Origin of the sequence: Xanthomonas maliensis (assembly GCF_009192945.1) — a bacterium.
GTDB lineage: Bacteria > Pseudomonadota > Gammaproteobacteria > Xanthomonadales > Xanthomonadaceae > Xanthomonas > Xanthomonas maliensis.
In genome coordinates this window covers 57672-109258 of the sequence record NZ_NSET01000042.1, presented here as the reverse complement: position 1 = coordinate 109258, position 51587 = coordinate 57672, and the positions used below count along the sequence as shown (strand labels likewise).

Sequence of the window (51587 nt, the reverse complement as noted above, 5' to 3'; positions counted from 1 at the left end):
GTGTGCTTCGTCGTTTCCGTCGAAGCGAGCCGCCCATTATAGCGGACTTTTTCTTGCCGTCAACACCTCAGTTTCAGGTGGTTGACGCTGCTTCGTCGCGGCCCGAAGGCTTTCCTCGAAGCGAGCCCGCCATCTTAGCAGGCCTTTCATCTTCGTCAACCCCTCGTGAGGAGGATGTTGCCGCCGCATCACTCAGCCGCCGTAGCGTCTTCCGTGGTGCGAGCCGACCATCATAGCCGGCTTTTCCTATCCGTCAACACCTTGTCAGGTCGGCGGTGGCCTCGTTCGTTTCTGCGCCGCTTTGAAAGCGCCGCCGTCGTGAGCGAGGTCGCGCAGTTTAACGGGCCGGCGCAGAAGTGCAAGCCCTCATTTCATCACCGCCATGCTGACGTGCTCACGAACGCACGTTGCCCAGCGCTGCATCAGCGCTTGTTCGATCTGTGGCCGCAGCATCGCTGCTGCGGGCCGTGGCAGACGATCCTGCCATTACGACATTTCGACGATGTCGTTGCCGCGCACGCTCGGCAAGAATGGGGCTAAAGGGAAGCGAGGAGGCTCCGATGCAGCCGTTATCAGCAGTGTGGCGCGAGTTGTCGCTATCGGCCGTCGCGGCCGGCTTCGTCACCGTGCTGGTGGGCTTTGCCAGCTCGGTGGTGATCGTGTTCGAAGCGGCAACGCATCTGGGGGCGTCGCCAGCACAGATCGCATCGTGGATGTGGGCGTTGGGGATCGGCATGGGGGTGACCTGCATCGGCTTGTCGCTGCGTTACCGTGTGCCGGTGGTGACGGCGTGGTCGACGCCAGGAGCGGCGATGTTGATCGGCAGCGCCGCCGGGGTGCCGCTGCGCGAGGCGATCGGCGCCTTTGTGTTGGCCGCCGTGCTTGGCATGTTGGTCGGATTCACTGGTGTGTTCGAGCGTGCCATGCGCCGCATGCCCACGGCGCTCGCCTCGGGGATGCTGGCGGGGGTGTTGTTGCGCTTCGGCCTGGATCTGTTCGTCGCCGTGCAGGGTCAGGCCGTGCTGGCGTTGTCGATGCTGGCGGTGTATCTGTTGGGACGGCGTTGGTTCGCCCGATACGCGGTGATCGCCACGCTGGCGGTCGGGATCGGGCTGGCGGCCGCCACCGGTTTGCTGCATCTGGATGGCGTGCGCTTGCAGCTGGCACACCCGCGATGGGTGACGCCGTGGTTGTCATGGTCGGCTGTGTTCGGGCTGGCGATCCCGTTGTTCGTGGTCACGATGGCATCGCAAAACATCCCAGGCGTGGCAGTGATCCGCGCCTTTGGCTATACGGTGCCGGTGTCCTCGACGCTGGGCTGGATCGGGATGGTCAACGCCGTGCTGGCGCCGTTCGGCGGTTATGCGCTCAATCTGGCCGCGATCACGGCAGCGATCTGCATGGGCCGCGAGGCGCATGCAGATCCATCGCGGCGTTATCTGGCGGCAGTCAGCGCGGGGGTGTTCTATGTCCTGATCGGCGTGTTCGGTGCCACGGTCGCGGCGCTGCTGGCAGCGTTTCCGCGTGAGCTGGTGATGGCCATCGCCGGCATCGCCTTGCTCGGCACCATCGGCAACAGCCTGGCGACGGCCCTGCAGCAGGAAGATCAGCGCGAGCCGGCCTTGATCACCTTCCTGGTGACGGCCTCGGGACTGAGCCTGCTCGGCATCGGCGCGGCCTTCTGGGGCTTGCTGGCAGGGGCGCTCACGCTGCTGGTGCTCCGCAAGCGCACGCACGCCTAGACCGCGATCAGTCTCGTCGGTCGTTGCCAGGCACGCCGGGGACAATGCAGGGCAGGCCCGCAGCACTGTCGCCGCGGCGGTTATTCCGGATCACGCAGCTGCAACAACCAATGTGCGGTCAGCCCGCTGGGGCTGGGCAGCGGCTCGAGGTGGAATTGCCGATAGACCGGGCTGCCATCGTGTACGCGCAGCGGCAGGGTGACGTAAGCGGCGCGCCCTTGCCGCAGCGCGTCTTCCAGCACCTCGACCTTGGCGGGGGCGGCATCGTCGGCCAGCAGGCCGAGGAGGTCGCGGCCGATCAGGTCAGCCACCTCAATCTCGCACAACTCGGCAAAAGCCGGATTGACGAACATCAGCCGGTGGGCGAGGTTGCCGGCGCCGCGCTCGATGATCGCCACGCCATCGCGCAGGCGCGACAGCGAGGCTTCGAGGAGGGAGAAATCCTGCTGGAAGCGCTTGCGCTCCATCAGTTCGATCAGCACGCGCAAGCTACGCGCGGACTCCAGATGCAGCGGCGACCAGCGGCGGGCGCGCCCGCGTACGGTTTCCTGCCAAAGATCGAAACTCTTGCGCGGCGACACGCGCGAGTTGGGGATGTCCTGCAGCTTGGAGAGCTGCGGATTGCCGGCCCAGTTGACCTGCTGCACCTGTTCGCGGCGCGTCCACAACAAGGCACTGCGCGACTGCGGCATCAGCGGCACGAAAATGAAGCCGGCCGCCAGTGGCGCCAGGTCGGCCAGTTCGGGAAACACCTCGCCGATCGCTTCCACATGCAGGGCGCCGACGGCGTCTTCGCGCAGGGCTTCGTGGTGCTCGGACTCGATCTGGGTGCGGATGCGCCGCAGGGCATCGACGTCCGGTGTCTGGCCATGCCGGCTGATCTGCTCGCCCTGGAAGATCGCCACGCCATCGGCATCGACCACGTCCATCAGATCCGGCGCCATGTCCGCCAGCATCTCCACCGTCATGTGCTCGGCGTCGTTGAAGTCGGTGATGAGCTTTTCGCGCACGGTCAGCAACACCGATTCCAACCGCGCACGCGCCACCGCCTGCAGTGCGCCGATGCGCCCGGCCAAGGCGCGGGTCACCGTATCGGCGACATCGCGCATGCTGTGGTTGGTGAAATGCGGGCTGTAGTGATGGCAGGCGATCAATCCCCATAACGCCTCGTTGACCACGATCGAGGACACCAGGGTGGCGGTGACGCCCATGTTGGCCAGGTATTCCAGATGGACCGGCGAGACGCTTCGCAGGCTGACGTCGCTCAGATCGACCGGCGTTCCCAGGCGCGGATGCAGGGTTGGCTGGATCGGCGAGGGCTGGTAAGCGACATCGGCGATCTGGCGCACGCGATTGCGCAAGTACAGCGCGCGCGCCTGCGGCGGAATGTCGCTGGCCGGGTAATGCAGGCCGAGATAGGCCTCCAGGTCGGGCTGACGTGCCTCGGCGATGACATCGCCGTTCCACTCCTCGTCGAAGCGATAGACCATCACCCGGTCAAAGCCAATCATGCTGCGCAAGCCCTTGGCGGTGCGGACCGCCGCTTCGGCAATCCCCGACTCGCCTTCGATCGCGCGCACCAGCGGCATCGCTTCGCGCAGGCTCACGTCCAGCAAGCGGGCGTCGCGCGGCTCGATTTCCACCAGCCACTGCTGCGGATACAGATGCCAGGCCGCAACCCACAGTTTGTCGGCAGGTGCACTGCGGCGCGGGAAACGCACCTCGGCATGCATCAGGTGCTGGGGCGCATCCTCGACGGCGAACGGTTGCGCTTCCGGCAGCTCGAGCACCTGGCCGTAGGGCAGTCCGAGCAGTTCGTCCAAGGGCACGCCGAGCACCTCGGCGGCACTGGTGCTCGCCTGCAGGATGCGCCCATCGGACGGCTCGATCACCAACAGCACGCCGTACGGCTGGATCATGCCGGGAATGTGGATCGGTTCCCGTGCGCAGGCGTCCAGATCCAGGTCCAAGGCGTCGGCAGGCTGATTCATGGGTGTGACTCGTTCGTCAGGCAGGTGTGGAAGTGGGCGAACATGCTGTGGGCGCCGACGACGGCAGCGGCGCGGGCGCTGTCGCTGTCCAGGCGTTGCTCGAGCAGGCCCTGGAAGCGCCGCCAGCCTGCCGCATCCTCCTCGCCCAGTTCAAAGTAACGCAATGCGTTCGCCAGGCTCGGTTGGCGTTGACGCAGCGCGCGGGCGATCACGCGTCCACCGAGCTGGGAGCCCTCCACGACGTACAACTGGCCCCAGCGGGCCGCCTCGACCGCCGCCAGCGGTGGCGGTTCGGCCGCAGAAAGCGGCTGACCCAGGGCCTGCAGGTCCTCGCGCAAGGCGGCACTGCGTCGCCGATAGCTCCACCCGACGACCGCCAGGGTACTCAACCAATCGCCCAGCTGCGCTTCGAACCCTGCCAGCAAGGCATGGTGGCGGCGCAGGATCCAGCCATAGGTTGCGGCATCGACCCGGCCCTGGGCCAACAACTGCATCGCCGGCACGGCCTCGACCCGGCGATGCGCCTCCTGGGTGGCGTGCCGCAACAGCAGGGCGGCCGACGGCGGTGCGGCCAGGGTGTCTGAGTGCATGCAGGGGTGAGAAGAGAGACGTAGCGCCACAGCCTAGCAGCGTGCGCAGTGCCAGGACCATGGCGTCCATGGCGGGCAGGCAGACTCATGCGGCAGGCTGCTCGCGATTGGTGTGCACACGGCCCGCGCGCCACCAGGCCACCGCCCAGCCGGCCGACAGCAACAGTCCGGCCAGCAACCACGGCGCGCCGGGCAAATGCACTGGCGCCGCCGGATCGATGCACCAGGCGAACACGTTGGCGAACAACAGCGGTCCGGCGATGCCGGACAGGCCGACCAGGCTGGTCAGGGCCCCTTGCACGCGCCCCTGGGCATCGGCACCGACTTCGCGGGTGATCAAGGCCTGCGCCGCTGGCGAGGCAAGCGCCCACAAGGCGCTGATGGGGACGCCGAGCAGGAACATGCGGCCGCTGGTCGCCAGGCCATAGACAACGAAGCCGGCGACGCCGCAGCCCAAGCCCAGCAGCAGCGCACGACGCTCGCCCAACCAGCGCACCAGCCGGCCAACCAACAGGGCATTGACGATGATGCTGCAGACACCGACACCCGCCAGCACCCAACTGACCTGACGCGGACCCCACTGATACTGGTAAGCGGCGAACAACACGAAGATGCTGGGGTAGACGTAGTGCGCCAGGTTGGCCAGGAACACCACCGCCGTCAGGCCGAACACCTGCCGATAGCGACGCAGCAATTTCAACGTGCCCAGCGGATTGGCGTGCGACCAGTCGACCCGCGGCGTGCGACGCGTCCGCGGCAGCGATTCGGGCAGCACGAACACACCGTACAGCGCGTTCAACAGCGCCAGACCGGCAGCGAACCAGAACGGCCAGCGCAAGCCGAGACTGCCGAGCCAACCGCCGATCAGCGGGCCGCCCACGAAGCCAATGCCAAATGCCGCACCCAGCATGCCGTAGGCCGCCGCCCGCCGCTCGGCGACCACCACGTCGGCGATATAGGCATTGGCGGTGGAGAAGCTGGCCGAGCAGATGCCGGAGATGAGCCGCGCCAGCAGCAACACCGGCAGGCTCTGCGCCACCGCCATCAGGATGAAGTCCAGCCCCAGTCCCAGGCAGGACAACAGGATCACCGGACGACGACCGAAACGATCGGACAGTGCGCCTTGTATCGGCGAGCACACGAACTGCAGCGCCGCGAACAGGAAGCCGAACCAGCCGATCCAGCCGGCGGCCGCCACGTAGTCGCCGCCGGTGAACTGCCGCACCAGCGCGGGCAACACCGGGATGATGACGCCGAATGCCAGCACATCGATCAGCACGGTGATGAAGATGAAGATCAACGCGGCGCGGCGGCGCCCCGCGGCGGGAGGGGCAGGATCGGGCAGGAGAGCCATCGCGCAACGCTCATGGGCGAAGCGACGAGTGTAACGGGGACAGTGCGACAGATTGCCGACCCGGCCGCGCACGACTGGACCGGCGAGCGCAGCGCCCTCACATCGCCCAGCGGCCACCATGGCAGGCGGAGCGCCGCCGGGCTGTCGCCCGCGGCCCGGCACGGCGCACGGCGGAGGGCTGCGTAAGCGACAGCCGCGCAGCGGGGACGCCGCACGGCCTGCACCAAGCGAGGTTGCAAGGCAGGGCCGTCGGACCGCCGCCGCGCGCCTCGCCAGGCGATCCCGCGGCGGCGCCGGTGTTGGCGACACCAGCACAGCCAATGACGCAATGGCCCGGGGGATCGCGCGTCGGCGCTTGCTAGTTCACTTCGATGGTCTGTCCCAGCACATGGCTGGCGCCCGGCGCCAGTTCGATGACATCCGGGCCGGCATTGGCAGCCTCCAGGCAGACGTACTCGCGCCAGCCATCGCCGACATCGGCCATGTTGGTGCCGGCCTCTTCGCCCGGATTCCAGGTCACCAGCGAACGACTGCCTTCGGTGGTGAGGACGATGCGACGCCCCAGCGTCGGGTCGGTCAGGGTGTAGCGCCCGCCGGCATTGGTATAGATGCGGTCACTGCGGCCCGGGTCGCGCGGATCGCGCAGGCTCCAGTCGCCTTGCTGGCGATGGGCGGTGGCGTACTGCTCGTACTTGTCGAGGTAGTCCAGGCCATCCAGGCCCTGCACGCTGACCTTCAGCGCGTCGCCGACCCGGAAGTAGGTGTGCAGCGCCTGGGTGAAGCGCACCGGCGCCTGGCTGGTGTTTTCGGTGATCAGGCGCTGTTCCAGGGTGCGCCCGATGCGCACGGTCATGCGCAGGCGCAGTGCCAGATCGTCGAAACGCGGCGGTGCCAGGGTCAGCACCAGGGTGCCGTCCGGCTCGCGTCGGCTGTCGGTCAATTGCCAGGGCACGGTCCGCACGAAGCCGTGCGCAGGCACCTCGCCCGTCTGGTCCTGGCGCCCGAAATACGGCCAGCACACCGGCGTGCCGCCGCGGATTGGCGTCGGCGGCTGCTTGGCGATCGGCGAAAGCCACAGCACATCCTGGCCACCCTTGGGCACGAAGGACAACAACTGCCCACCGAACAGGCTGATGGCAGCGGTGGAATAGGGGGTGTCGATCAACAGCGAGGGAAACCCGTGGAAATCGCCTGTGCGCAGGCCGGTGAGGTCGGACATGGGGGATGCCTTGTTGACGAGGGGGGATTGGACGAAGGCGGGGTAGGCTGCCGGGGTGCGGAAGGCGGTCGCCCGCTGCGGCCCACCGATCGGTGGTGGGGCAGTGCGCAGTGCGGCCAGGATGCGCTGGCCGGGGCGACCGTCGGCAGGTTGCAGGCCCAGCCGGGTTTGTTCGACCTGGATGGCGCGCCGGGTGGCGGTGCCCACCATGCCATCGGCCTCGCCAATGGCATGACCGCGCGCCAACAACAGCTGCTGCAGTTCACGGCGTTCCGGGCGGCCCAGGCCGGGATCGTCGGTCGGCCAGGTGGCGATGAGCCCGGCACCACCGCGCAGTCGGTCGGCGAGCAGGGCGATCGCCAACGCATAGCTCTCGGCCGTGTTGTAGGCATAGATCGCGTCGTAATTGCGGAAGACCAACAAGGCCGGTCCTTCCGCACCGGCCGGCAGCAGCAGCGCGGCCGGGGCGTCGGCGGGCACGCCAGCCGGCGCCAAGGGCTGGCCGTTGGTGTCCAGCACACCGGCCGCCTGCCAGGCCTGCAGCGGCTGCCGGCGCGTCCGCCCGGCCTTGCCCGGATCGAAGCCGGCCGGCAGCCGGACCTCCATGCCCCACGGACGACCCGGCTCCCAGCCCGCCTTGAGCAGGTAGTTGGCGGTGGAGGCCAGCGCATCGGGAATGCTGGCGACCAGGTCGCGGCGGCCGTCGCCATCGCCATCGACGGCAATGCGGGCATAGGTGGACGACATGAACTGGGTCTGCCCGAAGGCACCGGCCCAGGAGCCTGTGAGGCCGTCAGCGGACAGGTCGCCTTGCTGCAGCAGGCCGAGCAAGGCGAGGAATTCGCCCCGGAAAAACGGCTGGCGGCGGCCGGCGCACGACAGCGTGGCCAGCGAGACCAGCAGCGGTCGCTTGCCGGTGACCCGGCCGTAATCACTCTCCACGCCCCAGACTGCGACGATGGTGGCGGGATCCACCCCGGTCTGCTCGGCCAGCCGGGCCAGCAACGCATGATGGGTCGCCAGCATCGCCTGGCCGTCGGTCACGCGCTGGCTGTCGACCAGGCTGGCCAGGTAATCCCAGATCGGCGTGGTGAACTCCGGTTGGGCGTCCAGCAGCGGCAGCACGCTGGGGTCAGGCGCCAGCCCTGCGGTGAAGCGCTGGAAGCTGGCCGCATCGATGCCCTTGGCTGCCGCCTGGGTCTGCAGGGTGGCCAGACAACGGTCGAACGCCGGATCGGCCCAGGCGATCGCCGGCAGCAGTGCCAACAACAGAGGCGGCGCGCGCCGGGACCGCATCATGGCGCGGCGGCCGGTGTGGGGGACGTCATGCGGAGAGCGCTCCTGCGGTGAGTCGAGCAGGAAGCATAGAGTGTGGCATGCGCGTTGCGATCCGGCGCGGTGATCGCCGCGGCGCGGCGTGGACCGACACCGGCATGGCTGAGTTCACGCCAGAACACATGGTGCACGCTGCATGCCGCTGATAATCGCAGCGTGCAGGGAGCGCGCCGCAAGGCCAGTGCGTTAGTTGCCGTCGCCGGTCATGCCGCTCAGCAGCGACAGGCCTGGCGTCGATGGCCCGACCTCGATCGAACGGCGCGCATGCGCCCCACGCCGGCGGTCGTGCCGGGGGCCGAACCAGATCATCGTGGCGGCGAGCAGCAGCGGCAGCACGATCGCAAACAGCAGGACGGTCAACAGCACCCATTGCCAGAGATTGAGACTCGCCATGATCCTTATCCACCCTGACGGCGACGCTCGCCGCGCCGCAAGCTTCCGCGATCGTCTGCGAACGCGGTGTCGAGAAAGCGCCGTCGCGGACGCCGACGATCGCGACGAAAGCGGCGGCCGGCAGCGGCAAACCCTGCTGGCAATGCGGCCACGCGCGCGTGATTGGCAGCGGCAACCGCCGGTACCGCTCCCGCTGCAGGCCCGCCCCCGCCGCATCGATCAGGCACCCGATGCGCACTGGTCGCCCGGCTCTGTCTCAGGCAAACCGCTCCAGCAGGAACCCGACGAAGCTGCGGACCGTGACCGAGCGCCAACGCGTCTGCGGATAGAGCACGCTGAGCGGACGGTGCAACTCCTGTTGCTGGAACAGCCGCATCAGCCGGCCGGCCTCGACGTCGGCACGCAGCAGAAATGCCGGTTGCAGGACGATCCCCAAGCCTTGCAAGGCGGCCAGGTGCAGCGCGGCGCCGCTGGTGAGCTGCAGTTGCGCACGTGGCAACGGGCCGATGTGCTCGCCGGTCTGCTCCTGCCACTGGCCCAGGGCCTTGGCATCCATGCCCAGGCATTGGTGCCGGGCCAGTTCGGCCAGCCGTTGCGGAGTGCCGTGGCGCAGCAGATAGGCCGGTGCGGCGCAGCACCACAGGCGGTACGGCTGCAGCGCGCGCGCGACCAGCGAGGACTCTGCAAGGGCGCCGATGCGGATGCTCACATCGATGCCCTCGTCGACCAAATCCTGCACCCGATCGCTGAGCTGCAGGTCCAGCCGCACCTGCGGATGGCGCTGCAGATAGTCGCCCAACACCGGCGTGAGCCCATAGGTTCCGAACGACACCGGCGCGGCCACCCGCAACGGCCCGGCTGGTTCCAGGCGCTGACGCTCGGCCTGCAACTCGGTGTCGGCGACCAACGCCAGAATTTCCCGGCAACGTTCGTAGTACGCCTCGCCGAAGGCGGTCAGTCGCTGGCGGCGGGTGGTGCGCACCAGCAACTGCAGACCGAGGCGTTGTTCCAGCGCGCGCAGGTGATTGCCCGCCATGGTCGGGGAAATGCCATGGGCCTGCGCGGCGGCGGCGAGGCTGCCGTCCTCCACGATGCGGACAAACACCTGCATGCTGTCCAGCAGATCCATTCAACAGTCCTGATAAGCAATCAACGCAGCATACCGGTGTTTATCCCATCTGAGTGACGGATCAAGCTTGCGCTCCCACCTCAATGGAAGCGACCGATGGATCTGCAACTGCGTGAACACACTGCCTTGGTGACCGGCGCCAGCACCGGGATCGGTGCCGGCATCGCCCGCGTACTGGCGGCCGAAGGAGTACAGCTGGCGATCACCGCTCGCCGTGCCGACATGCTGGAACAACTGGCCAGCGAGATCGCCGCCCAGGGGTTCACGCGCCCATGGGTGATCCCCGGCGACATCACCAGCGCGACCGATATCGCCCGCATTGCGCACGACTCCAGCCAGGCGCTGGGTCGGATCGAGATTCTGGTCAATACCGCCGGCGGCTCGCGTCCGATCGCGATCGATGCCAGCGATGCGGTGTGGGACGAAGCCTTCGCGCTCAACTTCAGCAGCGCCCGGCGCCTGACCCAGGCGCTGCTGCCAGGCATGCGCGACCGGCGCTGGGGCCGGATCATCAACTTCAGCGGCAGCATGGAGCCGCGCGACATCAACGGCGCCGGCGCGGCGAAGGCTGCGCTGCAGTTCTGGTCCAAGGGCATGGCGTCGCAGCTGGCGGCCGAGGGGATCACGGTCAATACGATTGCGCCGGGACGCATCAATTCCGAACAGATCCTGGAAAAGCTCCATCCCACGCCGGAAGCGCGCCAGGCTTTCATCGCGCGCCACGTGCCGATCGGCTATTTCGGCGAACCCGACGACATCGCCCGGTTGGTCGCCTATCTGGCCTCACCACTGGCGCGCTATCTGACCGGTGAGGTGATCGCGGTGGACGGCGGTCTGCACGCCTTCGCCCACTAGAGCGTGTTGGGTCCCTGCATGCTGTGGCGCGTCCAGACAAGGCGTGCGCTGCGGCACCTCAGCTGGCCAGCACCCTCAACGGGCGTCCAGGTAATACCACTGGCCGTCCTCGCGAATGAAGCGGCTGTGCTCGACCATGCGGACGGCACTGCCGCCGCCGATCCGGTAGCGGGCCAGGAACACCACCTCGGCCGTGTCGTCTCCGGTGACGAGGGTGCGCTGCACGGTCAGGCCGAGCCAGATCGTGCGGCCGCCGGCGTCCAGATCCAATGCGGTCGGGCGGGTGGAGGGATGCCAACTGGCCAGCAGATAGTCGGCGTTGCGGCGGACGTAGGCGCTGTAGCGCGCCCGCATCAGGCGTTCGGCATCCGGGGCGGCGGCACCGGCGTGGTAAGGCCCACAACAGTGCGCGTAATCGGCCAGGCGACCGCAGGGGCAGGGATCTGAGAGAGCGGCAGGCATGCGCCATTGTGCAAGCTGGCGCCCCTGCCTGCATCCGTTGGCGCGCAGACGGTGCACGACCGTGCGTGCGCCCCGCTGGATCGTCCTGGATCGCGGACCGGCGCCGCCCGACGCGGCGATGCCCGCGCCGGCGCCACCCTCGCTATGCTGGCGCCCCCGCGCGCGGAGCATGCACTTGCTGGACCTGATCCCCACCGAACTGCCCTGGCTGTTGGCCATCGCCTTCGTCGCCGGCCTGGTGGATGCGGCCGTGGGAGGTGGTGGTCTGATCCAGCTGCCGGGGCTGTTCGCCACCTTGCCGCAGCAGACACCGTCGCTGTTGCTGGGCACCAACAAGTTCAGCGCGATGTTCGGCACGGCGGCCTCGGCGTGGCGCTACGCACGCAACGTGCGGTTTCCATGGCGGCCGGTGCTGTACGCGACCGCAGCGGCCTTCAGCTTTTCGTTTCTGGGGGCGACAGCGGTCAGCCTGCTGCCGCGCCAGGCGGTGCGGCCGCTGATCCTGGTGCTCCTGCTGGCGATGCTGGCCTACACCTTGATCAAGAAGGACTTCGGCGCGCTGCATCGACCGCGGCAGATCGGCCGGCGCGAACTGGCCATCGCCCTGGCGATGGGCGCCGCGATCGGCTTCTACGACGGCTTCTTCGGTCCGGGCACTGGCAGTTTCCTGATCTTTCTGTTCATCCGCTTCTTCGGGCTGGACTTCCTGCGCGCCTCGGCCGCGGCCAAGGTGGTGAACCTGGCAACCAATCTGGCCGCGCTGTCGTTCTTTGTACCCAGCGGGCAGGTGCTGTGGTCGCTGGCGATGCCGATGGCAGCGGCCAATATCGCCGGCGCAGTGGCTGGCACGCGGTTGGCCTTGCGCGGTGGCACGCCACTGATTCGGCAGTTATTCCTGGTGTTGGTGGTGGTGCTGATCGGCAAGATGGGGTGGGACCTGCTGCACTGAGCACGACCGATCGACGCTGCGATGGGGAGCGCCGTCGCGCACAGCGGCGATGCCGGGCAGGACATCCGTGCCCAGCACCGCAGGCCGGCCATGACGGGCCGGCGACGCGACTCAGGCCGCCTTGTCCAGCGTGGCCATGTCGATGACGAAGCGGTACTTGACGTCACCCTTGAGCATGCGCTCATAGGCTTCGTTGATCTGCTCGGCGCGAATGGTCTCGATGTCCGACACGATGTTGTGCTTGGCGCAGAAATCCAGCATTTCCTGCGTCTGGCGGATGCCGCCGATCAGCGAGCCGGCCAACGTGCGTCGCTTCATGATCAGGTTGAACACCGCCGGCGAGGGATGCGCGTGTTCGGGCACACCCACCAACACCATCGCGCCGTCGCGCTTGAGCGCATTGAGGAACGGATCCAGATCGTGCGAGGCAGCGACCGTGTTGAGGATGAAGTCCAGCGTATTGGCCTGCGCGGCCATCTGCTGCGGATCCTTGGACACGACGACATCGTCGGCGCCCAGGCGCAGCGCGTCCTCGCGCTTGCGCTCGGAGGTGGTGAACAGCACCACCTCGGCACCCATCGCCTTGGCGATCTTGACGCCCATATGTCCCAGGCCGCCCAGGCCCACGACACCGACACGCTGGCCCGGACCCACCTTCCAGTGCGCCAGCGGCGAATAGGTGGTGATGCCGGCGCACAGCAGCGGCGCCACCGCCGCCAGGTTGTCGCGATGGGTGATGTGCAGCACATATTTCTCATCGACCACGATATGGTCGGAGTAGCCGCCATAGGTGTTCTCGCCACCGAACATCGGGCCGTTGTAGGTGCCGACGAATCCTTTTTCGCAGTACTGCTCTTCGCCTTCCTGGCAGGACGCGCAGCTGCGGCAGCTGTCGACCATGCAGCCCACGCCAGCCAGGTCGCCGACCTTGAACCCGCTGACGGCACTGCCGACGGCCGTCACACGGCCGACGATCTCGTGACCGGGAACCGAGGGATACAGGGTGTTTTTCCATTCGTTGCGCGCGGTATGCAGGTCCGAATGGCACACGCCGCAATACGCGATGTCGATCTGCACATCGTGCGGGCCGGGCGTGCGGCGTTCGAAGACGAACGGCGCCAACGGCTGGTCGGCGGACTGGGCGGCGTAGGCGTGGGCTTGGCTCATGGTGGGCTCCAAAGGCAAGGTCGGCATGGACCGACCGGTAACGGAAACGAGGGCGACAGCTTAGGACAAGCACTGTTTGCACTCCTGTGACGGTGCGTCTTGTCAGTCGGCTTGTGCAATCGCGCACGCTTCCAACGCGCACGACGTGAATGCTGGACTAACGTGCGAACGACGAGTCTGCGCGACTGCCATGTTGCCCTGCACCATGTCGCCGCCGTGCCCGTTCCCGCGGCTATCGTCGTCGAGGAGATCCCCATGTTCCGTTCCCGATCCTGGTTCAATCTACGCACTGCAGGCCTGGCCCTCGCCTTGACCTGCGCGCTGCCGCTGGCGCATGCCGCCGAGTCGAAGCAGCTGAAGTATGTCGGCGTCAATCTGTCCGGCGCGGAGTTCAACTCCCGCAAGAAGCCGGGCACGCTGTTCAAGGATTACACCTATCCGGCCGCCGGCGATTTCAGCTATTTCGCCGGCAAGGGCATGAACACCATTCGGCTGCCCTTCCTGTGGGAACGTCTGCAACCGCAACTCAACGGTCCGTTGGATGCGGCCCAACTCGGGTTGATCAAGAAGGCGGTGCAGGCCGCCGAGGCCAACAAGCAATTCCTGATCCTGGATCTGCACAACTACGCCACGTATGACGGCAAGCGCATCGGCAGCGCCGACGTGCAGGCCGCCGCCCTGGCCGACCTGTGGCGCCGACTCGCGCTGGAGTTCAAGGACGACAAGCAGGTCGCCTTCGGCCTGATGAACGAGCCCAATGGCATTTCCGCCACCGACTGGGCCAGCGCCGCGCAAGGCGCGATCAATGCGATCCGCAAGACCGGCGCACGCAACCTGATCCTGGTGCCCGGAACCGCGTACACCGGCGCACACAGTTGGCGCAGCACCAGCTATGGCGTCTCCAATGCCAAGGCCCTGGAAATCGTCAAGGACCCGGCCAATCATCTGGCCTTCGAAGCGCATCAGTATCTGGACAAGGACTTCAGCGGAACCAAGCCGCAGTGCGTGAGCCCGACCGTCGGCGAGGAGAAGTTGAGCGGCTTCACCAGCTGGTTGCGCGAGAACAAGCAAAAGGGTTTCCTCGGCGAATTCGCCACTGCCGACAATCCGGTCTGCAACCAGGCGCTGGAAGGCATGCTGAAGTACATGGAAGCCAACAGCGATGTCTGGTTGGGCTGGACCTGGTGGGCGGCGGGTCAATGGTGGAAACCGGACTACCCGTTCAATGTGCAGCCCGGCAAGGATGGCAGCGACAAGCCGCAGATGAAGATCCTCAGCAAATACGCCCGCCGCGCCAGCGGCCGCGGCAACTGACGCGCCCGTCATCGCGAACGCGCCGTCTGCTGCTGCGCAGGCGGCGCGTCGATGCATCCCCGGTCGTCTTCCAGCGCAGCGCACGCTGGTGCATCGACGCGACCGAATGCGGATGACGAATGCGAAGTGGGCCACAGCTTGATCGATGTAGCGCCGATTCGATGGCCGGGGAGGTTCCAGCGGCCTAGGCTGTGAGGTGATGGGCGCTGTTCATTCCCCCCGAGCTTGTACTGGCCGGCGCACATCTTCCCCCGCAGACAGTAGAGTCAGGAGTTCCCCATGTTGCTCTTCTCCCCCAGCGCGTACAGGCGATTGGCCTGTGCGCTGATCGCGCTTTGCGTGTGCAGCCTGCCGCTCGCCGCAGCTGCACAGACCGGCAATTTGCGCTATGCCGGCGTCAATCTGTCCGGCGCCGAAATTCAATCGTCCAAGCGGCCCGGCGTGCCCAACGTCGATTACCACTATCCCAGTCCCGAGGACTATCGCTACTTCGCCAGCAAAGGCATGAACATCGTACGGTTGCCGATCTTATGGGAACGCCTGCAGCCGCAGCCAGGCACCGCACTGGATGCTGCGCAGCTGGCCATGCTGCGGCAGACCGTGGCCGATGCCAAGGCGGCCAACCTCGTGCTGATCGTGGACGTGCACAACTACGCCAGATACTACGGTCACACCATCGGCAGCGCTGCCGTGCCGGTCAAGACCTTGACCGATCTCTGGCGCCGATTGGCGGCGGAGTTCCGCAGCGACGATGCCGTGATCTTCGGATTGATGAACGAGCCCTACGGCATTTCGCCGACGACCTGGGCCGCCACGGCGCAGGCGACGATCGACAGTATCCGCGCTACCGGTGCGAACAATCTGATCCTGGTTCCCGGTGCCTTGTGGTCGGGTGCGCACAGTTGGTATTCCACTGTGGCCGGCGTCTCCAACGCCGAGGCGATGGCATCCATCCACGATCCGTTACAGCGTTATGCAATCGAGGTGCATCAATATCTGGACGCCGACTCCAGCGGTACCAGCGCGACCTGCACCAGTGCCAGCGTCGGCGCCGAGCGCTTGCGCAGCTTCGTCGACTGGCTGCGACGCACGAACAAGCGGGGCTTCCTCGGCGAATTCGGAGCTGCCAATAACGCCGTCTGCCGCACTGCGCTCGATGGCATGTTGGCGGCGATCCAGGCCGAGCCGACGTTGTGGCTGGGTTGGAGCTACTGGGCTGCAGGCGCCTGGTGGCGCACGGGATATCCGTACAGCGTACAGCCCGATGCCGACGGTCGAGACAAGCCGCAGATGGCGATCCTGGCGCCGCGCGCGCGCCAGATCACCGGCCGCTGAGTCAGCGCTCCGCTGCACACCGCAGCGGGGCGAAAGCGTGCTGCACTGCAGCGCCGAAGAACCGTCGTTGTGACTGACAACGGGCGCAGCTATACGACGGCATTCCGCCGGCAATGCCGTCGATTCGACGCTGAATAGGCGTCATCTTTACGCATCCGTCAGCCGCGATAGGGCGCATGCATGGCCGCTGCATCGTGAGTGGGATGCAGTGCACACACTTTCTTCACTGCAGCTGCGCTAGCGCGCTGCGGCACAGCAAATGCATTGGAACCTGTCGATGCGGCGCTTCGCGCGCACCGCGCGCCATCGGCGGCGGCGCATCGTCCCCGTCGTCGAAGGAGTGGTTCCCATGTTTGCATCGTTTCCCTTGCGCATGCTGTCGCGTTGCGCGTGCGGTCTGGCCCTGTTGGGCCTGCTGCCCCAAGCCCACGCGCAGACGCGCGTGCTCAAGTACGCCGGCGTCAATCTGTCCGGCGCCGAATTCGCCTCGTCCAAGAAGCCGGGCGTTCTCAACAAGGACTACATGTACGCCGCTGCCAGCGACTACACGTATTTCGCAGGCACGGGCATGAACACGATTCGCCTGCCCATCCTGTGGGAGCGACTGCAACCCACCGCTGGCGGCGAGCTCGACCCGGCTCAGCTGGCCCTGCTGCAACAAGCCGTCGCGCGCGCCAAGTCCGCTGGCATGGCGCTGATCGTGGATGTGCACAACTACGGCAAGTATTACGGCAACAACATCGGGACCGCGCAGGTGCCGTTGACCACCTTCACCGATCTGTGGCGGCGGCTTGCGCTTGCGTTCCGCAGCGATGATGCGGTGATCTTCGGGCTGATGAATGAGCCCAACGGCATCTCGGCCAGCGGTTGGGCCGGCACCGCGCAAGCGTCGATCGACAGCATCCGTGCCACCGGCGCGACCAACCTGATCCTGGTGCCCGGCGTGCTGTGGACCGGCGCGCACAGCTGGTATTCGGCCACCAACGATGGCTATTCCAATGCCACCTCGCTGGTGTCCATCTACGATCCACTCAACCGCTACGCGTTCGAGGTGCATCAATACCTGGACAGCACGTCCAGCGGCACCAGCGATGTCTGCGTCAGCACCACGATCGGCGTGGACCGGCTGCAAAGCTTCACCCAATGGCTGCGCACCAATCGCAAGCGTGGCTTTCTGGGCGAGTTCGGCACCGCCAACAACGCCACCTGCAATGCGGCGCTGCAGGGCATGCTGACCCATATGAACGACAACGCGGACGTGTGGCTGGGGTGGACGTATTGGGCGGCCGGATCGTGGTGGAACACCAGCTATATGTTCAACGTGCAACCCAATGCCGATGGCAGCGCCAAGCCGCAGATGTCCATCCTTGCACCCCAGGCGCTGCGTGCCACGCGCTGACGCCCCGGCAGCGAGCGCGGTTGCCGCGCCTGCTGCCAGGTTGCACCCATGCGTATCAGTGCGTTGAGGTGTCCGCGCGCGCCGCCGCCTGCTCCGGCGCGCGCGTCTCTGCCGGCCGGGTACCGCCCCGCGCGGCCATCATGTGGTCGCGCGCCGCCTTGAAGGGATTGCCGGGATACCAATTGGGCCAACGATCGCCAGCAGCGACTTCCTTGCCGACGCCATAGAGCAGCTCCAGATCCTCGATGGTGCCATCCAGCTTCCAGCTCGCCGCATCGTATTCGTCGCTGGGCGCATGGTAGCGATGCCGGCTGTAGTCCTCGGCCGCCGCCCGTCCAGCCGCGGTGCCACCCTCGCGCAGATCTTCGCCGCCGTCGGCATACAGCGCTGGCACCCCGGCCTTGGCGAAGTTGAAATGGTCCGAGCGGAAATACGAGCCGCTCTGCGGCGTCGCCTCGCCGTGCAGGGTCCGACCCTGCATCGCGGCCAGTGGCTTGAGGATGTCTTCCAGCTCCGAGCTACCTAATCCCACCACGGTGACATCGCGGGCGCGCCCGGCGACCGACATCGCGTCCAGATTGATCACCGCGGCAATCTTGTCCAGCGGGAAACTGGGATTGGCCACGTAATACTTGGAGCCGAGCAAGCCGGACTCCTCCAAGGTCACCGCGACGAACACCACCGAACGCGCCGGCTTGGGCTCCTGGTGGGCGAAGACGTTGGCAATCTCCAGGATGCCAGCCACACCGGTGGCGTTGTCCACCGCGCCGTTATAGATGTTGTCGCCCTGTTCGCCGTCGTGCTTGCCCAGGTGATCCCAGTGCGCCATGTACAGCACCGCCTCGTCGGCACGACTGGTGCCGGGCAGCACCCCAACCACGTTGCGCGAGGTCTTGGTGGCGATCGTACTCTTCAGATCCACCGACCAACTGGCCTTCAACGGTACCGGCTTGAAGCCGCGCTTGCTGGCGTCCTTGTAGGCCTGGGCCAGGTCCAGCCCCGCGGCGGCGAACAGCTGGCGCGCCGTCTCGGCGCTGATCCAGCCCTGGACCGGCAGGCGCGGTTCCGGATCATCCTTGGCCGGCAGGTCGTACTGCGGCCCGGCCCAGGAATGCTTCACCACGTCCCAGCCGTAGCTGGCGCCTGGCGTGTCGTGGACGATCAGCGCCGCGGCGGCGCCCTTGCGCGCCGCCTCTTCGAACTTGTAGGTCCAGCGCCCGTAGTAGGTCATGCGCTTGCCGTCGAAGAGCTTGGGATCGTCGGTGTGGAAGCCCGGGTCGTTGACGAACATCACCACCGTCTTGCCCTTCCAGTCCTGGCCCGCGTAGTCGTTCCACTGTTGCTCGGGCGCATCGACGCCATAGCCCACGAACACCAGCTCGCTGTTGTCCAGCTTGACCTCGGGCTGGCCGGTGCGGGTGCCGACGACGATATCGGTGCCGAAGGCCAGGGGGCGCGACTGCCCACCCGTCCGCAGCTGCGGCGTGGTCGCCGGGTCGGCCGTGGTCTCCACCATCGGCACTTCCTGGAACCAGCTATCGCCGTTGCCCGGCTGCAAACCGATGCGTTGCATCTGGTCGCGAATATAGGTCACGGTCTTTTCTTCGCCAGGGGTACCGGGACCCCGTCCCTCGAAGGCATCGGAGGACAAGGTCTTCACCAGCTCGGCGAAGTCCTCGCGGGTCAGGTTCGGCGAAAAGACGTGCTGGCTGCCGACGCTGGTGGGCGCCGCATCAGTGCTGGACTGCGTACTCGGCGCGGCGGGCGCATCGGCGCTCTTGCGTTGGCAACCGGTCGATGCCGCCGCCAGCAGGCCGGCCAGACACAACAGGATCTTGCGGGACATCGGGACTCCTCGCGGCGAAGTCCGCTGATTCTAGAGCCGGCGATGTGGTGGCGATGAGAGCATCGGCACCGTCGACGCGCTGGCCATGCGGCGCATGGCTGGCCGCCGACGCGCATCGCGGCTCGCCGTTGGCGGCGCGCCTGGTGCAGCGCCCGCCGGTTGTCACCGCTGGCAGCCGTCAATCCTTCGGTGCGACGTCGCTATCGAACGGCTGCGCAGTGGCACCGCTGACCGGGCCGATCTTGGCGCTGCGATGGACATACAGGGTGACTTCGCGCTCGAAGCGCAACGGCCCGTCGACGATGGCCTTGGGGCCGATCACCACCCGCGGTTTGCGCGATGCCTTGAAGGACAGGTTGAAGTTGGGTTTCTGCACGGTGATGCCGCCGCGTACATGCGAGCCGACGCCGACGGTGATGTCGCCATTGACGGTCTCCAGCGACTTACCGACGTCCGTCTCCACCAGACCGATGCTGCCGTTGACCGTCTGCACCCCGCCGGAGACGCGGCTGCCGCGCTCGGCCAGGATGCCGCCGTTGACCGTTTCCATATCGCCGTCGACTTGCACCCGGGTGCCCAGGGTGATGCCGCCGTTGACGGTGGAAATAGCGCCGGTGCGGGCGCGCTCGCCGATCTGGATGCTGCCGTTGACCGTCTCCACGCCCTGGGTCTGCGCGCCGCTGCCCACGTCGATCGAGCCGTTGACGGTGTCCAGGTCGCCCATCACCTTGTTGGCGTCGACGCTGATGCGGCCATTGACCTTGCTGACGTCCTCGCTGGCCCAGGCAGTCGGTGCCAACAGCAGTGCGGCCAGGATGCAGAGTTGGAGCTTCATGCTGAACCTCCCGCCGTGGCGGGCGTAGTGGACGTGGCGGCGATCACACCATGCGTGGCTACAATCGCGCACCTGCCTGAAGTCACTGGATCTTTCCGCTTGACCGCCTCGCCCGTGCCGCTGCTCCCTCTTCTCCGCGCCGCCGGCGTTGGCCGCGGACGGCCATGGCTTGCTGCCATGCTGGCGTGTGTCGTGCTGGCCTGCGGACCTGCCACCGCGCAGAACCAGCGCGAGGCCGAACGCAAGTTGCAGCAGTTGCGTGACGAGCTCAAGAGTATCGGTGCCGATCGCCGCGCACTGGAAGGCCAGCGCGGCAAGGCCGCCCAGCAGCTGCGCCAGGCCGACGAAAAGGTCGCCAAGACTGCGCGCGCGCTCAACGACACCGAGGCCGCCATGCGCGACCAACAGCAGCAGTTGACACGGCTGCAGGAACAGCGCGCACAGCTGCAGCGTGGCGTCCAGGCACAGCGCGCGCAACTGGCGGCGCTGCTGCGCGCAGCCGACCAGGTCGGCCGCAATGCGCCGCTCAAGCTGCTGCTGTCGCAGGACACGGTGGACGATGCCGGCCGCCTGCTGGCCGACCATCGCTATGTGCAAAGCGCCCGCGCACAACGCATCCATGCGCTGACCGCGCAGCTGGAGTCGTTGACGCGGGTGGAACAGGAGATCGGCCAGCGTCGCCAGGCACTGGATGCCGCGCGCGCGCAACAGAAGGCACAGGCCAGCGCGCTGCAGAAGGACCGCGCGCAGCAGGCCGCGACCGTGGCCCAGCTCGACGAGCGCTATCAACAGCGCACCGAGCGCGAGAAAGCCATTGGTCAGGACGCCAAGGCGCTGGAGCAGTTGCTGGCCAACCTGCGCGCGGCCGCCGCCAAGGCCGAGGCCGAGCGTCGCGCCGCCGCCAAGCGTGCCGCCGCCGAAGCCGCCGCCCAGGCCAAGCGCGGCAAGCCGGAACGTGCCGGCAAGATCCCGCCCAAGGCGGTGGCCTCAGCTCCGGCGCCCAAGGTCGGAGGCCTCAGCTGGCCGGTGTCGGGCAACTTGCTGGCACGCTTCAACGCCACCTTGCCAGATGGGCATACCAGCAAAGGGGTGCTGATCGGTGCACCCAAGGGCACCACGGTGACCGCGGTCGCCGACGGCACGGTGGTGTTCTCCGACTGGATGACCGGCTACGGCATGATCCTGATCATCGACCACGGCAACGGCTACATGAGCCTGTACGCGCACAACGACACCTTGCTGCGCGATAGCGGCGCCAGCATCAAGCGTGGCGAACCGGTGGCCAAGGTCGGCAGTTCCGGCGGGCAGGGCGTGCCGGCGCTGTACTTCGAACTGCGCCGCAACGGCCAGCCGGTGGATCCTTCGAGCTGGCTGCAACGGCGTTGAGCCGGCCGCCAGGCACGCACTGCGGCCTGCCGGTGGCGACTGGCGGCCACGGCATGAGGCGGGCGCCGGGGCAACCAACACCGCCGCGCCGCGCGAAGGGACGGTGACCCGGCGGCGATCGCCGGCCACGCGGCGGCCGCGTGGAGGGTCACTGCCGGCAGCGCCCCATCCGTCCCCGCGTGGCGATTGGTTCAACGCGGATTTACCGCCGCTTCGCGCATAATCCAGACAGCTTCGCGGTGCGGAGCGCCTCATCTCTCTGCCGGAGTGCTTCATGCGCGTAGCCGTCCTGTCCGTTGCCTTGTCGCTGGCCCTGTTCGCCTCGCCCGGTTGGGCGCAGGACACCCGCCCCGCCACCGCCCAGGCCAGCGCCGACGATCCGGAAGCCAACGAGGCCGCCACCTCCAAGGTGCCGCTGGAGGAGATCCGCCGCTTCGTGGCGGTCTATAACGCGGTCAAGCAGGCCTACGTGGATCCGGTCGAAGACAAGAAGCTGATGCATTCGGCGGTGCGCGGCCTGTTGTCCGAGTTGGACCCGCACAGCACCTATTTCGACAAGGAAGATGCCGAGGCCTTCGACGAACAGGCCACCGGCGCCTACGACGGCATCGGCGTGGAATTGCTGCAGCAGCAGGACAACACCCTCAAGGTCATCGCGCCGATCGACGACACCCCGGCGGCACGGGCCGGCATCCGCGCGGGCGACGTCATCGTGGCCATCGATGGCAAACCGATCGACGCCAGCAAGGCGATGGAACCGCTGCGCGGCGAGTCCGGCAGCAAGGTCACCTTGACGATCGTGCGTGACAAGACGCCCAAGCCGTTCGACGTGACCCTCAAGCGCGAGACCATCCGCGTGACCAGCGTGCGTAGCAAGATGCTCGAGCCAGGCTACGGCTACATCCGCATCAGCACCTTCCAGGCCGATACCGGCGCCGACTTCCAGAAGAACCTCAAGCAATTGCAGGCCAACGGCAAGTTGCGCGGGTTGGTGCTGGACCTGCGCAGCAACCCGGGCGGTCTGCTCACCTCGGCGGTGCAGGTGGCCGACGATCTGCTCGACAAGGGCAATATCGTCAGCACCCGCGGCCGCATTTCGATCAGCGACGCCAAGTTCGACGCCACCCCGGGCGATCTGCTCGGCGGTGCGCCGGTCGTGGTGCTGGTGGATGCCGGCTCGGCCAGCGCCTCGGAGGTGCTGGCCGGCGCGCTGCGCGACAACAAGCGCGCGCGCATCATCGGCAGCCGCACCTTCGGCAAGGGCTCGGTGCAGACCGTGCTGCCGTTGGACAACGGCGATTCGGTCAAGCTCACGACCGCGCGCTACTACACGCCCAGCGGCAAATCGATCCAGGCCAGCGGCATCGTGCCGGACGTGCAGCTGCACCCGGCACCGCAACCCGGCCAGGCCGATGTGCCGGCGAGCCTGAGCGACTACAGCGAAGCCACCTTGCCGGGCCATCTGCGCGGCGACGACGAAGGCGAGGAGGGCTACAGCGCGGGCGATGTGTTGCCGGGCGATGGCCCGATCGCCGACGCACTGGCCGAACTCAAACAGCCGGGTGCGCTCGCCAAGGCCGAGGCGGCACGCAAGGCCAAGGCGCCGGCCGCCAAGCCCAAGCCGATCAAGCCTGCGCACGAGCCGCATCCGGCCGCACCCGCTGCGGCACCGGCCGCACAGCCGACGCCCAAGCCCGCGCCTGCCGACAAGGCCAAGCCGGTCGAGCCGACGAAGTAAGGCGTGCCATTGCGCCGCCTGGGGCCTGGTCGTCCGCACGACAGCGGGGGGCCAGGGAGGCAGGCGCGCCAAGGCTGCGGTGGCTTGGGGTCAGCGCCTAACGTCCCTCGGCCTGCTGGAGGCGGACCTGCTCGCTGGTCCGCGGGACGTAGCAATCAGCGCCCCAGCGCCAACGCCTCGGGGTTGAGCACGTTGCGCGGCGTGCCGGCGGCAAAGGTCAGCAGGTTGTCGAGCGCGGTGTCTACGTACAGCGTGTAGCTGTCGCGCTCGACATAGCCCAGGTGCGGGGTCGCCAGAACGCGCGGATGCTGCAGCAAGGCGTCGTTGCGATCCCACACCGGCTCGCCATCGAACACATCCACCGCCGCCTGCCCGGGCCGGCCGGCGTCCAGCGCCGCCAGCAGGGCGCCGGGTGCGATCAGTTCGGCGCGGCTGGTGTTGACCAGCAAGGCATCCGGCCGCATGCGCGCCAGATCCTGCGCGGTGATCTCATGGCGTGTCTGCGCAGTGAGTCGGCGATGCAACGACAGCACATCGCTGCGTTCGAACAGCACCTGTCGGCTGTCGGCGATCTCGAACCCATCGCGCGCTGCCTGGGCACACGACGCCTCGCCGCCCCACACCAGCACCTGCATGCCGAACGCGCGGCCATAACTCGCCACGCGTTGACCGATGCGGCCATAACTCCAGATGCCCAAGGTGCGGCCGTGCAAGGCGCGGCCGAGCGCGTTGTCGCCCAGGCTCTGCCAGCGCCCGTCGCGCAGGGCACGTTCGTAGGCGCTCAGCCGCCGGCTGGTCGACAGGATCAGCGCCCAGGTCAGCTCGGCCGGCGCCACCGGCGAGCCCACCCCTTCGAGCACGGCCACGCCGGCCGCCGTGCAGGCAGCCACATCGATATGCGGCCCGGCGCGGCCGGTCTGGCTGATCACCCTTAGCTGCGGCAGCCGCTGCAACAGGGCCGCATCGATCCGGGTGCGCTCGCGGATCAGCAGCAAGGCGTCGGCGCCTGCCAACTGCGCCGCCCGCGCCAGCGGATCGTCGGCAAGCGCGCCCAGTACCTGGAGCTGGTGCCCTTGCAGTCGCTGCACGCAGGGCAGCGCGCTGACGGCGCCCTGGTAATCGTCGGGCACCAGGATGCGCATCAGCGCGGCTTGGCCGGCAAGGGGAACGGCGTGACCACCTTGTCGCCCGTGGCGGCATCGCGGATCACCGACTGTCCCTTCTTCTCCACTTCCTCGATCCGCACGATGCTCTGCATCGGCAGGTGCAGCACTTTGGTATTGCCGAACTCCTCACGCAGGCGCTCTTCGGTTGGGTCGACGACCAGCCCGTCGTGCATGTCGAACACCAGCTCGCCGATCTGGTTGAAGCCCCACAAATGGCTGCCGGAGACCTGCTGCGCGTACAGCTCGTAGACCTTGCCGTGGTTGAGGAAGGTGACTTTATACAAGGGCTTGGACATGACGGGATTATAGGCCTGCGCGCCGGTGCCAGCAGGCACCGGCTAGAGCGTGTGATGCACGTTGAGATGAGATGCGTTGGCCGTCAGCGGTGCGGAGCGGGTGCTGGGTGGCGCCGGCTTGGCTGGCGCCAAGGCAAGCCGCGCGGCGCCCGCTCCGTGCCGCTGGCGGCCAACCCTGCGGGAAGCGCCCTGTGGCGCGCCGAGACCGCGTTGCGCGCCTTGCCCAGGCGGCCAGCCTGGGCCGCAGCGCACGCCTTGTCTCGACGCGCCGCAGGACGCTTCGCACTCACCTCAACGTACATCCCACGCTCTAGAAGCCGTGCCGCTTGCGCAGGCGCCGGGCGATGGCGGCGCGCACCGAGAGCCCATAGACGATGCCGAACAGGAAACCGGCGATATGCGCCGACCAGGCCACCATGCCGAACGCCGGCCCGATATAGGCGAACACCACCTGCAACAGCGCCCAGGCACCGATCAACAGGGGCGCTGGCACGCGGATGAATTCGAGGAAGACGCCCAGCGGCAGCACCACTCCCAGCTTGGCCCCGGGAAACAGCGCCAGATAGGTGCCGATCAACGCCGACACCGCGCCGGACGCGCCGATGATCACCCGGTCCGGCGCACCGATGGCAAAGATCGCCGCCAGATTGGACGCCGCGCCGCCCAGCAGGAACAGCAGCAACAGCCGCCACGGGCCGAGGATGCGTTCGGCCGGTAGACCAAAGATCAGCAGAAACACCAGGTTGCCAAGCAGATGCGACCAGTTCGCGTGCAGGAACAGCGCCGTGAACAGGCGCAGGACGCTGCCGTCGCGCAAGGTGGCCCACCAGTCGCCCAGATTGGACACGCCGCTGGACAGCGCACCCCAATCCAGCCACAGCGTGTTGCGTGCCTCGCCGGGACGGCTGATCGACCACAGGAAGGCCAGCCACACCGCTGCGAACAGCAATGGAACGGCCCAACGGACGGGTGCTTTCTTGCGGGAAGGGATCGAAACGAACATCTTGGTTGCCACGATAGCGGGTTCACGGTCCTGAACCCATCCCCAACCTGTCCAGGCCGCACCTCTGGACACCGTTATTGTTCGGTTAATTCTCGTGGGTATACTGCGTACGGCGTCGTATGTCGGGGGGGGTCTCCGGCGCGCTCCATGGCTGGGTTGGCGTGGACGCGGGCGCTACTGACCATTGCAGTCCATTTTTCCGGAGAGCATCCACTCATGTCCAACGCTTCCACTCTCAGCCGCGCCACCCTTCTGGCCGTCGGTATCGCCGGCGTGCTGGCCGTCGGCCAGGCACACGGTGCCGCCTTCCAGCTGAAGGAAAACAGCGCCAAGGGTCTCGGCCGCGCCTTTGCCGGTTCGGCCAGCGCCCCGGGCGACGCATCGATCATCGCCAATAATCCCGCGGGCATGCGTCAGCTCGATGGCAGCCTGTTCCAGGCCGACGTCAGTGCGATCAGCTTCTCGGCCAAGTACCAGCCCGGCAGTGCGACCTACGCCAATGGCGCGCCGATCTCCGGCGGCAACGGCGGCGACGCCGGCATGATCGCCCCGGTTCCGGCGGTCTACTTCCACATGCCGTTCGGCGAAAACAACAATATGCACCTGGGCACCTCGCTGACGGTGCCGTTCGGCTTCAAGACCGAATACGACCGCGACTGGGTCGGCCGCTACAACGGCACCAAGACCGAGCTGCAGGCCATCGACTTCAACGTCGCCTTCTCCTACGACGTCAATCCCTACGTGTCCTTCGGTGCATCGGTGTTCGCCGAGCGCCTGGATATCGACCTGGGCAATGCGGTCGACTTCGGTAGCGTGCTGGCCGCGCGTCGCGTGCCGGGCTTCGCGCCGGGCAGCGCCGATGGCTACTCGCGCATCAAGGGCGACAACACCGAAGTGGGCTTCACCGTGGGCGGCCTGTTCAGCGTCGACGAGAACACCCATATCGGCTTCAGCTACCGCTCGCAGGTCGAGCACAAGATCACCAACGGTGATGCCGATTTCACCGTGCCGGGCAGTGCCGCCGCCGTGTTGGCCGTGGCCGCGCCGGGCACCTTCGTCGATACCAAGGGTCGCGCCACCGTCAAGCTGCCGGCCAGCGCGACGGCCAGCTTCACCCATAACATCAACGAGCAGTGGTCGATCATGGCCGACGTCACCCGCACCGCCTGGAGCAAGTTCGACCAGGTGACGGTGGACTTCGCCTCCAACCAGCCCAACAGCGTGCTGGACTTCTCCTACCGCGACACCACCTTCGCGTCGATCGGTGCCGACTACCGGATGAGCGACACCCTGACCCTGCGTGGCGGCCTGGCCTACGACCAGACCCCGACCACCTCCGAGCACCGCGACGTGCGCGTGCCCGATGCCAGCCGCAAGTGGGTCTCGCTGGGCATGAGCTGGCGTCCGTCGCAGCAGACCGAGTACAACTTCGGGTACACCCACCTGTTCACCAGCGATCCGACCGTTGCCTCCGTCTCTGCCACCGGCAACACCGTGGCTGGCAGCTACAACGTGCGCGGCGACGTGCTGGCCGCCTCGGTCCAGTACAGGTTCTGACCGACGCGTCCAACGCGAAGCGATGAGGAGAACCCCGCCACGGCGGGGTTTTTCTTGCGCGATTGCGGCAGCAGCGGCCCGTCGCGCTGTCCGGACACCGTCGCGATGCGAGCACGACCGGCCGCGTGACGGGGAGGCCTTGCCGGCGGTACCCGGCGATAGCAGCAGGCACCACGGCCGCATGGCCCTCGTCCATGCCCGGAACCCGGCCGCCGGTTGCCTATGCGCCGGTCGCGGAGGCGGACTGCTGCAGGCTGGCAGCACGCAACGCTGCGTACGCGCTGGATGTCGCGGCCAGCAAGGATTCGGGTCCTTGCGCAACCAGCTGCCCGTCCTCCAGCACCAGCACTTCATCGAAGTGGGTCAGCAGCTCCAGACGATGCACCGACGCCACCAGGCAGGTATCGGCAAAGTGCGCGAACAAGTTCCGATACACGATCGCTTCGGTCCCTGCGTCGAGGCTGGCGGTCGGCTCGTCCAGCAAGACCATCGAGCTGCCACGCGCCGCCAACAGGCCTCTGGCCAACGCGACCCGGGCACGCTGGCCGCCCGACCAATTCGACGCATGCTCTGCGATCGACACCTGCGCCGGGTCCGCACCAGGCGCAAGAAAGTCGCGGACGCTCGCCACCTGCAGCGCCTGCTGAAAATAGGCGGACATCGGTTGGTCGTCCAGCGGTTCGCACATTGCCAGGTTGCCGGCAAGCGACGCCTCGAAGAGCTGGACCTCCTGCGGGATCAAGGTCGTCGAACCCCGGAGCAACCTGGCGGCCTCCGCGGGTGAATGTTCGGTTGCAGCATCATCGACGTGCACAGAGATCTGATCGGCGACATAGAGTCCGGCAAGCACACGCAGCAGCGTGCTCTTGCCTGCACCGCTTCGCCCGATCAGCGCATAACGCTTGCCGCGATGCAGCGACAAGCGAATATCGGTCAGCGTCGGCGCATCGCTGCGCGCGCTGCGATGGCGAAACAGCACGTTCTCTATCTCGCAGCGGTCCCACGTCCGCCGCGGGATCGCTTGCATGCCGATCTCCCCGACGGCCTGCTCACGAATGACATCCGCGCTCTGATAGTTTGCGTATTGCGTGGCGAACACCTGGAAGTTCATCGCCACCGACGCCACCACGGTGCCCGCCTGCAGTGCGTACTCCCACACCATATAGACGTTGCCGAGCAGCAATGGCTTTTCGCCCGCCGAAGCGCGCAAGGCGAGCCAGGCGTACAGACCGACCAGGCAACAGCTGAGCAACCTGCTTGCAACATCGACCACGCACCATTTGCCCTCGTTGATCAGGATCATCCGCTTGAACGGCTCTGCCAACGCCTCCACCCGCTGTTGCAGCAGCTGCAAGAACGCGCGTGTTTGCCGCAAGGCCAACATTGTCGTCGCATTGCTGAGTGCGTCAGCCAGCGTCGCACTGTAGCGACGCTCGGCATCATTGGCGCGGATGGCCAAGCGCAACATGGCACGATCGAAACTCACCACGGACAGGCAGATGACAAGCAGGCCGACCGCGGCCATTGCCCCCACCAACGGATGGATCAGCAACAGCAATCCGATCGGACCGACCAACTTGATCGCGCTACCCAGATAGATGAACTGGCTTTCGGCAAACGTACCCAACGCGGAGCTGCTTTGCTGAATGCGGTGCGTGCTGGCAACCGAATGATGTTCGTCATGCCACGACAGTGGAAAGGCGAGCAGCCGCTCGGTCAGCGCAGCAGCGACGCGCTTGCGGACTTCCAGCGCCACGTTGCGCTCAAGAATTCGCCCCGGGCCATGGATCAACCAGCTGATCAACGTCGCTGCCAACATTGCCAGCAACCAAAGAATCGCTTCGCCGGTTCCGGCTTGGCTCTTGACCTGCAGGATATTGAACGCGCGCCCGACCAGATATGGAATCGCCAACAGCACGAGCTGCGCTGTGATCAACAACGCCATCGCACCCAACAAGACGCCACGATGTCCTTGCGATTCCTTCCAGAGCTCGCGGTAGAGCAGACGTACTGCATTGCCTTGGCTGCTCGACTTCGACGCGTCACTGTCCATGCGATACCGGCGAGCTCAGGGGTCCGAGCGCGTACTGTAATACAGCGTTGTGAGAACACAATCCGCCGCGATGGAGGTACGGGTGATGAACAAGCGCGACATTGCGCAGTCGCCTTGGCGCACCGCAACAACCTCGCGGCGATCACTGGACAGGTATCGCGCGTAACGGTCCGCCACCGATGGCTGTGTGCACGACGCTGCAGGCACGGCGACGCACGCGACAGCGCGTGCGTTGCCTTGTGAGGCCATTTGGGCTATGCAATACTCATCCACGCAAAGGAATTCATCGTATGACGGAGGAAGTCATGTCGCAGAAGTCCATGATCGACGGCTACGATACAGCCATGCGTGGTGCGGTCATCGAGTCCTACTACGGCTCAAGCGACTTCTATAACTTCGGCTTCTGGACCTCCGACGCACAAACGCAATCCGAAGCGTCCGAAGCTCTGGTCGCGCGGTTGATCGACATGATTCCACTGCAGGCGCGCACAGGCCGCATCCTCGATGTCGCATGCGGAATGGGCGCTTCGACGCGTCACTTGCTCCGCCATTACCCGGCAGACCAGATTGTGGCCATCAATGTCTCCGAGCAACAGCTCGAACGCGCGCGCAAGAACGCTCCCGGGTGCCAGTTCCTGCGCATGGATGCGACCCGGCTTGAGTTCGCCGATGCGTCATTCGATAACATCCTTTGCGTGGAGGCGGCCTTTCACTTCGACACGCGTGTGGCCTTCCTGCGCGAAGCACTGCGTGTGCTCAAGCCTGGCGGCAGGCTGGTGCATTCCGATGCACTCATGACGCCGCTTCCGGCCGCCACCGTCAAACGCACCCATATTCCCAATGCGAACGCCGTTGCGAGTCCGGCGGCGTTGCAGGCGATCATCCTCGATGCCGGTTTCGCCAGCGCAGACGTCGTCGATGCAACCGAACACTGTTGGAAGCCGTTCCTGCGTTCGGTACGCAGGTTCAAGGCGTTGCATCGGCAAGCGGCACCGGAGGTTTCGCCGCGACCACGCTCCAGAAAGCCGGTCTTTTTTGGCCCGGAGTATTTTTCCCGCTTCATTCATCATTACGTGCTGGCCTGCTCGCACAAGGCAGCGCGTTGAGACGATCAGACGAACGACGCACCAGGGCACGACGCCTTCTTCTTTAGCGCCATGACCGCGCCTCGATGGGTTGACGCTGGATGGCGAATTGGGGAAGTATCCGCCGCTAGGAGTCGTCGAGTACCGCATGCACGCCATCGTCTTGCCAAGGTCAACTGGCAGGCATCAGTGGAGGTCTTGGGATGGACTTGTACGTTGCTGTCAGAGGCCCCGTTGTGGATGGGGACGATATCGATGCGGTGCTTCGCCAGGACCCGATGGGCGCATACAGCGCCATGGACCAGCGCACCCGGGACGACTACCAGGCCCGCGTGCTGGCCTGGGCACAGCGATCTGGACGGCCGCCAATCGAGGTGGCGCGTCTGACGCTCGCCCTCGCGTTGCAAACGAGCGAGCGCCACGGCGTCGCTGATCGACGTTCACATGTTGGCTATTTCCTGACCGATCGCGGCGTGGCGACGCTGGCCAAGGAATTGAAGGCGCGCCTGAGCCTGCAAGAGCGCATCCAGACCCGCACGTTGCCCGGGCTATTGCTTGCGTATTGCATGCTCGCCTTGTTGCTGTGCGCCAGCTATGGCATTTTTTCGGTGTTGACATTCGAGATCGGGATGGCCTGGCCTGGCAAGCTCTTGCTTGCCATCGCGGTGACGTTCTACGCCAATTGCATCATCCCCGGCTGGTTCAACATGTTGCTGTCACGTGGCCTGCGCCCGCGCTGGATGCCGCGGATGGACTTCAGCGCCGGTCTGCCAGTCTCGGCAAAGACACTGGTCGCCATTCCCTGCCTACTGACTTCGCGCGAGGGCATCGACAGGCTCGTGCAATCGCTGGAGGCCCTGTACCAGAAGAATCGCCAAGCGAACGCTGGCTACGCACTGCTGTCCGACTTTACAGACGCCGCCAGCCAGACGACCGACGACGATGCTGCCTTGCTGGACCATGCGCGCGCGCGTATCGCGTTGATGAACGAACAGCATGGTGGCGGTTTCGTGCTGTTGCATCGTCCGCGCCGCTGGAATCCAGGCGAAGGCGTCTGGATGGGATGGGAGCGCAAGCGCGGCAAGCTGGAAGAGTTGAACGCGTATCTGATGGGTGCACCGTCGCCGTTCGAGACGATGCACGGCGATCTCGACAAGGTGAGCGGCACCCGTTACGTGCTCACGCTGGACGATGACAATGCCGACTTGACCGCGGGTGCCGTCAGCGCACTGGTTGCGGTGTTGAGCCATCCACTCAACCGCGCAGTGTTCAGTCACGATGGCCGGCGGGTCGAAGCCGGCTACACTATCGTGCAGCCCCGCGGGATGATCGCCTTGCCGAGCGATGCCGCACCCAGCCGCCTGGAATCACTCCTGCACTCGACCATCGAGATCGAGACCAGCGACGCAATCCGCTCCGAACAATCGGTCGTCGATGTCGACCAGGATGTCTTTGGCCAAACGGTGTACTTCGGCAAGGGCCTTTACGATGTCGAAGCCTTTCACCGGCTGACCCACGGGCTGATCGCCGAAAACACAGTCCTCAGTCATGATGTCCTTGAGGGGGGAATCGTCAGGACGGCGGTGGCCACGGACATCGTCCTGCATGAGACCTTCGCACCGACGTTCTATGCGGCGGTACGCCGCACGCATCGATGGCAGCGTGGAGACTGGCAGTCGATCCGATGGCTGTTCCCGCGCATCCGCAACGCTTCCGGCATGCGGGTCAGCAATCCGCTGTCCTGGTTCGGCCGCTGGAAGATCTTCCACAATATCGTTCGATTGCTGTTTCCGTTCGTGTCCCTGGTCTGTTTCATCGTCGGCTGGCTGACGTCGGCCGTTCCCGGTCTGTGGACGCTCAATCTGCTTGCCATCGCCTGGTTCCCTCCCTTGGTCGGCCTGACGATCGGGGTGGTGCGCAATCTGCTCTCCGGGAATCTCAAGCCCATGTTGCAAGGGTTGTGGTCGTCGCTGGGGATGCGCTCATCGGCATTCATTTTTGGGGTGGAGAACGCCAAGAACTCGCTCGATGCCGCCGTGCGCGCCAGCTATCGCATGCTGGTGTCGCATCGTGGGCTGCTGGAATGGACCGCATCGATCATCGTGTTCAAGGGCCAAGGACATAGCTTGCTGCAGTACACCAAGCTGATGTGGGTCTCGCCGGTCTTCGCTGCGCTCACCGTCGCCCTGGTCGCCTACCTCAATCCGGCCGCGCTGAGCAGTGCGATTCCCTTCGCATTGCTGTGGACATCGGCACCGGTCGTGGCCTGGTGGTGGAGCCAGCAATTACAGGAGCACGATGGCGCGCCCCAGGCGACCGGCTCGTAGCGCAAGCATGCTTTCTCGACTGTCCAACGGATGACAACCGCTGCGTCAGCGCAGCGTTGCGAGCGACGGCGCGGCTGTCGCGAAAGACCGACGATTCGCCGCTTCTAGGGAGGGAGACAGACTTCTATGTTGATACTTGGCTTTTACGGTGGTCCCAATACCGAGTTCGAAGTGGACTCGCCGACCCAGACCCACGATGGCTCGGCAGTGTTACTCAAGGATGGCCATGTCGTCGCGGCAGTGGAGGAGGAGCGGTTGAACCGCATCAAACACTCCTATACCGCGCCGCTGCGTGCTACTCGCCAGGTGCTTGCACAGGGCGGCGCCACGCTCGCCGATGTCGATTACATCGCCATCCCGTACGGTCCGCAGTTCGCCGAACGCCTGTTGCGGCGGATGTATCTCGCCAATCCGTCGGCGACCCACACGCTCGATGTCATCGATGCGCTGCGGGCGCAATGGCAGTTGCATCTTGGGGTAGATGTGCCGCGTGAAAAGCTGCGCTTCGTCCCGCATCACATTGCGCACGCCACAACGACCTTCGAGATGTCTGGCCTGGACGACGCACTGGTCATGACCATCGACGGACAGGGGGAGACCGAGTCCGGTCTGACGCTGACCGGAAGCGCGAGCGGGCTGGAGTTGCTGCATCGGGTTCCGATTCCCGAGTCACTGGGCCACTTCTACTGGCACGCCATCGGTTTCCTGGGCTATCAGCTGTTCGACGAGTACAAGGTGATGGGGCTGGCGCCCTATGGGGATGCAAGCCGCTTCCGCCCACTGTTCGAACAGATGTGCGAATTGCTGCCCGATGGTGCGTGGCGGTTGCAGCCCCAGCTGCTCGATACGCTGTTCGAGACCATGATGCCCCGCCGCAAGGGCGAGCCGATCGAACAGATCCATATGGACTTCGCCGCCGCGCTGCAGGAAACCCTGGAGCGGGCAGCATTCCATGCCTTGAAGCATTTCCGGGCTCTCACCGGGCTGCGCAATCTTTGCCTCGGCGGCGGGGTGGCGCACAACTGTACGATGAACGGCAACATCTTGCGCTCTGGGCTATTTGACACGGTGTTCGTCCATCCCGCGGCGCACGACGGCGGCAATGCGTTGGGTGCGGCACTGAGCGTGCATCGCGCCATGGGCGGCACCCGCCGGCGGCAGCGTTTGCGTACCGTCACCTGGGGCCCGGACATCGGGACGGGCGATGAGATCGAGACGGTGCTGCGCACATGGTCGGCGCACCTCGACATCACCCGGAGCGAGGATGTGGAGAGTGACACCGCCGAACTGATTGCGGCAGGCAATGTCGTTGGCTGGGTCCAGGGGCGCTCCGAATTCGGGCCGCGCGCGTTGGGATATCGCAGCATTCTGGCCGATCCGCGGCCGGCGGAGAACAAGCGCCTGATCAACAAGATGATCAAAACGCGCGAATCATTCCGTCCGTTCGCACCGGCCGTGCTTGAAGAAGCCGCCGCCGACTACTTCGAATTGCCGCAGGGCGAAACGCGGTTTCCCTTCATGACGTTCGTGCTGAATGTACAACCCGACAAACGTGCATTGCTAGGTGCGGTGACGCATGTGGATGGCACGGCTCGGGTGCAGACCGTCTCCCGGGAAGATCACCCACGCTTCTGGCGGGTGATCGATGCATTTCGCCAACGCACCGGCGTGCCGGTCCTGCTCAATACCTCGTTCAACAACAACGTCGAGCCCATTGTCGATTCGGTCGAGGACGCGATCACCTGCTTCCTGACCACCGGGCTGCAGGCGCTGGTGGTGGGTGACTTCATCCTCACGCGCAAGCAGGGTGCCGATCGCACGTCACTGGTTCCCGAGCTGCTCAATCACGTGCGCCTGGTCGAACGCCGGCAAAAGCAGCCGGATGGCACGCTGGCCGATCAGTGCGAGATTCGGCGCGCAGTCTGGAATGGCGAGGCAAGCCGCCCGCTGTCTGCGCAGCTGCTGGCGTTGCTGCGACAGACCGGGACGGGAGCCTCGGCCGGAGAGCTCGCGGCGGCTGCAGGTCTGAACGCGGACGCGGTCATGCCGACCCTGGAAGAGCTGTGGGCGGAACGCTACCTGGCCATGCGCCCAACGGAGGCAGCGCGCACGCAGGCGACTGTGCGTGCCGCATGAGCGCATGGCAACAACCAGCATGGCGGGCTATTCCAGCGACCGATGGCTTCGCATTGCGAGCTCGGCTCGGCGTCGGTGGCGCACCCAGCGACACCGACAGACAGACGGTGCACTGGCGGTACGCCGATGCGGCCCGGACAGAGCAATACCGACACGCGGCACACTTGCCTACCGGTATCGATGACGGTCGTGGACGGAACTTGCAACTTCATGCAGTTCAATGGAAGGAGAAGCAACAGTGAAGCCGTATACCCTGATTTCGGTGGATGGGCACGCTGGCCTGCCAACGCCGCAGTATCGCGACTATCTGGAGCGCAAGTATCACGCCGCGTTCGACGAAGAGATAGCGCAGCTGGCCGAGTTGCGTCGTCGGTTCCTGGTGGCCGGCAAGAACGCCACCGAAGTGCCGCTCATGTACGAAGCCCACATGCACCGCTATTCCGATCCGGACAATGCTCAGATGCAGGAGCGCATTCGCGGTGCCTGGGACGTCGATGTACGTCTCAAGGAGCTGGACGCCGAAGGCGTGGTGGGTGAAGTGCTGTTTCCCGATGGACAGGGATTCAATTCGTTCCCCTTCGATGGCTTCTTTGGTGAGCATCCCAAGCCGATCCGCGATCCGGAGTTGCGCTCGGCTGGCGCGCGCGCCCATAACCGCTGGCTCTCGGAGTTCTGCGCCGCCGGAGGCGGACGCCTGCAGGGCGTGGCGATGATCATGCCGTACGAGGTCCGGCAGGCAGTGGCGGATGTGCGCGCTGCATTTGCGTCGGGACTGCGTGGCATCGTGCTGCCGCCGCCGGATGACATCTATCTGCCTTATCACGAGACGGTCTACGATCCGCTGTGGGCGGTTTGCGCCGAACTGGGCATGGCCGTCCATTCGCACGGTGGGGATCCGCCGAAGATCTACGGCAGCAGCATTGCGTCGCAGACGCTGGCCATCCTGGAACTGGGCTTCTTTCGTCGCCGCATCCTGGCCCAGCTGATCTTCGGTGGTGTCTTCGTGCGCCATCCGAATCTTCGGTTCGTCTATACCGAGGTCGGAATCGACTGGCTACCAAACTTCGTCGAGCTGCTGGAGCACGTCTATCACAACGACTGGCTGCGGATGGGCAGGGCGCCGAAGAAATGGCTGACGCTCTCACCCAAGGACGCGTGGGCACAGAACTGCGCCGCCGCAGCGACGGCGGCGACGTTCGAGGAAATCCAGCAGGCGCGCCGGCTCGGTGTGGACACCGTCATGTGGGGCGCCGATTACCCGCACGTGGAAGGCGGATGGCCGCATTCCTGGCAGGAGATCCGCCAGGCGTTCGCGACGCTGGGGGACGACGATCGCCGCAAGATGATCGGCGAGAATGCCGCCCGCTTCTATCATTTCGATCCGAAGGTGATCGAAGCGCAGGTTGCCAGAATCGGGCCTCCGGCTGGCACGTTCATCAGTGACGAAGCGCCCACCAATCCGGAGTACACGGTGCACGACTTCACCAATGGCTGGGTGAATACCTACGGTGGCTTCGCGCGAAACATGCGCTGGTCGCTGGAATCCTGAGCGACCTTCCTGCTGACTGCACGACGGTCACGGCGTTGCCGCGCAGGCGGAGCGCACGTGACCGCATTGGCGACTGCCAAGGTGATCGATGAAAGTTTCAATGTTCCATCTGATGCCGTTGCGCGACCTGCCCTCCGATTTCGAGCATCGCTATCGCTCGGTGTGGGTGGATGTGCCGTGGCATGAATTGACCACAGCGCAACGGGTGGGGCAGTACTACAATCAGTCGTTGGATGAGCTGATCTATGCCGCGCACAGCGGCATCGATGGCGTCTGCGTCAACGAACACCACCAGAACGCCTACGGCATGATCGCCAGTCCGAACCTGATGGGTTCGGTCCTGGCCCGCCAGACCGCAGGCCTGGATGTGGCTTGCATCCAGCTCGGCGCCACGCTTCCCAATACCCAACCGCCGATCCGCATTGCCGAGGAATATGCAATGCTCGATTGCATCAGCGATGGGCGCATCGTTGCCGGCATGCCACTGGGGACGCCGTTCGACGTCAACTACTGCTACGGGACAACGCCACTAGAACAGCGCGAGCGCTATTACGAGGCGCATGACCTGATCCTGCGCGCTTGGGAAGCACGTGAGCCGTTCGCGTGGAACGGCAAGTACACGCAGCTGCCCATGGTCAACCTTTGGCCGCGGCCGGTGCAGTCGCCGCATCCGCCGATCTGGGTGCCTGGTAGCGGCAGCCTGAGTACCTGGGAGTTCACCGCTCGCCACGATTACTGCTACTGCTTTTTGTCCTATCACGGTATTCGCTTCGGCAAGAGCGTGATGGATCGGTACTGGGAGTTCGTGAGCAAGAACGGCCACGATGCCAACCCGTATCGAACCGGCTTCTTGCAGCTCGTCGCTGTGTCGGAGACCGACGAACAAGCCGAGGCGGACTATTACGAGCACATCCGCTACTTCTATGACAAAACCCAGCACGTCGCGCCGGAGTTCACCCCGCCCGGCCATCAGGACTACGCCTCCATGGTCAACACCATCCGTAGCCAGGTCGCGCAGGTCCAAAGCGTGCGATCGAAGATTCCGAACTTCACGTTCCGCGACTTCGTCGACAATCAACTGGTCATTGCCGGCAGTCCAGCGACTGTCCGTGAGCAACTGGCCGAGTCGGTGCGCTCGCTACGGGTCGGCAACCTGATGGTCTTGCTGCAGATCGGCTCGATGTCGCACGCCTTGACGATGAAGAATATCCATCTGTTCTGCAACGAAGTGCTACCGCATCTTCGCGGGATCTGGGACGACGAGGGCTGGGTCAATCACTGGTGGCCGGAAAAGCTACGTGACACGCGGCAAGCCCCGTTTGATCGCCCGGCTCTGGCGGGACGGGCCGCATGATCCGCCAAGAACGTCTGGTCACGCTCCGCAACGGCCAGATCCAGACCCGCGTTGAGATCCGTGGAGAAGGTCCGCCGTTGTTGTTCCTGCATGCCGAGACCGGTCACTGGGATCCCTTCCTGGAACGGCTCTCTCGACGATTCACCGTGTATGCGCCCGACTTTCCCGGCACCAGCCCCGGCGATGAGGCGGCGATCAATGCCCTGCACGATCTGTGGGACCTGACGCTCTACTTCGAAGAACTGCTGGATGCGCTGCAATTGGCGTCGGTCGCGTTGGTCGGTCACTCGGTCGGTGGCATGTTCGCTGCGGAGTTGGCGGCGCAGTGCCGACAGCGCATCGGCCGGCTGGTCCTGATCGCACCGGCCGGGCTCTGGCGGGACGATCAGCCGATTCCGAACTGGTGGGCGATCCCCAGCGAAGAACTCCCCGCCCGGATGCTGGCGCATCCGGATGGGCTGGTCGGCAAGATCATGTTCTCGCCGCCGCAGGATCGGGAGCAGGCGCTGCAGGCGGTGATTCGGCAGACCTGGGCAAAGGCGTGTGTCGGCAAGTTCACCTGGCCCATTCCTGACAAAGGACTGCACCGCCGCATCCACCGCATCTCGGCGCCAACGCTGGTGGTCTGGGGGAGCCAGGACCGACTGATTCCACCGCTGTACGCGCGCGAGTTTGTGGATCGGATCGCCGATGCCTCCAGCTTGCTGGTGGAAGACGCAGGACATATTCCGCAGCTGGAGCAGCTGGAGACCGTGTCCGACGCGGTGATGCGCTTTCTGGCGTGACCATCGGCCGGCAGGCCGCGGCCAGCACGACCGCGGCCGCGGTGTAGCGAGCGCAGCGCCGACGGCGCTCGCTCACCCGGCATCCTGCAGATCGATGCCGGGCGCGCCATAGATCGTCGGGGGCTGGCCGCCGACGAGCATCATCAGAATGCTGAGCTGACCGCGATGGTGCGCCTCGTGTCGGAACATCAGGTGCATCAGGGCCAGGCGCGTCCAGCGCTCGCCATAGAAGTCGACCGTCTGCGCCAACCAATCGGGCTGTTGGCGACGTATCGCCGTCGATAGGGCCGCATGCGACTGGCGAAAGGCTGCTGCCATGGCGGCAACCGTCGGCGGCGGCCCATCCATCGGCACCGGGTTCTTTCCCGTGGTCGTAGCGCCCATGATGTCGGCGCATAGCCAGCGTTCAGTGATGCAGATGTGCCAGATCAGTCCGCCGAGCGTCCAACCCTTGTCGGCGACCGCCGTTCGGTCGTTGTATCCCTCCGGCACCGCGGCGAACACCTCCAGGGTGGTCTGGTGTTCGGTGTCCCAGATCGCCAGGACGTCGTGGATCTGCTCTTCCATTCAATCACCCCGCGTGTTGGGACCATTGATCGCAGAAGGGACGCGATTGGCGCTAGGCCAATGCCGCCCCGGGAGACCGCATATACACCATGAATTGCACGGCCTCGGTCTTGGTCAAGGCGTCGAGGGTCTGCTTGCCGAGACGATTCCACAGCAAATGCGCCAGCGTCGCGCTGGAATATCCCAGTCGCGTCGCAGTGCGCTCAATAGTCTGCTTCTGCACTGGGCTGATGGCACCCACCGGCCGAGAACGCGTCACCAGCTCGGGATCCAGATAACGTGCGGTCTGGCCGATATCGGCAATGATCTTGTCGACTTCCTGGGCGTCAAATGCAGGCGGACAGAATTGCGGCGAAGCAGCGTCGCCAAGCACCTCGGCACATGCTTTGCGCAACACCGAGCGCATTCCGATAACCTTGTCTCTCAGGCTGTCGCGCGGCCGCACGTATTCCGCCTCGATCTCCGGCATGATCCTGGCGTATCCCGAGTGTTCGGGCGCGGCCGCCAGTCGCGACCCGAGGTTCTGCACGAACGAATCGCGATGCACGTTGTCCACGCAGAGAAAGCGACCGAACTTGTTGCGTTTGAAGCGTAAGTTGAACGACATCGCATCGTCGATGTAGCCCAGGTAGTGCCAGATCAACGCCGGCATGTAGATGGTCTCGCCAGGTTCGATCACGGCGTGATAGCCGCCCACTTCGGCAACAAAGTCGAGCTGCTCCTGCAGTGACATCTGCTCCAGATAGACGCCCGACGACCACGGAGCACCGGCGATCGTTCTGAGATGGACACAAGCTTCAGGCGGAAACAACAGGACCTGCTTGCGGCCGAACATCTGGTGCAGCAGCACCTGACGGTGATCGCCATCGAAGTGCAGGTGAGCTCGGTTGCCCTTGTTGGCAACGAAGATATTGGCGCACAGGTCATGATCACCGTACTTGCGCGGCATTCCGAGGATTTCTGGCTCCTCCAGATCGTCAGCAAGGCAAACATCCGGCAGCCGAAACATTTGCATGATCGCCGCGGGAATCTCGTACTCGGTGGACAACAACGCTGTGTCCGGGTTCGCGCGCACGTGAGCCCAGTATTGATCGAAGGTCATCGTGGTTTCCAGTGCGCTCTCTGGTGCGCTGGCCGCAACGGCATACTCGGTCTGTACGTGCAACGGAACGTGTCCGAATGCGGCACTAGCGTCGGCCTTGGTGCGGATCGCATCGATGGCCTGGCCGGCGAACAGGTCGGTGATGATCACCGGCGTGCGCGTCTGCACGTAATCGCGCAGGAACACAGCGGCATCCGGTTTGGAGATCCTGGCAATTTCCCTTGCTTGCATAACATTCTCCCGGGGTTAGATAGCACGTAGATCGTCGACGATGTGGCTTTTGGTCGCCCGCACGGCAGGAATCAGCCCGCCGAGAACGCCGATCGACAGCGCCGCGCACAGGCCTTTCAGCACAACAGAGGGTGTCATCGCCACATTGAAGACCAGTTGCCGCAGGTCGCCCCCGACTGCGGTACTGATCGTGCTCCCGTTCGCGCTCAACCAGGCGAGCAACGCACCCAGCACGCCCCCCAGCAGCGCAAGCAGAGCGGCTTCGATGACGATCGAGGTGACCACGACCACGGACGGAAAGCCGATGGCACGCTGGGTGGCGATTTCCCGCCGCCGATCATCGATACTGGAATACATCGCATTGATCGCGACGAATACCGCACCCAAGGCCATGATGCCACCCATCACGTAGGCCATGAAGCGCAGCATATGGTTCAGGCTCTGGGTTTCCCGCTGCAGGAATTCCGGCTCTGAGAACACATCCATCGCCAGACTGGGATTGGCTGCCAACGCGCGCTTGAACCGCGTGAACGCAGCAGCGCTCGGCATCACGACTGTGACGTTCTGGAACATTGGCCGGTGGCTGACATTCATGATGGTGTTGACGTCGCCCATCAGCTCCGATTCGCGAATGCTGCGACCGGCCGAATAGATACCGACCACCGTCCAGCTGGCGCCGTAGGCCTCGATCTGGCTTCCCAACGATAGCCCACGGAATTGCTCCAGCGCCCTGCTGCCGACGACGACCTCGAACTTGCCTGGCGCGAACATGCGGCCGGCCACGATCTTGATTTCTGGACGGACCGCCAGGATCTCCGGCCCGACGCCGCGGATGGTGCCATTGACCTCCATGCCGCTGCCCTTCTCGATCAGGGTCAAGGGGGCAACGGCTTCGCCACTCATCAAGGGGATGCCGTCGGCACTCTTTCGCACATCAGCGGCATTGGTGATCGTATTCATTTCCTCGTGCGAAATCGCGCTGGCGATTTCGACAGTAGAGCCGGCGCGCAGCACGATGGCGCGATCCGGCCTGCCGGCATCGCGCATTGCCTCGTCAAGTCCTGCATTCATCGCCAGCACGCCTGAGAACACGGCCACCACGCCAGCGATGCTGATGATCATCACCAGTGCATTGGCTCTTCGACCTGCCAGGCCGTGCAGGTTCATTACCATAGACGACAGGATCAATCGAAACGCAGGCATGGTGGCTCCTAGAGCGTGTTATGTACTTTGAGCTGAGTGCGAAGCGTCCTGTGGTGCGTCGAGACAAGGCGTGCGGCTTGCCTTGGCGGCCAGCCAAGCCGGCGCCACGCAGCACCCGCTCCGCACCGCTGATGGCCAACGCATCTCTTCTCAACGTGCATAACACGCTCTAGCGACCGGACAAGGCCGCGACGATGCTGAAACGCATCGCGCGGACAATGGGAAACACCGCGCTGACGACAGCGATGGCCAGCGCGATCAGCAGCACGTAGGCCATCGCCAGCGGCTGCAGGCGCATGGCGCCGAACAGCTCGGCCACCGACGGGAATAGCACGGTCGTCAATGCGATCCCCGCGACCGCCGCCAGCGTGCACAACACGATCGCCTCGGCCAGGATCAGCAGGGCGATCCGCAGCGGGGTGTAGCCCAATGTCATCAGCAAGGCGATCTCCGGAAAGCGCTGGCGGACCGATTGCATCATGGTGCTGGCGCTGACCACCATCAGGGTGAACAGCACGGTCCCGATGATGACATTGCTCACCTTGCGCAGATCGTTGATCTGCCGCCATTGCACCGCGGCGTAGGCGTTCTCGCTGCGAGTACGGGTCTGGAACGGCGAGTTCTCGGTCATGCGGTCGATCGCCTTGGCGATGCTGCCGCTCTGTCGCTGGTCCTGGGCCCGTACGATGATCAAATGCACCGACCCCGCCCCGTAGGCGCGGGCATCATCGAAGTAGTCCAGGTTGATGAAGAACAGGTCGTTGAGCGCCGGAGAGGCTTCCACCGGCTCGTAGATCCCCACGATATCGAAGTACCAGACGTCGTCCCCATCCTTGCGTGGCCATAGCGCAGACTTGATGGGAATCCGGTCGCCCAGCTTCCACTGGAAGCGTTTGGCGAGATTGCGGCTGATGATGGCGCCGGAGCGGATCCGCTGCATGTCCCGTATCTTCTGCGCCGGCAGCTGTAGCTCCGGATACATGCGGAACATGCGCGCCACGTCGGTGGCCACGATCGGCAACTGCACGGTGGGCTGTTGGTAGTAGCCAACGAAGTAGGCCCAGTAGGCGACGTCCTTGACACCGGGAATCTTCTGGATCTGCTCGGCCAGCGGCAGTCCCAGGGGGTGATACATGCTGATGCGGTTCATGACGTACAGGCGATCCAGATGAAAGCGCTGGGTCACCGTGCTGAGGCCCTGGTTGATACCGCTGAGCAGTCCGAACAGCAGGAATGCCACCGTCATCGATGCGAACGTCAACGACGTGCGGACCGGCTTTCTCCACAGGCCCTTCCATACCAACAGAAGATGATTCATGGGCCCGCCAGCCCCGCTGCCTGTTCGATCGATGGTGCCATCATTGGGTTCGCCCTGAAATGCAAGAGGTAGGGTGCGTGCGATGGTGCGTGCTCAGTCGCTGCATCTGAGCGCGCGAACGAGGGGCTCGAGATTGGCCGGATATGGTCTGGCCGGTGCAGCAGCGGCGTCGAGCGCGGCCATGTGCGCCGGCGATAGCTGTAGCTCGACGGCACCGAGGTTTTCCTCCAGTTGTGTCAACGAGGACACCGCGAAAGCCGCAGCGCTGATGCCCGGACGGTTGAGCGTCCAGCTCAATGCAACTTGCGATCTAGGCCGTTGTAGCTCGGCGGCCACGTCTGCGAGCGCAGCCGCGACGGCAGGCTGGGCGTTGGTAGGCACAACAGACCGGTCCGCTGGGTCGGCGGCCGCCAGCACTCCGCGCGCCAAGGCTCCCCAGGCCACGACCCCGACGTTCTTTTGCACGCACATGGGCAGCAGCTCCACTTCGATATCGCGCTCTTGCAGGTTGTACAGCAGCTGGGTGCAGCAATAGCGTGCAAACCCCTGCGTCAAGGCGACCCAGAGCGCTTCGTTCAATCGCCATGCGGTGTGGTTGGAAGCACCGATGTAGAGAATCTTGCCCTGGCGAATCAGCTGGTCGAATGCGCCAAGGGTTTCTTCCAGCGGCGTGAAGCCATCGTCCGAGTGCGCCAGGTACAGGTCGATGTAGTCGGTGTTGAGGCGTCGGAGCGAGGCTTCGCACGCTTGCACGATATGCTTGCGCGACAGTCCCGCAGCGTTCGGCCCCTGGCCACTCGGGCGGAACACCTTGGTCGCGATCACCAGCGCATCGCGGTGACCGCCTGCCAGCTCGCCCACCAGGCGTTCGCTCTCCGGTGCCGCGTCGGCGGTATCGAAGAAGTTGATTCCCGCATCGACACAACGCGCCCAGATCGCGCCTGCCTCCTGCGGCGATAGCCGGGTCCCGAAAGCGACCGTACCCAGGCACAGCGGCGATACGCGCAAGCCTGTTCCTCCGAGATATCCGTAGCGCATGGCCGATTGCTCAATGGGGATCGGAAGTGTGGATGGCGCGGCCCTTGTCCAGATGCAGCTGGCGCGTGGCACGGGCCGCCGCCAGAGGATCATGGGTCACCATGACGATGGTCTTGCCCTGCTCGCGGCTGAGCGCGACGAGCAGGTCCAAGACATCGTCGGCGCTGGCACGGTCCAGATCGCCGGTCGGTTCGTCGCAGACCAGCAAGGGTGGATCGGTCACGATCGCCCGTGCAATGGCGACGCGCTGCTGCTGTCCGCCAGAGAGCTGCGAGGGCTTGTGGTGGACGCGCTGCGATAGTCCCACCACATCCAGCGCGATCTGCACATGCTGCTTGCGTTGCGCGCTGCTCAACGTGGTTAGCAACAACGGGACCTCGACGTTTTGCGCTGCGGTCAGCGCTGGCATCAGGTGATACAGCTGAAACACGAAGCCGATCTGACTGGCGCGCCAATGCGCCAGTTGGGTCGCTCCCATGGTCGACAATGGCGCGCCAGCGACATGCACCTCGCCTGACGTCGGCTTGTCCAGGCCGGCGATGATGTTGAGCAGGGTGGACTTGCCTGAACCGGATGGCCCCATCAGCGCCAGAAACTCGCCCTGCGCGATCTCAAGGTCCACCCCATGCAGCACTTCGACTGTCTGGGCACCGGCGCCATACGACTTGCGCAGGTCTCGCAAGGTGACCAGGCTCATGCCCGCGACTCCTGGATCGGCACGGGTGCCGGCGGATCGAACGCGGTATGCAGGCGCTGCAGGAGATCGTCGCCCGCACGGATGCCGATGCGCGGCAAGGCCAGCGGATGGTGATCCGCCGATGCGGCCAGGTTGCCGGTGGTGACGGCGACGCTGAAGCCCGCAGCGGCAGTCATTGCGATCGTCTCCTCATCGAATCCGCCATGCGGGTAGGAAAAACTGGCGACCTCCCGCTCCAGGACCGCTTCCAACCTGCGTTTGCCGACGACGATCTCGCGCTGCTTGGTCGGCGTCGTCTGTGCGGGCAGCAGCACATGATGCTCGGTGTGCGCGCCGATCTCCATGCCGGGTATCCGACTCAGGCGCCGTAATTCCTCTGGCGTCAGCGCCCTGACGTAGCCGGTTCCGCTTGCACGGGAAAGACCGCTCCACGCCAGCAGGGCGTCGATCTGCGCACGCTGCGCCTCCAGCGCCAGTGGATAGAACGTGCCACGCACGGCTGCCAGCGCGGCCTGGCGCTCGTCACGCGTCCGTGTGGCCATGCTGGGGCACCCGGCAGGCAGCGCCACGTCGAGCAAGGTCGGCAGGGTCGAATGGGCGAAGACCCGCTCCAGGGTTTCCCACCAGAATTCCCCCGGCTCATCGAGCGTGCAGGACACCGCGAAGAACGTCGCTGGAAAGGCGAACTCCTGCAGGATCGGTGCCGCGTGGGTGAGCGCATCGAGATAGCCGTCGTCGAAGGTGATGGCCACGCTGCGTACCGGCAGCGTGCCTGCCTTCAGTTGCGCAGCCAGGTCCGTCAACGCGAGCACCGGGTAGCCGGCTGCACGCAGACTGGCCATGTGGGCACGGAACTCCGCCGGCGAGACGCAAAGATCGGTGCCATCGTCTGCGATGCGGTGGTACATCAGGATGGCAGCAGCCTGCCCGTGTAAGAGAGGTGGCATGGATGGCGTTCCCGATGCTCAGTGGACGACAGCCGGCGTGCGGCCAACTGCACGGATTTGCGGAATCAAGCGCATCAATACGTTGCCTGGGCCGGCTTCCACGAAATCGGTCGCGCCGGCGTCGAGCATGCTGTGCACGCATTTGACCCAGAGTACCGGTCGCACGATCTGCCGAACCAGCAGCGAGGCAATCACCGCACTGGATGCCTTGGCGGGATAAAAGGTCCCGGTGACGTTGGAGATCACCGGAATCTGCGGACGCTGGAAGTCGACTGCGTCGATGAAGCCGGCGAAGGCGCGCGCGGCTGTTTCCATCAAGCGCGAATGGAAGGCGCCGCTCACTGGAAGCCGGATACACGCTGTCGCACCAGCCGACTCGAAGATCCGCGTGGCCTGCGCGACCTCTGCCTCGGGTCCGGAGATGACGGTCTGGGCAGGCGCGTTGTAGTTGGCGACGTCGATCATGTCCAGGCCGTGGCCCAACATCAGGTCCACGATCGTGGCCGAGCTCAGGCCCAGGACCGCGGTCATCGCGCCGCCGCGCGCTTGCGCCATCAAGGTCCCGCGCTTGTGCACCAGCCGCAGACCGGTCAGCAGGTCAAAAACACCTGCCGCCTGCAGCGCGTTGTATTCCCCAAGGCTGTGACCGGCGACGCAACCGATCTGCACTCCCGAGCGCAGAACTCGGATGCCGTGCAGTGCATTGACCATATACAGGCAGGGCTGGGTGACATCGGTCCCGGAGAAGACGTAGGCCTTATCGAGACAGCGCGCGCGCAAGGAATAGCCGAGCAGTGCGTCGACCTGCGGTTCGATGGCGGTGTAATCGGCCAGGTCGAACAGGTCCTCGCCCATTCCTGGCCGTTGTGAGCCTTGCCCGGGAAACATCATCGCGTGCATCGTGCTCTCCTCTGGTCGGGTTCCCGGTTGCGATCACGCACGCGCAAAACGCCAGCTTGCCCACGCCAGCAGGCGCAAGCGGGGCAATAGTGGAAACGGCCGCGACCACAGCTCGCGTAGCAGGCTGTAGTAGATGCGGGGTCGTTTGGCGAAGTGAGCCGCATTGTGCGCAAATCCGTCCAGGTCGATCGGTACCCCAGGGAAGTCCAGCGCATCGCGGACCGGGCTGCGATCGGGCTTGGGCTCGAACAACCGCATCACCTGGTCGTTGCCGAAATGGTTGCTGACCACGAAAGGTTCGACGACATCGCTGATGTCGATGAAGTGCTGGCGCTGGCTGTCCGCCACCGCTGCGTCATCGTCGTAGGCCGCGACGCGTGCACGGAAGTCATCCATCCGCCCTGCGATGAACGCGGTGGCCTCGGCCACGCGCGCGTCCGGCAACGACCAGCATTCCTGCAGCAAGCTCATCAACGCCGGGCCGCGTTCGGGGCGATACCACAGGTCGGCGACCTGATGATGGATCGCGAGCACGGTCAATGGATACATCGGCCACTGGCAGAGCAGTGACAGTCCGGTGGACAGCACCCAGTTGCCGCGATGCCAGCTGCATTGGTAGCCCAGTGGTGCCCGACGGCTGTGCACCAGTTCCCACTGCCGGCTTTTCCTGCTCGCCAGTGTCACCACCGGTGCAAGCATGCCGTCCTGCTCGCCGACGGCGCGTTGCAGGGTCTCGATGAAGTCCGCCGGCAGCGCGTCGTCGTCGTCCAGTAGTGTCGTCAACACCTGGCACGTTTGCGGTGGTGCATACCGCTGCAGCCAATCTGTCTTGGTCAGGTCCTCGGCGGGATCGTAGTCATGCAGATGAGTGCGGGTGCGGCCACTCACCAGTGCCTGCAACCGCTGGCGCCAGTGCGACGGTAGCGCCGGATCGACGATGATGAACCAGTCGAAGTTCTGCTCGGTCTGGGCCAGCAACGAGGGCAGGCAGGTCAATTCGAACAGCGAGTAGCGAAAGGCAAGGCGATCCGGTTGCAGCGGATCGCGGCGGAGCACCGAGACCAGGACGCCATCGAGCCCGGCGCGCGTGGTGGAATGGCGATAGCTGAATCGCGTGATGACGGCATGCCAGAGCATCGTTCAGTCCAGGGAGGCAAGGTGGGGCGTCGGGCCGACCTGCGGGCCCAGCCAGTGCGACAGATAGCGGCGTACCACGGCGTTGAACTGCACGGGGTTGTCCAGCATGACCGCATGGCCGGCGCGATCCACCGCCTCGACGATGGCGTCGGGAACGCGGGTGATGAAGGCGTCGGTCCACAGCCGGGAACACAGCGCCGATACCGCGCCGCGCACCAACAAGACCGGGATCACCAGCTGTTCGAGTGCCTGCCACAGCGAGGACTCCAGCGTGGGGCAGGCCTGTTGGTAGCCCAAGGCACGGTCTGCCTTGAGACGGAACTCGTCCGGTCCGAGCGCCTCCAGCGCGTCGGTTGCCAAGGCGCGCAGCAACGCAGGAACGGCCAGCGGCATGGCTGCCTGCAGTTGCTCCTCGTATTCCCCGACCGACCGATAGCGGAACTTGCTGCGCAGGAACTCGTCACGGATATACGCCGATGCGGTGGCACTCAAGCCGGGCCCGCCATCGATCAAGACAACCGCGCGTGGCGGTTGTGGCAGGTGCTCGCTCGCCAGGATCGCGACTGCCGCCCCCAGGGAATGGCCAAGCAGGACGTAGTCGCGCAGGCCCAGCGCGCGCGCTACTGCGACCACATCCTGGACATGCGTGGCGACCGCGTAGTGCTGCATCGGGTCGCGATCGGAATCGCCGTGCCCACGCAGATCGACCGCGGCGATCCCGCACTCCGGCAGCGATTGCGCCAGCGAACGCCAGACGAAGCTGCCCTGCCCGAACCCATGCACCAGCAACAGCCGGATCGGCGGCGGCCCCCACTGGCGTACATGCAGGGCCACGCCGTCGGAGACGCCGATGCGTATCGACGCTTCGCTCATCGGCTGCCGTCGCCGTGCTGCGACGCCTGCTGCAGCGAGAGGCGCACGCTGCGCGGGGTCAGGTCGGTCCACACCTCCTCGACATAGGCCAGACATGCCTGCTTGTTCGACGGGCCGTAGACCAGGCGCCAGCCTTGTGGGATATCGATCGCACTGGACCACAAGGAATACTGTTCTTCGTCATTGATGAGGACGATGAAGTCCTCCGTTACGTCGTGCTCAGACACGGTGATCTCCGATAGCGTGCAGGACGGCGCCTGCGGGTTGCAGCATTGGCGGTAGCGCGGCAGCACGCCGCCTCATAGCGTGTAGCTCATGGGCTCGGCACGCGGTCTGGACACAGCGGCTACGGTGGGCGGTTTGCTCCAGCTCGGCTCACTGACGATGCCGCGTTCCGCACGCTCGGCCAGGATGTGCTGCTGCAAGGCCTCCAGCGTCGGGTGGTCGAACGGTGTAGTGGTGGTCAGTTCCAACTGCAGCGATTGATTCAAGCGCTCCACCCACTGCACGGCGAGCATCGAATCCAGACCGTAGTCCACGAAAGGCACGTGTGGGTCGACGTCCTGCGCATCGATCTCCAGCACGGCGCAGAGCGCGTGCAGCAGATGCTGGCGCAACGCGGGGTCGGACGCGCCACGTTGCGTTGCGACTGCCGATGCATCAGGCAGCGACACCACTGGCATCGCCGCCGCCGCGGCGACCGGCTCCGAACCGCCGAGATGCAGGGCCAGAGCGGCGATGGTCGGATGATCGAACAGGCTGGTGCTGGTCAATTCCCATCCCAGCCGCTGGTTCAAGACCTCCACGATCTGCACCGCCAGCATCGAATCGACCCCGTAGTCGGTGAACGGCGCATCGGCCCGCAGGTCTTCCGGCGCGAGGCCGGCGACCTCGGTCAGCACCTGCGCGATCGCGGTGGCGATGCGATCGCCCTCACCGGTCGCGGCGGATGCTGCGGCCGGCGCTGGCTGGTGTGCCTGTGCCTGTGCCTGTGCCTGTGCTGGTGCTGGTGCTGGTGCCGGTGCCGGTGCTGGCGACGGCGACACCGTGGTACCCAGGGACTCGATCTGCGCGACAATGGCATCGATCGTCGGATGGTCGAACAAGCTGGTGCTGGTCAGCGCGGTGGCAGCCTTGGTGTTGAGCACCTCCACTGCCTGCACAGCCAGCATCGAGTCCAGTCCGTAGTCTTGCAGTGGCGTGGAATCGTCGAGATCGGATTCCGCGATAGCGAGCGTGTCGGCCAGCGTACTGCGCACCATCTGGCGCAGCAGCGCGGTCGCGGTCACGGGCGTCGACACGGGCACGGGTGCGGGTGCGGGTGCCCGTAGCGCAGCTACGGCAGGCGTTGCGGGGGCCGCCTCGGCGATGTGCATCGCGGCAGCAGCCCCAGCCGGCTGGCGGATCCAGCCATCGCTGGCCGCCACGATGATCTGCTGGCCCAGCGACTGCGCGGCCTCGGCTGGCAGCCCGATGGCACCGAAGCCTTGCTCGGCGAGAACCGCACGCCACGATTCCGGCGACAGCGCCGGCGAGCCGGGCAGGCGCAGCTCGGCATCTTCGTAGAGCCACCACCCCTTGAGCAGTCCGAACGTGGCATGCGCGAACAGGCTGGTAGCGCACACCTCATTGATTACCAGGATGCCGTTGCGCTTCAGGGTCGCCTTCGCATTGCGCAAGGTCTTGCGGATGTCGCGCGTCGCGTGCAAGACGTTGGCCGCGACGACGATGTCGAACGCGCCGATATCGATGCCTTGGGCTGCGACTGCGCGTTCGACATCGAAGGTCTGATAGTGCATATACGGCGCACGCGACGGATCGTTCTCCGCGGCCACCACGAAAGCCTTGGAGATATCGGTGAAGCGATAGTCGGCGACGGCGGCGGCATGCGGCGCCAGCGCCTTGACCAGCGGCAAGGTTGTACCGCCGGTACCCGCGCCGATTTCCAGGATGCGCAGGCGTGCCGTCGGATCCACGCGCAGGCGCCGTTCGATGTAGCGCACCACGACCTGGCAGAGAACCTGATTGAAGAAGTCCGGGACCGGGCTGTCGCGGTAGATGCCTTCCACCAGATGCGGCGACGACTTGGGAAAGAGTACGTCGGTCGCCGCACGTTCGCCGCTCAGGACCTGGCGCAATTGACGAAGCGTCGTCTCGGCCAACACCACCGGTGCGGCCAGTTGCGGCGTTGCTCGCCATTGCTGCGCGCAGCGGTCCCATTCGTCCCATGGCGATGCAGCCGACGGTTGGCAGCGGCGCCACTGTTCGCCCTGCCGCTCGGCCAGGCCATGGTGTTGCAGCATGGCCAGGGTATGCCGCAACCACGGCCGATACTGGGCAACGATGGTTTGCTCGGCCGCATGCGCATCGGCGAAGATGCCCAACAGGTCCAGTTCGTGGCACATCAACTCCAGCAACAGGCTTTCCAGACGCGGCGGAAATCCTTCGCTGGCCACTGTGGCCGGATCGGCCGTCGTTGGGATATCCAACGGCACCACCGGTGCAACCGCGTCCACCTGCCACAAGCGGTCGTCGGAAAACCTGACCCCGCGCAAGGCATCGGGGCGTGTGGTCTTGACGAATGCCAGTTGGCGGAGTGGGCTGGCCAGCAGTTTCTCCAGCGCCGCCATGCCCTCGGCCGGCTCGACCGACCCCATGCCCGCCTGCGCGATCCAGTTACGGTAGCCGCTGGAGACCGCGGCGAAGCCAACGCTTCCCCAATATCCCCAGTTGATCACCCGTACCGGACAATTCCACTCCCGCGCCAGCCTCGCGGCGTAGGCATCCTCGACGGTGCAGCCGGCCGCGTAATTCGCCTGGCGCTCGGTCTTCTCCAACGCCTGGATGGAGGAGAAGAACAGCACGAAGTCCAGCGGCAGATGCGAAAAGGCCTGGGCCATGCGGACCGACACTTCGATCTTGGCGGCCAACCCGCGCCAGAAGCGCTGCTCGTCCATGCGCTCGAGCGGGTCGCCGGCCATCAGCAGCGCGGCGTGCACCACCCCGTGCAGTGCGCCGAACTGTGTTTCGACCTCGCCACATGCGCGCTCAAGCGCGACCTGGTCGGTGGCGTCGGCAGAGATGTAATACGGCGCTGGGCCAAGCGCACTCAGACGATCGATCTTCTGCTCGATGACCGCATCGCGCTTGCGCAGTCCGATCCAGACCACTTGCGCGGCATAGTGCTGGATGAGGTACTCGCTAAAGGCTTCGCCGATGCCGCC

General features: G+C 65.5%; 41 protein-coding genes (1 of these 41 only partly in view). 15 read left to right on the top strand and 26 right to left on the bottom strand.

The features are described 5' to 3' along the window. Positions 1 to 560 precede the first annotated feature (560 nt). Positions 561 to 1742: a benzoate/H(+) symporter BenE family transporter gene (locus CKY51_RS13015; protein WP_031340850.1), complete on the top strand. Its 1182-nt coding sequence runs from the start codon at positions 561 to 563 to the stop codon at positions 1740 to 1742. Positions 1743 to 1822: 80 nt separating this feature from the next. On the opposite strand, the gene bphP is transcribed toward CKY51_RS13015, so the two are convergent. From bphP to CKY51_RS12985, 6 genes are all read right to left on the bottom strand, one after another. Then, positions 1823 to 3733, bottom strand: a complete 1911-nt coding sequence (gene bphP / locus CKY51_RS13010) for a bacteriophytochrome BphP (RefSeq protein WP_022974343.1) — start codon at positions 3731 to 3733, stop codon at positions 1823 to 1825. After that, on the bottom strand, positions 3730 to 4323 hold the full coding sequence (locus CKY51_RS13005; protein ID WP_022974342.1) for a biliverdin-producing heme oxygenase: 594 nt from the start codon (positions 4321 to 4323) through the stop codon (positions 3730 to 3732). The genes bphP and CKY51_RS13005 overlap by 4 nt, the downstream gene beginning before the upstream one ends. 85 nt (positions 4324 to 4408) lie before the next feature. After that, positions 4409 to 5677: a TCR/Tet family MFS transporter gene (locus CKY51_RS13000; protein WP_022974341.1), complete on the bottom strand. Its 1269-nt coding sequence runs from the start codon at positions 5675 to 5677 to the stop codon at positions 4409 to 4411. Positions 5678 to 6035: 358 nt separating this feature from the next. Further along, positions 6036 to 8195: a lytic murein transglycosylase gene (locus tag CKY51_RS12995; RefSeq protein WP_022974340.1), complete on the bottom strand. Its 2160-nt coding sequence runs from the start codon at positions 8193 to 8195 to the stop codon at positions 6036 to 6038. 222 nt (positions 8196 to 8417) lie between these two features. After that, positions 8418 to 8624 (bottom strand): hypothetical protein, encoded by a 207-nt coding sequence (locus CKY51_RS12990; RefSeq protein ID WP_031340849.1) that lies wholly within the window; start codon positions 8622 to 8624, stop codon positions 8418 to 8420. A 256-nt stretch (positions 8625 to 8880) separates the two neighbouring features. Continuing rightward, on the bottom strand, positions 8881 to 9753 hold the full coding sequence (locus CKY51_RS12985; protein WP_022974339.1) for a LysR family transcriptional regulator: 873 nt from the start codon (positions 9751 to 9753) through the stop codon (positions 8881 to 8883). A gap of 96 nt (positions 9754 to 9849) precedes the next feature. On the opposite strand from CKY51_RS12985, the gene CKY51_RS12980 reads away from it, so the two are divergent. Beyond that, positions 9850 to 10608 carry an SDR family NAD(P)-dependent oxidoreductase gene (locus tag CKY51_RS12980; protein ID WP_022974338.1) on the top strand — a complete coding sequence of 253 codons (759 nt, stop codon included), beginning with the start codon at positions 9850 to 9852 and terminating at the stop codon, positions 10606 to 10608. Positions 10609 to 10683: 75 nt separating this feature from the next. Here CKY51_RS12980 and CKY51_RS12975 read toward each other — a convergent pair whose 3' ends face one another. Then, a complete protein-coding gene (locus CKY51_RS12975; protein WP_081641459.1) occupies positions 10684 to 11070 on the bottom strand; it encodes a YchJ family protein in 387 nt (128 codons plus the stop codon). 169 nt (positions 11071 to 11239) lie between these two features. On the opposite strand from CKY51_RS12975, the gene CKY51_RS12970 reads away from it, so the two are divergent. Continuing rightward, positions 11240 to 12019 (top strand): sulfite exporter TauE/SafE family protein, encoded by a 780-nt coding sequence (locus CKY51_RS12970; RefSeq protein WP_031340847.1) that lies wholly within the window; start codon positions 11240 to 11242, stop codon positions 12017 to 12019. Between the two features lie 111 nt (positions 12020 to 12130). Here the strand turns inward: CKY51_RS12970 and CKY51_RS12965 are convergent, their stop codons facing one another. Beyond that, positions 12131 to 13186 (bottom strand): NAD(P)-dependent alcohol dehydrogenase, encoded by a 1056-nt coding sequence (locus CKY51_RS12965; protein ID WP_152249337.1) that lies wholly within the window; start codon positions 13184 to 13186, stop codon positions 12131 to 12133. A gap of 255 nt (positions 13187 to 13441) precedes the next feature. Here CKY51_RS12965 and CKY51_RS12960 point away from each other — a divergent pair, with 255 nt between their 5' ends. The 3 genes from CKY51_RS12960 to CKY51_RS12950 all read left to right on the top strand — a co-directional run bounded on the left by CKY51_RS12960 (position 13442) and on the right by CKY51_RS12950 (position 17234). After that, positions 13442 to 14500 (top strand): glycoside hydrolase family 5 protein, encoded by a 1059-nt coding sequence (locus CKY51_RS12960; protein WP_022974335.1) that lies wholly within the window; start codon positions 13442 to 13444, stop codon positions 14498 to 14500. 279 nt (positions 14501 to 14779) lie between these two features. Beyond that, a complete protein-coding gene (locus CKY51_RS12955; RefSeq protein WP_038223276.1) occupies positions 14780 to 15835 on the top strand; it encodes a glycoside hydrolase family 5 protein in 1056 nt (351 codons plus the stop codon). A gap of 349 nt (positions 15836 to 16184) precedes the next feature. Beyond that, complete coding sequence (locus tag CKY51_RS12950; RefSeq protein WP_152249336.1) at positions 16185 to 17234, top strand: glycoside hydrolase family 5 protein; 1050 nt, start codon at positions 16185 to 16187, stop codon at positions 17232 to 17234. A 55-nt stretch (positions 17235 to 17289) separates the two neighbouring features. Here the strand turns inward: CKY51_RS12950 and CKY51_RS12945 are convergent, their stop codons facing one another. Both CKY51_RS12945 and CKY51_RS12940 read right to left on the bottom strand, forming a co-directional pair. Further along, positions 17290 to 19080 (bottom strand): M28 family metallopeptidase, encoded by a 1791-nt coding sequence (locus CKY51_RS12945; protein WP_022974331.1) that lies wholly within the window; start codon positions 19078 to 19080, stop codon positions 17290 to 17292. Between the two features lie 178 nt (positions 19081 to 19258). After that, complete coding sequence (locus tag CKY51_RS12940) at positions 19259 to 19915, bottom strand: DUF4097 family beta strand repeat-containing protein (RefSeq protein ID WP_022974330.1); 657 nt, start codon at positions 19913 to 19915, stop codon at positions 19259 to 19261. A 99-nt stretch (positions 19916 to 20014) separates the two neighbouring features. Between CKY51_RS12940 and CKY51_RS12935 the strand changes: the two genes are divergently transcribed. After that, on the top strand, positions 20015 to 21301 hold the full coding sequence (locus CKY51_RS12935; RefSeq protein ID WP_425509517.1) for a murein hydrolase activator EnvC family protein: 1287 nt from the start codon (positions 20015 to 20017) through the stop codon (positions 21299 to 21301). Positions 21302 to 21575: 274 nt separating this feature from the next. Then, a complete protein-coding gene (locus CKY51_RS12930) occupies positions 21576 to 23039 on the top strand; it encodes a S41 family peptidase (RefSeq protein ID WP_022970849.1) in 1464 nt (487 codons plus the stop codon). A gap of 155 nt (positions 23040 to 23194) precedes the next feature. Here the strand turns inward: CKY51_RS12930 and CKY51_RS12925 are convergent, their stop codons facing one another. The 3 genes from CKY51_RS12925 to CKY51_RS12915 all read right to left on the bottom strand — a co-directional run bounded on the left by CKY51_RS12925 (position 23195) and on the right by CKY51_RS12915 (position 25504). Then, entirely contained in the window at positions 23195 to 24181 is a 987-nt protein-coding gene (locus tag CKY51_RS12925) for a D-2-hydroxyacid dehydrogenase family protein (RefSeq protein WP_022970850.1), read from the bottom strand. Next, the gene (locus tag CKY51_RS12920) at positions 24181 to 24501 is read right to left on the bottom strand and encodes a DUF1820 family protein (protein WP_031338448.1); all 321 of its coding nucleotides are present in this window, start codon (positions 24499 to 24501) and stop codon (positions 24181 to 24183) included. Before CKY51_RS12920 ends, CKY51_RS12925 begins: the two co-directional genes overlap by 1 nt. A 310-nt stretch (positions 24502 to 24811) precedes the next feature. Further along, positions 24812 to 25504 (bottom strand): rhomboid family intramembrane serine protease, encoded by a 693-nt coding sequence (locus CKY51_RS12915; RefSeq protein ID WP_031339873.1) that lies wholly within the window; start codon positions 25502 to 25504, stop codon positions 24812 to 24814. A 216-nt stretch (positions 25505 to 25720) separates the two neighbouring features. Here CKY51_RS12915 and CKY51_RS12910 point away from each other — a divergent pair, with 216 nt between their 5' ends. Next, a complete protein-coding gene (locus CKY51_RS12910) occupies positions 25721 to 27061 on the top strand; it encodes an outer membrane protein transport protein (protein ID WP_022972591.1) in 1341 nt (446 codons plus the stop codon). Positions 27062 to 27281: 220 nt separating this feature from the next. Here CKY51_RS12910 and CKY51_RS12905 read toward each other — a convergent pair whose 3' ends face one another. Further along, positions 27282 to 29114, bottom strand: coding sequence for an ATP-binding cassette domain-containing protein (locus CKY51_RS12905; protein WP_152249334.1), 1833 nt, complete (start codon positions 29112 to 29114; stop codon positions 27282 to 27284). 290 nt (positions 29115 to 29404) lie between these two features. Here CKY51_RS12905 and CKY51_RS12900 point away from each other — a divergent pair, with 290 nt between their 5' ends. From CKY51_RS12900 to CKY51_RS12875, 6 genes are all read left to right on the top strand, one after another. Next, a complete protein-coding gene (locus CKY51_RS12900; RefSeq protein WP_211904897.1) occupies positions 29405 to 30220 on the top strand; it encodes a class I SAM-dependent methyltransferase in 816 nt (271 codons plus the stop codon). Positions 30221 to 30495: 275 nt separating this feature from the next. Then, the gene (locus CKY51_RS12895; protein ID WP_152249332.1) at positions 30496 to 32526 is read left to right on the top strand and encodes a hypothetical protein; all 2031 of its coding nucleotides are present in this window, start codon (positions 30496 to 30498) and stop codon (positions 32524 to 32526) included. A 126-nt stretch (positions 32527 to 32652) separates the two neighbouring features. Beyond that, positions 32653 to 34662, top strand: coding sequence for a carbamoyltransferase family protein (locus tag CKY51_RS12890; RefSeq protein WP_152249331.1), 2010 nt, complete (start codon positions 32653 to 32655; stop codon positions 34660 to 34662). Positions 34663 to 34900: 238 nt separating this feature from the next. Continuing rightward, positions 34901 to 36211 (top strand): amidohydrolase family protein, encoded by a 1311-nt coding sequence (locus tag CKY51_RS12885; protein ID WP_170292324.1) that lies wholly within the window; start codon positions 34901 to 34903, stop codon positions 36209 to 36211. An 88-nt stretch (positions 36212 to 36299) separates the two neighbouring features. Beyond that, positions 36300 to 37565 carry an LLM class flavin-dependent oxidoreductase gene (locus CKY51_RS12880; protein ID WP_152249329.1) on the top strand — a complete coding sequence of 422 codons (1266 nt, stop codon included), beginning with the start codon at positions 36300 to 36302 and terminating at the stop codon, positions 37563 to 37565. Next, entirely contained in the window at positions 37562 to 38350 is a 789-nt protein-coding gene (locus tag CKY51_RS12875) for an alpha/beta fold hydrolase (protein ID WP_022972598.1), read from the top strand. Before CKY51_RS12880 ends, CKY51_RS12875 begins: the two co-directional genes overlap by 4 nt. A gap of 72 nt (positions 38351 to 38422) precedes the next feature. Here CKY51_RS12875 and CKY51_RS12870 read toward each other — a convergent pair whose 3' ends face one another. The 12 genes from CKY51_RS12870 to CKY51_RS12815 all read right to left on the bottom strand — a co-directional run. Then, complete coding sequence (locus tag CKY51_RS12870) at positions 38423 to 38917, bottom strand: DinB family protein (RefSeq protein WP_022972599.1); 495 nt, start codon at positions 38915 to 38917, stop codon at positions 38423 to 38425. A 52-nt stretch (positions 38918 to 38969) separates the two neighbouring features. Next, on the bottom strand, positions 38970 to 40250 hold the full coding sequence (locus tag CKY51_RS12865) for a cupin-like domain-containing protein (RefSeq protein WP_152249328.1): 1281 nt from the start codon (positions 40248 to 40250) through the stop codon (positions 38970 to 38972). A 15-nt stretch (positions 40251 to 40265) separates the two neighbouring features. After that, positions 40266 to 41453 carry an ABC transporter permease gene (locus tag CKY51_RS12860; RefSeq protein ID WP_152249327.1) on the bottom strand — a complete coding sequence of 396 codons (1188 nt, stop codon included), beginning with the start codon at positions 41451 to 41453 and terminating at the stop codon, positions 40266 to 40268. 169 nt (positions 41454 to 41622) lie between these two features. After that, positions 41623 to 42771 (bottom strand): ABC transporter permease, encoded by a 1149-nt coding sequence (locus CKY51_RS12855; protein ID WP_152249326.1) that lies wholly within the window; start codon positions 42769 to 42771, stop codon positions 41623 to 41625. 93 nt (positions 42772 to 42864) lie between these two features. After that, complete coding sequence (locus tag CKY51_RS12850; protein WP_162141710.1) at positions 42865 to 43779, bottom strand: aldo/keto reductase; 915 nt, start codon at positions 43777 to 43779, stop codon at positions 42865 to 42867. A 40-nt stretch (positions 43780 to 43819) separates the two neighbouring features. Continuing rightward, positions 43820 to 44506 (bottom strand): ABC transporter ATP-binding protein, encoded by a 687-nt coding sequence (locus CKY51_RS12845; RefSeq protein WP_022972604.1) that lies wholly within the window; start codon positions 44504 to 44506, stop codon positions 43820 to 43822. Then, a complete protein-coding gene (locus tag CKY51_RS12840) occupies positions 44503 to 45453 on the bottom strand; it encodes a polysaccharide deacetylase family protein (protein WP_081641394.1) in 951 nt (316 codons plus the stop codon). Before CKY51_RS12840 ends, CKY51_RS12845 begins: the two co-directional genes overlap by 4 nt. Before the next feature lie 18 nt (positions 45454 to 45471). Beyond that, the gene (gene fabD / locus CKY51_RS12835) at positions 45472 to 46353 is read right to left on the bottom strand and encodes an ACP S-malonyltransferase (RefSeq protein WP_022972606.1); all 882 of its coding nucleotides are present in this window, start codon (positions 46351 to 46353) and stop codon (positions 45472 to 45474) included. A gap of 33 nt (positions 46354 to 46386) precedes the next feature. Next, entirely contained in the window at positions 46387 to 47490 is a 1104-nt protein-coding gene (locus CKY51_RS12830) for a glycosyltransferase (RefSeq protein WP_022972607.1), read from the bottom strand. A 3-nt stretch (positions 47491 to 47493) separates the two neighbouring features. Beyond that, on the bottom strand, positions 47494 to 48363 hold the full coding sequence (locus CKY51_RS12825) for an alpha/beta fold hydrolase (protein ID WP_022972608.1): 870 nt from the start codon (positions 48361 to 48363) through the stop codon (positions 47494 to 47496). Next, positions 48360 to 48656 carry an MbtH family protein gene (locus CKY51_RS12820; protein ID WP_280524703.1) on the bottom strand — a complete coding sequence of 99 codons (297 nt, stop codon included), beginning with the start codon at positions 48654 to 48656 and terminating at the stop codon, positions 48360 to 48362. The genes CKY51_RS12825 and CKY51_RS12820 overlap by 4 nt, the downstream gene beginning before the upstream one ends. A 6-nt stretch (positions 48657 to 48662) precedes the next feature. After that, on the bottom strand, positions 48663 to 51587 hold the final stretch of the coding sequence (locus tag CKY51_RS12815) for an SDR family NAD(P)-dependent oxidoreductase (RefSeq protein WP_152249325.1). It continues 7374 nt past the right edge of the window; the window shows 2925 of its 10299 coding nt (coding positions 7375-10299); the start codon falls outside the window, past its right edge; its stop codon occupies positions 48663 to 48665.

Bases quoted from the DNA above. Each gene is read 5' to 3' on its own strand.
- CKY51_RS12970 (WP_031340847.1), top strand. From the start codon at position 11,240: ATGCACTTGCTGGACCTGATCCCCACCGAACTGCCCTGGCTGTTGGCC.
- CKY51_RS12920 (WP_031338448.1), bottom strand. From the start codon at position 24,501: ATGTCCAAGCCCTTGTATAAAGTCACCTTCCTCAACCACGGCAAGGTC.
- bphP (WP_022974343.1), bottom strand. From the start codon at position 3,733: ATGAATCAGCCTGCCGACGCCTTGGACCTGGATCTGGACGCCTGCGCA.
- CKY51_RS12980 (WP_022974338.1), top strand. From the start codon at position 9,850: ATGGATCTGCAACTGCGTGAACACACTGCCTTGGTGACCGGCGCCAGC.
- CKY51_RS12825 (WP_022972608.1), bottom strand. From the start codon at position 48,363: ATGAGCGAAGCGTCGATACGCATCGGCGTCTCCGACGGCGTGGCCCTG.
- CKY51_RS12940 (WP_022974330.1), bottom strand. From the start codon at position 19,915: ATGAAGCTCCAACTCTGCATCCTGGCCGCACTGCTGTTGGCACCGACT.
- CKY51_RS12985 (WP_022974339.1), bottom strand. From the start codon at position 9,753: ATGGATCTGCTGGACAGCATGCAGGTGTTTGTCCGCATCGTGGAGGAC.
- CKY51_RS13000 (WP_022974341.1), bottom strand. From the start codon at position 5,677: ATGGCTCTCCTGCCCGATCCTGCCCCTCCCGCCGCGGGGCGCCGCCGC.
- CKY51_RS12930 (WP_022970849.1), top strand. From the start codon at position 21,576: ATGCGCGTAGCCGTCCTGTCCGTTGCCTTGTCGCTGGCCCTGTTCGCC.
- CKY51_RS12995 (WP_022974340.1), bottom strand. From the start codon at position 8,195: ATGATGCGGTCCCGGCGCGCGCCGCCTCTGTTGTTGGCACTGCTGCCG.
- CKY51_RS12965 (WP_152249337.1), bottom strand. From the start codon at position 13,186: ATGAGCCAAGCCCACGCCTACGCCGCCCAGTCCGCCGACCAGCCGTTG.
- CKY51_RS12890 (WP_152249331.1), top strand. From the start codon at position 32,653: ATGTTGATACTTGGCTTTTACGGTGGTCCCAATACCGAGTTCGAAGTG.
- CKY51_RS12840 (WP_081641394.1), bottom strand. From the start codon at position 45,453: ATGCCACCTCTCTTACACGGGCAGGCTGCTGCCATCCTGATGTACCAC.
- CKY51_RS12915 (WP_031339873.1), bottom strand. From the start codon at position 25,504: ATGTTCGTTTCGATCCCTTCCCGCAAGAAAGCACCCGTCCGTTGGGCC.
- fabD (WP_022972606.1), bottom strand. From the start codon at position 46,353: ATGCACGCGATGATGTTTCCCGGGCAAGGCTCACAACGGCCAGGAATG.
- CKY51_RS13005 (WP_022974342.1), bottom strand. From the start codon at position 4,323: ATGCACTCAGACACCCTGGCCGCACCGCCGTCGGCCGCCCTGCTGTTG.
- CKY51_RS12905 (WP_152249334.1), bottom strand. From the start codon at position 29,114: ATGGACAGTGACGCGTCGAAGTCGAGCAGCCAAGGCAATGCAGTACGT.
- CKY51_RS12945 (WP_022974331.1), bottom strand. From the start codon at position 19,080: ATGTCCCGCAAGATCCTGTTGTGTCTGGCCGGCCTGCTGGCGGCGGCA.
- CKY51_RS12955 (WP_038223276.1), top strand. From the start codon at position 14,780: ATGTTGCTCTTCTCCCCCAGCGCGTACAGGCGATTGGCCTGTGCGCTG.
- CKY51_RS12860 (WP_152249327.1), bottom strand. From the start codon at position 41,453: ATGCCTGCGTTTCGATTGATCCTGTCGTCTATGGTAATGAACCTGCAC.
- CKY51_RS12975 (WP_081641459.1), bottom strand. From the start codon at position 11,070: ATGCCTGCCGCTCTCTCAGATCCCTGCCCCTGCGGTCGCCTGGCCGAT.
- CKY51_RS12960 (WP_022974335.1), top strand. From the start codon at position 13,442: ATGTTCCGTTCCCGATCCTGGTTCAATCTACGCACTGCAGGCCTGGCC.
- CKY51_RS12845 (WP_022972604.1), bottom strand. From the start codon at position 44,506: ATGAGCCTGGTCACCTTGCGAGACCTGCGCAAGTCGTATGGCGCCGGT.
- CKY51_RS12990 (WP_031340849.1), bottom strand. From the start codon at position 8,624: ATGGCGAGTCTCAATCTCTGGCAATGGGTGCTGTTGACCGTCCTGCTG.
- CKY51_RS12900 (WP_211904897.1), top strand. From the start codon at position 29,405: ATGACGGAGGAAGTCATGTCGCAGAAGTCCATGATCGACGGCTACGAT.
- CKY51_RS12870 (WP_022972599.1), bottom strand. From the start codon at position 38,917: ATGGAAGAGCAGATCCACGACGTCCTGGCGATCTGGGACACCGAACAC.
- CKY51_RS12855 (WP_152249326.1), bottom strand. From the start codon at position 42,771: ATGAATCATCTTCTGTTGGTATGGAAGGGCCTGTGGAGAAAGCCGGTC.
- CKY51_RS12875 (WP_022972598.1), top strand. From the start codon at position 37,562: ATGATCCGCCAAGAACGTCTGGTCACGCTCCGCAACGGCCAGATCCAG.
- CKY51_RS12950 (WP_152249336.1), top strand. From the start codon at position 16,185: ATGTTTGCATCGTTTCCCTTGCGCATGCTGTCGCGTTGCGCGTGCGGT.
- CKY51_RS12830 (WP_022972607.1), bottom strand. From the start codon at position 47,490: ATGCTCTGGCATGCCGTCATCACGCGATTCAGCTATCGCCATTCCACC.
- CKY51_RS13015 (WP_031340850.1), top strand. From the start codon at position 561: ATGCAGCCGTTATCAGCAGTGTGGCGCGAGTTGTCGCTATCGGCCGTC.
- CKY51_RS12910 (WP_022972591.1), top strand. From the start codon at position 25,721: ATGTCCAACGCTTCCACTCTCAGCCGCGCCACCCTTCTGGCCGTCGGT.
- CKY51_RS12865 (WP_152249328.1), bottom strand. From the start codon at position 40,250: ATGCAAGCAAGGGAAATTGCCAGGATCTCCAAACCGGATGCCGCTGTG.
- CKY51_RS12925 (WP_022970850.1), bottom strand. From the start codon at position 24,181: ATGCGCATCCTGGTGCCCGACGATTACCAGGGCGCCGTCAGCGCGCTG.
- CKY51_RS12895 (WP_152249332.1), top strand. From the start codon at position 30,496: ATGGACCAGCGCACCCGGGACGACTACCAGGCCCGCGTGCTGGCCTGG.
- CKY51_RS12880 (WP_152249329.1), top strand. From the start codon at position 36,300: ATGAAAGTTTCAATGTTCCATCTGATGCCGTTGCGCGACCTGCCCTCC.